The sequence below is a fragment of the Mesorhizobium sp. M5C.F.Cr.IN.023.01.1.1 genome (assembly GCF_003997585.1).
GTDB lineage: Bacteria > Pseudomonadota > Alphaproteobacteria > Rhizobiales > Rhizobiaceae > Mesorhizobium > Mesorhizobium wenxiniae.
This window is the reverse complement of the sequence record NZ_RZSU01000009.1, coordinates 59,208-104,047: the sequence shown is the minus strand read 5'-3', so window position 1 is coordinate 104,047 and position 44,840 is coordinate 59,208. Positions and strand designations below refer to the sequence as shown.

At 62.0% G+C, this 44,840-nt stretch carries 48 protein-coding genes; 13 read left to right on the top strand and 35 right to left on the bottom strand.

Going from position 1 to position 44,840, the window contains the following annotated elements; translation table 11 throughout:
- Positions 1-275 precede the first annotated feature (275 nt).
- The 3 genes from EOA78_RS06315 to EOA78_RS06305 form a co-directional block, all read right to left on the bottom strand.
- Positions 276-1,103 carry an MBL fold metallo-hydrolase gene (locus tag EOA78_RS06315; protein ID WP_127314367.1) on the bottom strand — a complete coding sequence of 276 codons (828 nt, stop codon included), beginning with the start codon at positions 1,101-1,103 and terminating at the stop codon, positions 276-278.
- A 194-nt stretch (positions 1,104-1,297) separates the two neighbouring features.
- Positions 1,298-2,233 (bottom strand): cyclase family protein, encoded by a 936-nt coding sequence (locus EOA78_RS06310; RefSeq protein WP_127314366.1) that lies wholly within the window; start codon positions 2,231-2,233, stop codon positions 1,298-1,300.
- 235 nt (positions 2,234-2,468) lie between these two features.
- Entirely contained in the window at positions 2,469-2,975 is a 507-nt protein-coding gene (locus EOA78_RS06305) for a glycosyltransferase (RefSeq protein WP_095491071.1), read from the bottom strand.
- 151 nt (positions 2,976-3,126) lie between these two features.
- Between EOA78_RS06305 and EOA78_RS06300 the strand changes: the two genes are divergently transcribed.
- Together EOA78_RS06300 and EOA78_RS06295 are read left to right on the top strand one after the other, a co-directional pair.
- Positions 3,127-4,281, top strand: a complete 1,155-nt coding sequence (locus EOA78_RS06300; RefSeq protein ID WP_127314365.1) for a PA0069 family radical SAM protein — start codon at positions 3,127-3,129, stop codon at positions 4,279-4,281.
- A gap of 155 nt (positions 4,282-4,436) precedes the next feature.
- Positions 4,437-5,132 carry a ribonuclease HII gene (locus EOA78_RS06295; RefSeq protein WP_127314364.1) on the top strand — a complete coding sequence of 232 codons (696 nt, stop codon included), beginning with the start codon at positions 4,437-4,439 and terminating at the stop codon, positions 5,130-5,132.
- Positions 5,133-5,370: 238 nt separating this feature from the next.
- On the opposite strand, the gene EOA78_RS06290 is transcribed toward EOA78_RS06295, so the two are convergent.
- From EOA78_RS06290 to EOA78_RS06235, 12 genes are all read right to left on the bottom strand, one after another.
- Positions 5,371-5,862 carry a F0F1 ATP synthase subunit B gene (locus EOA78_RS06290; protein ID WP_127314363.1) on the bottom strand — a complete coding sequence of 164 codons (492 nt, stop codon included), beginning with the start codon at positions 5,860-5,862 and terminating at the stop codon, positions 5,371-5,373.
- Between the two features lie 10 nt (positions 5,863-5,872).
- A complete protein-coding gene (locus EOA78_RS06285; RefSeq protein ID WP_127314362.1) occupies positions 5,873-6,472 on the bottom strand; it encodes a F0F1 ATP synthase subunit B in 600 nt (199 codons plus the stop codon).
- A 69-nt stretch (positions 6,473-6,541) separates the two neighbouring features.
- Complete coding sequence (locus EOA78_RS06280; protein ID WP_023799397.1) at positions 6,542-6,766, bottom strand: F0F1 ATP synthase subunit C; 225 nt, start codon at positions 6,764-6,766, stop codon at positions 6,542-6,544.
- A 78-nt stretch (positions 6,767-6,844) separates the two neighbouring features.
- On the bottom strand, positions 6,845-7,603 hold the full coding sequence (locus EOA78_RS06275) for a F0F1 ATP synthase subunit A (protein WP_127314361.1): 759 nt from the start codon (positions 7,601-7,603) through the stop codon (positions 6,845-6,847).
- A 71-nt stretch (positions 7,604-7,674) separates the two neighbouring features.
- The gene (locus tag EOA78_RS06270; protein ID WP_127314360.1) at positions 7,675-8,073 is read right to left on the bottom strand and encodes an AtpZ/AtpI family protein; all 399 of its coding nucleotides are present in this window, start codon (positions 8,071-8,073) and stop codon (positions 7,675-7,677) included.
- Between the two features lie 242 nt (positions 8,074-8,315).
- On the bottom strand, positions 8,316-9,500 hold the full coding sequence (locus EOA78_RS06265; protein WP_127314359.1) for a cell wall hydrolase: 1,185 nt from the start codon (positions 9,498-9,500) through the stop codon (positions 8,316-8,318).
- A 385-nt stretch (positions 9,501-9,885) separates the two neighbouring features.
- Positions 9,886-10,776 (bottom strand): SDR family oxidoreductase, encoded by an 891-nt coding sequence (locus EOA78_RS06260; protein WP_127314358.1) that lies wholly within the window; start codon positions 10,774-10,776, stop codon positions 9,886-9,888.
- Positions 10,773-11,552, bottom strand: coding sequence for a hypothetical protein (locus EOA78_RS06255; protein WP_127314357.1), 780 nt, complete (start codon positions 11,550-11,552; stop codon positions 10,773-10,775). The genes EOA78_RS06260 and EOA78_RS06255 overlap by 4 nt, the downstream gene beginning before the upstream one ends.
- Positions 11,553-11,562: 10 nt before the next feature.
- The gene (locus EOA78_RS06250; RefSeq protein ID WP_127314373.1) at positions 11,563-12,150 is read right to left on the bottom strand and encodes a protein-S-isoprenylcysteine O-methyltransferase; all 588 of its coding nucleotides are present in this window, start codon (positions 12,148-12,150) and stop codon (positions 11,563-11,565) included.
- A gap of 160 nt (positions 12,151-12,310) precedes the next feature.
- The gene (locus EOA78_RS06245) at positions 12,311-12,910 is read right to left on the bottom strand and encodes a hypothetical protein (RefSeq protein WP_127314356.1); all 600 of its coding nucleotides are present in this window, start codon (positions 12,908-12,910) and stop codon (positions 12,311-12,313) included.
- A 142-nt stretch (positions 12,911-13,052) separates the two neighbouring features.
- The gene (locus EOA78_RS36910) at positions 13,053-13,190 is read right to left on the bottom strand and encodes an ABC transporter (protein ID WP_127314355.1); all 138 of its coding nucleotides are present in this window, start codon (positions 13,188-13,190) and stop codon (positions 13,053-13,055) included.
- Between the two features lie 199 nt (positions 13,191-13,389).
- On the bottom strand, positions 13,390-13,986 hold the full coding sequence (locus EOA78_RS06235; protein ID WP_127314354.1) for a L,D-transpeptidase: 597 nt from the start codon (positions 13,984-13,986) through the stop codon (positions 13,390-13,392).
- Between the two features lie 188 nt (positions 13,987-14,174).
- Here EOA78_RS06235 and EOA78_RS06230 point away from each other — a divergent pair, with 188 nt between their 5' ends.
- Complete coding sequence (locus tag EOA78_RS06230; protein ID WP_127314353.1) at positions 14,175-14,930, top strand: glucose 1-dehydrogenase; 756 nt, start codon at positions 14,175-14,177, stop codon at positions 14,928-14,930.
- A 36-nt stretch (positions 14,931-14,966) separates the two neighbouring features.
- Here EOA78_RS06230 and der read toward each other — a convergent pair whose 3' ends face one another.
- Both der and EOA78_RS06220 read right to left on the bottom strand, forming a co-directional pair.
- The gene (gene der / locus EOA78_RS06225) at positions 14,967-16,400 is read right to left on the bottom strand and encodes a ribosome biogenesis GTPase Der (RefSeq protein WP_127314352.1); all 1,434 of its coding nucleotides are present in this window, start codon (positions 16,398-16,400) and stop codon (positions 14,967-14,969) included.
- A 3-nt stretch (positions 16,401-16,403) separates the two neighbouring features.
- Entirely contained in the window at positions 16,404-17,069 is a 666-nt protein-coding gene (locus EOA78_RS06220) for a tetratricopeptide repeat protein (RefSeq protein ID WP_127314351.1), read from the bottom strand.
- A 196-nt stretch (positions 17,070-17,265) separates the two neighbouring features.
- Here EOA78_RS06220 and EOA78_RS06215 point away from each other — a divergent pair, with 196 nt between their 5' ends.
- On the top strand, positions 17,266-18,261 hold the full coding sequence (locus tag EOA78_RS06215) for a polysaccharide deacetylase family protein (RefSeq protein ID WP_127314350.1): 996 nt from the start codon (positions 17,266-17,268) through the stop codon (positions 18,259-18,261).
- A 28-nt stretch (positions 18,262-18,289) separates the two neighbouring features.
- Here EOA78_RS06215 and sbmA read toward each other — a convergent pair whose 3' ends face one another.
- The 3 genes from sbmA to EOA78_RS06200 all read right to left on the bottom strand — a co-directional run bounded on the left by sbmA (position 18,290) and on the right by EOA78_RS06200 (position 21,568).
- Entirely contained in the window at positions 18,290-19,567 is a 1,278-nt protein-coding gene (sbmA, locus tag EOA78_RS06210) for a peptide antibiotic transporter SbmA (RefSeq protein WP_127314349.1), read from the bottom strand.
- A gap of 122 nt (positions 19,568-19,689) precedes the next feature.
- Positions 19,690-20,850, bottom strand: a complete 1,161-nt coding sequence (locus EOA78_RS06205; RefSeq protein WP_127314348.1) for a YbfB/YjiJ family MFS transporter — start codon at positions 20,848-20,850, stop codon at positions 19,690-19,692.
- A 496-nt stretch (positions 20,851-21,346) separates the two neighbouring features.
- A complete protein-coding gene (locus tag EOA78_RS06200) occupies positions 21,347-21,568 on the bottom strand; it encodes a hypothetical protein (protein ID WP_127314347.1) in 222 nt (73 codons plus the stop codon).
- A gap of 97 nt (positions 21,569-21,665) precedes the next feature.
- On the opposite strand from EOA78_RS06200, the gene EOA78_RS06195 reads away from it, so the two are divergent.
- From EOA78_RS06195 to EOA78_RS06185, 3 genes are all read left to right on the top strand, one after another.
- A complete protein-coding gene (locus EOA78_RS06195) occupies positions 21,666-22,580 on the top strand; it encodes a LysR substrate-binding domain-containing protein (protein WP_127314346.1) in 915 nt (304 codons plus the stop codon).
- A gap of 83 nt (positions 22,581-22,663) precedes the next feature.
- Positions 22,664-23,920: an aminopeptidase gene (locus EOA78_RS06190; protein WP_127314345.1), complete on the top strand. Its 1,257-nt coding sequence runs from the start codon at positions 22,664-22,666 to the stop codon at positions 23,918-23,920.
- A 45-nt stretch (positions 23,921-23,965) separates the two neighbouring features.
- Positions 23,966-24,322, top strand: coding sequence for a DUF488 domain-containing protein (locus EOA78_RS06185; RefSeq protein ID WP_127314344.1), 357 nt, complete (start codon positions 23,966-23,968; stop codon positions 24,320-24,322).
- Between the two features lie 45 nt (positions 24,323-24,367).
- On the opposite strand, the gene ugpC is transcribed toward EOA78_RS06185, so the two are convergent.
- The 5 genes from ugpC to EOA78_RS06160 all read right to left on the bottom strand — a co-directional run bounded on the left by ugpC (position 24,368) and on the right by EOA78_RS06160 (position 29,583).
- On the bottom strand, positions 24,368-25,435 hold the full coding sequence (ugpC, locus tag EOA78_RS06180; protein WP_127314343.1) for a sn-glycerol-3-phosphate ABC transporter ATP-binding protein UgpC: 1,068 nt from the start codon (positions 25,433-25,435) through the stop codon (positions 24,368-24,370).
- Between the two features lie 31 nt (positions 25,436-25,466).
- Positions 25,467-26,192 carry an SDR family oxidoreductase gene (locus EOA78_RS06175; protein WP_127314342.1) on the bottom strand — a complete coding sequence of 242 codons (726 nt, stop codon included), beginning with the start codon at positions 26,190-26,192 and terminating at the stop codon, positions 25,467-25,469.
- 64 nt (positions 26,193-26,256) lie between these two features.
- Positions 26,257-27,762, bottom strand: a complete 1,506-nt coding sequence (locus tag EOA78_RS06170) for an extracellular solute-binding protein (protein WP_127314341.1) — start codon at positions 27,760-27,762, stop codon at positions 26,257-26,259.
- A gap of 59 nt (positions 27,763-27,821) precedes the next feature.
- Positions 27,822-28,694, bottom strand: coding sequence for a carbohydrate ABC transporter permease (locus EOA78_RS06165; protein WP_127314340.1), 873 nt, complete (start codon positions 28,692-28,694; stop codon positions 27,822-27,824).
- Between the two features lies 1 nt (position 28,695).
- Entirely contained in the window at positions 28,696-29,583 is an 888-nt protein-coding gene (locus EOA78_RS06160; RefSeq protein WP_029355468.1) for a sugar ABC transporter permease, read from the bottom strand.
- 155 nt (positions 29,584-29,738) lie between these two features.
- Between EOA78_RS06160 and EOA78_RS06155 the strand changes: the two genes are divergently transcribed.
- The gene (locus EOA78_RS06155; RefSeq protein ID WP_164783655.1) at positions 29,739-30,659 is read left to right on the top strand and encodes a sugar-binding transcriptional regulator; all 921 of its coding nucleotides are present in this window, start codon (positions 29,739-29,741) and stop codon (positions 30,657-30,659) included.
- Between the two features lie 182 nt (positions 30,660-30,841).
- On the opposite strand, the gene EOA78_RS06150 is transcribed toward EOA78_RS06155, so the two are convergent.
- Together EOA78_RS06150 and EOA78_RS06145 are read right to left on the bottom strand one after the other, a co-directional pair.
- A complete protein-coding gene (locus EOA78_RS06150; RefSeq protein WP_127314338.1) occupies positions 30,842-31,651 on the bottom strand; it encodes an HAD-IIB family hydrolase in 810 nt (269 codons plus the stop codon).
- A 4-nt stretch (positions 31,652-31,655) separates the two neighbouring features.
- Complete coding sequence (locus tag EOA78_RS06145; protein ID WP_127314337.1) at positions 31,656-32,984, bottom strand: sn-glycerol-1-phosphate dehydrogenase; 1,329 nt, start codon at positions 32,982-32,984, stop codon at positions 31,656-31,658.
- Between the two features lie 139 nt (positions 32,985-33,123).
- Here EOA78_RS06145 and EOA78_RS06140 point away from each other — a divergent pair, with 139 nt between their 5' ends.
- Positions 33,124-34,107: a sugar-binding transcriptional regulator gene (locus EOA78_RS06140; protein ID WP_127314336.1), complete on the top strand. Its 984-nt coding sequence runs from the start codon at positions 33,124-33,126 to the stop codon at positions 34,105-34,107.
- A gap of 55 nt (positions 34,108-34,162) precedes the next feature.
- Positions 34,163-35,659 carry an FGGY-family carbohydrate kinase gene (locus EOA78_RS06135; protein ID WP_127314335.1) on the top strand — a complete coding sequence of 499 codons (1,497 nt, stop codon included), beginning with the start codon at positions 34,163-34,165 and terminating at the stop codon, positions 35,657-35,659.
- Positions 35,660-35,713: 54 nt separating this feature from the next.
- Here EOA78_RS06135 and EOA78_RS06130 read toward each other — a convergent pair whose 3' ends face one another.
- Entirely contained in the window at positions 35,714-36,070 is a 357-nt protein-coding gene (locus EOA78_RS06130) for an ArsC family reductase (protein WP_029355455.1), read from the bottom strand.
- A gap of 177 nt (positions 36,071-36,247) precedes the next feature.
- On the opposite strand from EOA78_RS06130, the gene EOA78_RS06125 reads away from it, so the two are divergent.
- Both EOA78_RS06125 and EOA78_RS06120 read left to right on the top strand, forming a co-directional pair.
- Positions 36,248-36,613, top strand: coding sequence for a metalloregulator ArsR/SmtB family transcription factor (locus tag EOA78_RS06125; RefSeq protein WP_127314334.1), 366 nt, complete (start codon positions 36,248-36,250; stop codon positions 36,611-36,613).
- On the top strand, positions 36,610-37,095 hold the full coding sequence (locus tag EOA78_RS06120) for an SRPBCC family protein (RefSeq protein ID WP_127314333.1): 486 nt from the start codon (positions 36,610-36,612) through the stop codon (positions 37,093-37,095). The genes EOA78_RS06125 and EOA78_RS06120 overlap by 4 nt, the downstream gene beginning before the upstream one ends.
- A gap of 113 nt (positions 37,096-37,208) precedes the next feature.
- Here the strand turns inward: EOA78_RS06120 and EOA78_RS06115 are convergent, their stop codons facing one another.
- From EOA78_RS06115 to EOA78_RS06085, 7 genes are read right to left on the bottom strand one after another with little or no spacing between them, the layout of a single operon-like run.
- Positions 37,209-38,192: a 2-dehydropantoate 2-reductase gene (locus tag EOA78_RS06115; protein ID WP_127314372.1), complete on the bottom strand. Its 984-nt coding sequence runs from the start codon at positions 38,190-38,192 to the stop codon at positions 37,209-37,211.
- A 2-nt stretch (positions 38,193-38,194) separates the two neighbouring features.
- Positions 38,195-39,760: an acyl--CoA ligase gene (locus EOA78_RS06110; protein ID WP_127314332.1), complete on the bottom strand. Its 1,566-nt coding sequence runs from the start codon at positions 39,758-39,760 to the stop codon at positions 38,195-38,197.
- Positions 39,753-40,451, bottom strand: a complete 699-nt coding sequence (locus EOA78_RS06105; RefSeq protein WP_127314371.1) for a fumarylacetoacetate hydrolase family protein — start codon at positions 40,449-40,451, stop codon at positions 39,753-39,755. The genes EOA78_RS06110 and EOA78_RS06105 overlap by 8 nt, the downstream gene beginning before the upstream one ends.
- 2 nt (positions 40,452-40,453) lie before the next feature.
- Entirely contained in the window at positions 40,454-41,209 is a 756-nt protein-coding gene (locus tag EOA78_RS06100) for an ABC transporter permease subunit (RefSeq protein WP_127314331.1), read from the bottom strand.
- A gap of 6 nt (positions 41,210-41,215) precedes the next feature.
- Positions 41,216-42,019 carry an ABC transporter ATP-binding protein gene (locus EOA78_RS06095; protein ID WP_127314370.1) on the bottom strand — a complete coding sequence of 268 codons (804 nt, stop codon included), beginning with the start codon at positions 42,017-42,019 and terminating at the stop codon, positions 41,216-41,218.
- Between the two features lies 1 nt (position 42,020).
- Positions 42,021-42,848, bottom strand: coding sequence for an ABC transporter permease (locus EOA78_RS06090; protein ID WP_127314330.1), 828 nt, complete (start codon positions 42,846-42,848; stop codon positions 42,021-42,023).
- 12 nt (positions 42,849-42,860) lie between these two features.
- Positions 42,861-43,856, bottom strand: coding sequence for an ABC transporter substrate-binding protein (locus tag EOA78_RS06085; protein ID WP_127314329.1), 996 nt, complete (start codon positions 43,854-43,856; stop codon positions 42,861-42,863).
- Between the two features lie 176 nt (positions 43,857-44,032).
- Here EOA78_RS06085 and EOA78_RS06080 point away from each other — a divergent pair, with 176 nt between their 5' ends.
- Positions 44,033-44,725 (top strand): FCD domain-containing protein, encoded by a 693-nt coding sequence (locus EOA78_RS06080; protein WP_127314328.1) that lies wholly within the window; start codon positions 44,033-44,035, stop codon positions 44,723-44,725.
- The last annotated feature ends 115 nt before the right edge of the window (positions 44,726-44,840 follow it).

The following is a 44,840-nucleotide window of genomic DNA, read 5'->3' as shown; positions in this document are numbered from 1 at the left end:
ACTCGAGGCTTGCAGCACCGGAATTGTCAGGGCTCGAAAGGCCCATCAGGATCCTCAGCTTTGAGGGCAGCGTCGACGAAGCGTTGGCCGCTCACCGCTCAGGCGTTACCCATAACCGATCCGCCCGCATCAAAGGAATGGTAACCCCCGGTCAGATTTTTTGCAATGCACAATGAAAGGAGCTGTCGCAAACTTTCCGGCAAGCTTGACAGAGCATTTTCGAGCGAGGTGGAACGAAGAGGCCGCGCGCGGCGGAGAAGATCGCGACGAAGCGATCAAACCCCGTCGAGAATGATGATCGTCGGCCGGTCGGGCAGGGTCTTCAGCGAAACCGTCAGCGACCGGCCGGAGAGGAATTCCACCGCGAAATCGTCGCCCATCCTGCCTGTGAATTCGCTGATCGCGGTGGCATGGCGATGCATCGGCAGGATCATCGAGGAATAGAGCCGCGCGGTGATTTCGGTCATCCGGTCAAGCGACAGCGTCATGCCGCCGTCGATAGGCACCATAAGGATATCGAGCCGGCCGATGGCGCCGTAATGCGCATCCTCCAGCCGGTGGTGCAGATGGCCGAGATGGCCGATGCAGAGTCCCGCCACTTCAAAGATGAAGATGGAATTGCCGTCCTTGCCGAGATCGCCGCCATTGCGGATATCCGTGGGCACGTTGCGGATGTAGACATCGTCCACGACAACGGCGTGGCGCGCCGGACCGCCGTCCGGATTCCAACCGCGCAGCACATATTCGATGGCGGGATCCGGATGGTCCGAATAATGGGTGCGGTGGGCCTTGTTCATGGTCACCACGCGCGGCAGTGGGTCAGCGCCGTAGACGCCGGAAAAGTCGGTGGCGATCCTGACGCCGGCGGGCGTCTCGATGATGTAGGTCGAATGGCCGGCATAGGTGATCGTAACGTCGCCGTCGACGAAAGCCTCGGCCAGCAGAGGCGTCCGCGCCTTTGGCGCTGTGAAGCTGGCATAGGTGGCCGACGGCAGCGCTTCGGCGATCGCAATGCATCTCGATGGCGGCGGCTCTTCCTGGGCCGACGCGGCGAACGGCCAGAAAGCCAGGGTCAGCAGAAAGGCAGCAGGTGGGCGGAGCATGACTGCCTCCCGTGGCAGGATCGGCGCTCATGCCACGATAACGCCAGCAATTGTGATAGCTATCGTCGGGACAGTCACGTTTTCGCGAGCGCCAGAGGGGTTGGTAGCCTGGACCTTTTGTCCCGACTTGCGCGACAAATCGCGCGGAATGGGACGCGGCCATGGCCCGGCCTCCCGACTGACATCGCCAGTGATCAGGGCGTCGGACGGAAGACGCCGTTCTCGTCGCGCTTGAGCGGTGCGGTTTGCCGGGAAAGCGGCACGCCAGGCGCTTCGATGACCGAAACGCCCTCCGTCCAGCCGGCGGGTGCAATAGCGACGTAACGCGCATAGCCACCTGACCCGCCGAGCGGCTTGGCAAAGCCAATTGTGACCAACGCCCCGGCCTCTGGCACTTTGTCGAGGTTTGCAACGCCTTCTGCCTGGGTGAAATCGTTGTGAAGCAGCCAATGTTCGCCTTCGAGATTGGGCGTGGTGTCTGTGTCGAGCGGCTCATGACCGTGAAACAGAATCTTCCGCTCCAGATGCAGGAACTTCAGTGCGTCCAAACTGACGCCTGGAAACGGCTTCTGGTTGAAGCGAGCGGCATCGGACCATTTCTTGTACCAATCCGAACGCACGAAGACGATCGAACCCTCCGGTATGCGGCCGTGCTCCTTTTCCCATTCTTCGATGTCAGCGACCTGGAGGTGATAGCCTTCGTCAGTTTGCACCTTGCCGCTAATGTCGATCACGACGAGCGGCCGCACGGCATAAGTGGCCGGCAGGTCGCTGATCGTTGCACCGAGCGGGTTCCAGTGGGAGGGCGGATCGAGTTGCGTGCCATACTGGTCCGTCGTCAACTCGTAGGCGCTCGCGACGAAGCCATGCTTGTCGTAGGTGAACTCTTCGCCGGCCTTGACGTAGCCCTCGATATCCTTGCCGGCGACAGTCGGTTTGAACTTGGCATTGGCGAAGCCCGGCCATACGGGCTGCACGGGCTCGAAGGCGTGGGTCAGATCGATGTACCTGGCCGATTTGAGCGTGTTCTCATAAACCGACCAAAGGGACGTCTCCTGCGCCACCGCGATCGCCGGCACTGACCAAGCGGCTCCCAGTAAGGCGATACGAACGAATTGAGATACATTCATCTGCAAATCTCTCCCGAAATGTTGCCGAGTATCGTGAGTTTCCCGCAGCACGACAAGCATATCATTCCTCCCAGGAGTGTCGCGGCAATATGGCTTCCGGCAGGCCGTTTTCCGCCCACGGTTGCGCGCCGTCTAATCCCAGACAAGCTACCGGTCCGATAAAAAGACGACCTCGGCAAAATTTCACTCGGCGAAGGACGCGACCTTCCCTCGCCCGCTTACCGGCAGAGAGGACCTACTTCGCCGGCGCCACCCAGATCTCGGCGTCGAGCCTCTTGGTCGCAAGGCCGCGCGCGATGGCTTCGGCGCTGCGGGCGTTTTTCGACAAGGCCGCGGCCTGACGCTTACTGATCACCAGCCCTTCGGCCAGTGCCCGGTTTCCCGAAAAGACCCGCGACAGGAACGGCACGCGGCTGCCGCGCGCCCGCGAGAACCGCGCCGGCATGGTTTGCCTCGCGGTGTGGGCGACGACCTCGTCGATCCAGCCCTCCGCCAGCCGTGCGCCCGGCTCCAGCAGCAGCAGCCAGTCGCCCTTGGCCTGCCTGATGCCGGCAGCAATGCCACCGCTCGCCACATAAAGGCAACCGGCATGTTCGGCAACGCGGTGCGTCTGGTCGGTCGAGCCGGTGTCGCAGACGATGACATCGCGCACCACGCCCTCGACCGCGCCGCCGATCAGCGAGGCGAGCGTGCGGGCAAGTCTTTCCTCGTCATTCAGGGTCTGGATGAGAACGCTGAGCATCGCTAGCCGAATAGAGGAAAGCCGGGCGCAGCGCCAGTTTTTGCGTCGCATCCTAAAATTGTTCTTGATTTGTTCTAGTGAACGAAATAGGAATAATTTCATGAACAGAGCGATTCGACAGCCAGCCGACAGTCCCTGGGAGAGGGCGAAAATGGAACAGATCGTGCGTGCCGATATTGCAGCCTTCGGAGCAGGAAGAGCCGAGATGGCCAATGCGATGATCGAACAGAGCGGGATGCGCGTGCGTCCGGAGCGCAATCGCGGCCGTTCCGCGGGCATCAATCCGTCCGGGCGGTTCGAGCCGGTCAGCCGGCATGTCTTCGACGACGGCTGGAATTCGCTGGAGGAGCTGCCGCCGTTCAAGACCGAGGTGCAGGTCGAGAAGCCGCGCACCATCATCACCCGCAACGAATCACCCGATATTTCCTTCGACCGCTCGATCAACCCCTATCGTGGCTGCGAACATGGCTGCGTCTACTGTTTCGCCAGGCCTACGCATGCCTTCATGGGCCTGTCGCCGGGGCTGGATTTCGAATCGAAGCTGTTCGCCAAGCCGGATGCGGCGCGCATGCTCGACAAGGAACTGTCGAAGGACGGCTATCAGCCGCGCACCATCGCCATCGGCACCAACACCGATCCCTACCAGCCTATCGAGAAGCAGTACCGGATCATGCGCGAGATCCTCGAAGTGCTGGAGGCGCGCGGCCACCCGGTCGGCATCGTCACCAAATCCGCGCTGGTGACGCGCGACATCGACATCCTGTCGCGCATGGCCGAGCGCGGACTGGCCAAGGTGGCGCTGTCGGTGACGACGCTCGACCGCATGCTGGCGCGCACCATGGAACCCCGCGCCTCGACGCCGACCAAGCGGCTGGAGGCGATCAGGCAGCTTTCGGATGCCGGCATTCCGGCCTCTGTCATGGTCGCACCGATCGTCCCTGGCCTAACCGACCAGGAGATGGAGCGCATCCTCGATTCGGCCTACGCGGCGGGCGCGCGTGAGGCGGGCTACGTCCTGCTGCGCCTGCCGCTGGAGGTCGCGCCGATCTTCAAGGATTGGCTGCTGCGCCATTATCCCGACCGCTACCGTCACGTGATGTCGCTGATCCGCTCGATGCGCGACGGCAAGGATTACGATTCGGAATGGGGCAAGCGCATGAAAGGCTCCGGCCCCTATGCCTGGCAGATCGGCCGACGCTTCGAGATCGCCGCCAAAAGGCTTGGTCTCAACGCCGAGCGGCGGTCGCTCAGGACCGACCAGTTCGTCGCCGCGGCCAAGGCAACCGAGCAACTGATGCTGCTTTGAAGACATCCTGTGCCGCCGTTGCCGGCGGCAGATGAAAAGATCCCGTCCGGCCTGTCCTGTCCCCGGGCTTGCAGACGGTGCCCTCCGGGTCCGGTGCCCCGCCCGACCCGGAGGGGCTTGCGGAGAATCGGAGCCGATGCGAACCTCGCCGCAACATGGCTCGCGCGCGTTCTGATTCTCCGCTTCTCTTCGAAATCGTCGAGAGACCCGATTTCTCCTTCGAGACGAAGGCGATGGCCGAAGGCCTGTGGCCGGTGGCGGGAATGGACGAGGCCGGCCGCGGCCCGCTCGCCGGGCCAGTCGTCGCGGCAGCGGTGGTGCTCGATCCCGCCAACATTCCCGATGGTCTCGACGATTCCAAGCGCCTCAGCCATCTGCAGCGCGAGGCGCTGTTCCTGAAAATCCTCGGCTCCGCTCTTGGCGTGTCGATGGCCTCGGTCAGCGCGGAAGGCATCGATGGCAGCAATATTCTCAAGGCCAGCCTCGAGGCGATGCGCCGCGCTCTGGTCGGGCTCTCGGTGCAGCCAAAGCTGGCCCTGGCCGACGGCCGAGACGTGCCGCCCGGACTGCCATGCGAAGGAAGAGCGCTGATTAAGGGCGACCAGCGCTCGCAGTCGATCGCCGCCGCCTCGATCGTCGCCAAGGTGATGCGCGACCGCATGATGTGCGGCTGCGGCAGCCATCACGCGCATTACGGGTTCGAACTGCATATGGGCTACGCCACGGTCCGCCACCGCACCGCAATCGAGGTGCACGGACCGGTGGCGCGGCTGCACCGAGCGTCCTTCGCACCGTTCCGGCTTGGCGGAACCGAGGTGCAGGACGAAGAGTGCCTTTCCGGCCTGGATTGAGCGATTCGCGATCCTCGCGGCGAATGCAGCTGAGCGCGTAATCTCCCCCTTGAGAAGGAGATGTCGCCGACGGCGACAGAAGGGATCGCCTCGGCGGCGCTCGCATGTAAGACGAAACGCGCGGCTAGCCCCTCTGGCCTGCCGGCCATCTCCCCTCGAGGCGGAGATTATCCTCGCCATAACAAAAAAGCCGCCAGGTTTCCCGGGCGGCCTTTCGATGACTTCTGGATGAAGTCGCTTAATTCAGCTTGGACTTGACGTCCTGCAGCGAGGCCTTGAACAGGTCGGCGCCGGCCTTTGCGTCAATCTTGCCGGCGAGCAGCGTGCGGGCGGCTTCGACGGCGATATCGACGGCGCTGGCGCGCACTTCGCTGATCGCCTCGCGCTCGGCCTGACCGATCTTCTGTTCGGCAAGCGCGGTGCGCCGGGCGACATAGTCCTCGGTCTTCTTGTGCGCCTCGGCAGCCAGCATGTCGGCCTCGCGCTTGGCGGCGGCGACGATGTCGGCGGCCTCCTGCTCGGCTTCCTTGCGCTTGCGCTGGTATTGACCGAGCAATTGCTGGGCCTCCTCGCGCAGCCGGCGCGCTTCTTCAAGCTCGTTGCTGATCTTGTCGGCGCGGGCGTCGAGCGCCTTGGCGATCAGCCTCGGCACCTTGATGTAGACGGCAATGGCCAGGAAAATGACGAGGGCAACGGTGGCCCAAAGCGTCGCGAGTGATGTGGCGTCCATGATGCGCTCCTCACCGGGCCACGGATTTGACGGCTGCCGCGATCTCGGCCTTGCTGGCCTTGCCGCCGACAAGCGCCTCGACGATGGCCGAAGCAGTGTCCTCGGCGATCGTGCCGACTTCCTTCATGGCATTGGCCTTGATGGACGAAATGCGAGCCTCGGCTTCGCCAAGCTTCTGGTCAAGCGCTGCCTCGACCTTTTTGCGGGCGGCTTCGACTTCCGCCTTGGCGGAATCGTTGGCCTGCTGACCGATCGCATTGGCCTTGGTCTTGGCCTCCGCCAGCTCCTGTTCATAAGCGGCAACGGCGGCATCGGCCTCGCCCTTCAGCCTGGCGGCATGATCGAGATCTTGGGTGATGCGGTCGTTGCGGACATCAATGATGCCGCCGACACGCGGCATCACCACCTTCTTCAGGAAGAGGTAGAACAGCCCGAAGGTGATCGCCAGCCACAGAAGCTGCGACGGGAATGTCGCCGGATCGAATGGCGGGAACACGCCGTGCGCCTCGGCAGGCACGCCGGTTCCGGAATGCGTATCGCCTTCCGTGCCGGTATGGCCGCCTTCGACGGCGGGCGCGGACTCTTGCGCGAAGGCAGATGTCACGAACATGGACTATCCCCTGATATCAGGCCTGCCGCCGATTGCGGCCGGCCCTTCCAATCTTAGCCGAACAGGGGCTCAGCCGAACAGGGCCAGAAGCGCGATGAGAAGGGAGAAGATGCCCAGCGCTTCAGTCACGGCGAAGCCGAAGATCAGGCGGCCGAACTGGCCATCCGCGGCCGACGGGTTGCGCAGCGCGCCCGCCAGATAGCTGCCGAAGATGTTGCCGAGGCCAATACCGGCGCCACCCATGCCGAGGCATGCGATGCCGGCGCCGATGAACTTTGCTGCTTCTGCTTCCATTTGTTCAACTCCTTTGGATCTAAAATTCCGTTGCAATTCCATCCGGCAGCAATGCCGGAAACTCTTGGCCAGCCTGGGTCAGTGCCCGGGATGCAGGGCGTCGTTCAGGTACATGCAGGTCAGCACGGCAAAGACGTAGGCCTGCAGGAAAGCGACCAGCAATTCCAGCGCCGTCAGCGCCACGGCCATAGCCAGCGGCAGGACCGATCCGGCAATGCCGAGCGTGCCAAGCGCGCTCAAGCTCACCACGAAGCCCGAGAACACCTTCAGCGTGATGTGGCCGGCCAGCATATTGGCAAACAGACGAACCGAGAGGCTGACCGGGCGCGAGACAAAGGAAATCACCTCGATCAGCACCACCAGCGGCAGCAGATAAACCGGCACGCCATGCGGGACGAACAGTTTCAGGAAACCAAGGCCATGCTTCATGAAGCCGTAGACGACGACGGTTCCGATCACCAGCGCGGCAAGGCCGAAGGTGACGATGATGTGGCTGGTAACGGTGAAGAAATACGGGAAAAGACCGAGCAGATTGGCAACGAGCACGAACATGAACAGCGAAAACACCAAGGGGAAGAACTTCATGCCTTGGGTTCCGGCCGCGTCCCTCAGCATGTTGCCGACGAATTCATAGGCCATTTCCGAGACCGACTGAAGACGGGTGGGGACGAGGCTGCGGCTCGAGGTGGTGAGATAGAGGAACGCCGATGCGACGGCGACGGTCGCGACCATGAAGAGCGCCGAATTGGTGAAGGACAGGTCGTAGCCGCCGATCTCGATCGGAATCAGCTTGTTGATATGGAACTGGTGGATCGGATCGACCTTGTCAGCAGCCACTTTAAATCCCCATCAAAGCCGCACGCGGCTTTAGTGTCCTGTTCACTGCGCCGGCAAGCGGCGCCTCAAGTTCATTCTTTCGGATCGCGCGTTTTGTCGCCCTGTCCGAATTCCGCCATAAGCCCTGCGGAACGCAGGACGTTGAGCACGCCGGCGCCAAAACCCAGCAGCAAAAAAACGATCAGACCCCATGGCGAGGTCCCCGCCACACGGTCGATGATCCAGCCGAGACCAGCGCCAACCACTATCCCGGCGATGAACTCGCTGGATAGCTTGAGCGCCTGGCCATATCCGGCCGCACTGCCCGCTTTCGCGTCGTCTTTCCCCTCGAGCCGGCCCGGCCGCCTTGTCGCAAGCGATGCTTCAAGGTCACGCCGGCGGCGCTCAAGATCGTCGTCGCGGATGTCGGCTTGACGCTGTTTGCCGGGGCCGGTTTCTCCGGTTCCGTCTGGCCCATTCTTGTCGGCCATCGCAACCCCCTTGCCCGGTCAGATCGTCGCCGTCCGTCCGCTCTTAAGTCGCCGGCAACATAGTTAGAGGGTCCGCGCCCGTCAAGCCACGGGCGGGACTTCAGCCTTAAGTATTTTCCGTATTTAAATCAATCGCTTGCCAGGGTGCGACATCGTGCCCGCTACCGTCGTTGGCGTGCCGCGACCGAATCCCTCCGGCGACGGGTCTTCGATCGGCCGCGCCCGGGGCCTTGCCGGAGCGCTCAGCTCCAGCCGCCGCCATAGGTGCGGTAAAAGATATGCAGGCCGATCTTGGTCATTTTTTTCATCGTTCGCGCCCAACCCGGGTTGACGTAGTTGGCGTAGTAATGGGTCGACGATGCGACTTCCGGGATGAAGATCTTGCCGGCAGTGACCGCCATGGCGACATCCTGCGCGGTCTTGTAGTGGGAGGGGCTCTGGATGCGCTTCTTCCTGCCGTCGCAAGCGAAGGAAAACTGGCAACGGTTGAACCATTTGTCGTTCTGGTAGACGACGCCGCAGATCGAGTTCGGATAGGCCGGATTGCGAACGCGATTGAGGATGACCTGGGCGACGGCGGCCTGGCCGCGCACGGATTCACCGCGCGCTTCGAAATAGATGCCGTTGGCGAGGCAAGTCTGTTCCGGCTTGGAGAAGACGCTCGCCGGCAGCGGAGTTTGCATCCACGAATGATCGCCCTTGGCCACCGGCGGAATGAAACGGCCATCATTCGGCTTCTCGTCCTGAAGCAAGGCCTCGAAGGGCGAAGCCTGGGCATAGTCGGGCGCGGCCGCTGCGTAGGCGGTTGCCAGGACGTCGGGGCGGTCGTTGTTGACCAGTGCGGCCAGCATGGCCGGCACCCCGGGATCCGGCTTCTTGTCAACGCGCCTGTGAAACGCGGCGGCAATCTGGATCTCCTTGCCTTTGATCTCGGGCTTGGCGAAAGCCATCTTCAGGCCGCTGTCCATGCTTGGGCGAAGCAGCGAGGAGGTGCGCTCGAAAATCGAGCCGGCGTTGAAGTTCTTCGGCGGCGCGACCGGCGAGACGATGATGATGCGGCCCTTCTTGTCGGCGCGCATGATGCGGTTCTCGTCGGGTGTCGTGCTGGCCACGCTGCCCTTGCCGCGAAACGACACGGCGCCGAGGCCGGGCAACCGTACGCCGGAACCCGAGATCGAGCCGGTGGTGTCGGAATCAAGGAAAGGCATTTCGGCGGCATGGACCGAGCCGGCGATGGATTTCTCGACATAGGCGTTCCAGCGAGCATTTGGCGCCTTGAGGTCGGAAATCAGGCTCGTCATGTCCTGGTAGGCAATGACATTGGGAAAGCCGACCCAGATGCCAAGTCCGAGAACCAGAGGAGACAGAAAGGAACGTTTTTTCTCACCGGCGAGAGCGACAAGCCGCTTCAGAACACGTCGATGCACGGAACTCTCCAGAAACGCAACTGACCCCACTGGAGAGGCACAATGATGCATTAACCTTGATGGGGCGTTAACGGACAGCGCCAATCGTTTCAATGGCTTTGTTGGAATGGCTCCAACGGTCCCAATAAGCACTCCGCAGAGCGCTGTTCAGAGATGGAGGATCCTCCTCTATGCCACGAACATGCTTAGCAGCCCGTCATCGGCGAGCGGTCTCTTGCTTCAATGAGGTTTTTCGATGGCGTTGCTTTCGCACCTTTTGGTTCGAGCCAGGCCCATGAACCCAACGAGAGCGCAGCAACGGTTCAGGTGGAAAGCGTTTGTTCATTGAGCGCAACCAAGACGATCAGCGACTCCTGAAATGGCGAGCGGTGGCGTGCTGGTCCGGTCAAGGGAGAATTCCCCGAGGGCCGCGGCGTAGCTGGATCTGGCGGATACCGCAGCATTTCTTGAACTTCATACCTGAACCGCAAGGACATGGATCATTGCCGCCGCGTTGCAGCCGGCCGACCAGGGGCAGCATCGCTGCGGAAGGCAGGAGCGCCGCCGCAAGGGCAGCCAACTTGGCCGAGATTCCCGGTACGACGAGGCGACGACCGGATTTGAACCCTCGCCACGCACGTTCGGCCACATACTCCGGATCCACGTTGGGCAAGATGTTGAAGAGCACCGTCTGATGGGCGCCGGACCTTGCGAGAAACTCCGTCGACACCGGGCCTGGTGCCACGCATGTGACCGTCACGCCGGTTCGGCGCAACTCCTGATGAAGCGCCTCTGAGAAGAAGCGCACGAAACCTTTGCTCGCGAAGTACAGAGCCATATAAGGCCCGGGAACGAACCCGGCGACGGAACTGAGATTGAGCACCCCACCCCGTCGGCGCGCCACCATTCCCGGCAGAAAATGGAGGGTCAGTTCTGTGAGGGAATGTATGTTGAGATCGATGATGCCGAGTTGACCATCAATAGGCAGCGCCGTCGCTGCGCCCCGCAGGCCATAGCCGGCGCTGTTGACCAGGACATCACAGACCAGGCCGTGTGCGGACAGAAAGTCCTCTAGGCGCGTTGGCGCATCGCCTGCCACGAGATCCAACTCGAGCGTGAATGCCTCGCCACCCCCCTCCCGAACCTCAGCCGCCGCGGCGGCCAAACCCTCGGGCGAGCGGGCAACCAGCACAACCGCACCGCGCTCCCGTGCAGCGACGCTCGCAATTGCCCGGCCAATTCCAGCCGAGCCGCCAATCACGACGACGGCTGGCCGGAATTCACGGTGCGAAATCATGTCGCGTTCCTCTGTCTTGCAGGAGCGGCAACACTTTGAGCAGGCAACAGCACTTCATCGGCGATTGCGCCGTTCAGTATCTTTTCGAATCTCTCCAGCGCTCGTGCGACGTTCGCTCCATCCATTACCCGGTGATCGTAGTGGATGCGGACATTCACCGATCCGTCTTCGCCGATCGGACCGTAGTTTAGAAGCGTGGTCAATGGTGTCAGCGGGTTGAGTGACTCCGCACCGAGACCAGAATAGACGGACAGTTGGAAGGTACCGAAGTAATTTGCCCTTTGCCGGGCGATGTTCAACCCTAGCCACATAACCAGCCACCTGACGGGCGCGGGCGCACCTGCCATCCGCAAGGCACGCCGGAACTCCGGGACCTCCAGGATCGGCCGGGATCGAGCGGCGTGGATGGATCCCTCAAGTTCCGTGATGGAGTAGCGCTCCGGGCACTTGATGCAGCTCAGCAGAACGGCCGGCTCGCCTTCATATTCGCGCTCGTGGGCAATCGAGGCTACGCTTGCCGGATACTCGTAAAGCTGCGGCCAGGGCAACTTGACATAGGCGCGCCGCAGTTCCGGCATCTCTAGGGCGAGAAGCGCATATCCTTTCAGGAAGATCGCGGTCCACGAGGGCCTGGTCTGCTGCGCCATTCTAGCCCTTACGAGTGGGCCGAGGTTCATCTGACGCTGCACCGCGACCCGTGGCACGCCGATCGAAAACCTCATCAGATCGCCAACAAGGCGCCGGGGCGCCGAAAGCTTGAGGGCTCGGCCTCGCATCAAAAGACCTCTAGTAAAGATAAGGGACTATTCGCTTGGTCTTTTCCATATAGGCACGGTATTGCGAGCCGAAATTCTCCAGCATCATACGCTCTTCCTTATCCACTCTCAGCAGGAAAAGGACGGCGAAACCAATCAAACCCGATATGCCCGCAACCCAGTTCGGCAGCAGAAAGAACTGGCCGAGCCCCATAAGCAGGAACGAGGTGTACATCGGGTGACGGACCAAGGCGTATGGCCCGGCGCTGACCAGCTCATGCCGTTCGCGAATTTCGAGCGTAATCGACCAGTTACGGCCAAGTTCCTTGTGGGATATGCGAAAAATCCACAGCGCAGCGCAGAAGATGATGGTTCCGAGCGCCACTGACCACGCGCTGGCCGGATGGTCAGCCGTTGCGGGGATGCCGGTGGCGACATAGAAGCCAGGCAGGATCGCGAGGCCAAGGAGAGCCGATGCAAGCCCCACGGTGTCGGAACTTGAGCGGCCACCAGCTACAATTCGCACGCGCCTTGCCCGGCGCTCGAATGGATACCGGATCACGTACCAAGCAACGATGCCGATCACCCATATGATCTCGCCAAGTGAGGCTACAGCAATGCTCAATTCAGGTCACCGGAGCCTTTTCTCGGTCTGAGACCACGATAAGCCGTCGCAACGATGTCACCGTCCGAATTGTCGACCGATAGACATTCAGAGCGCGTTCCTTTCGGAGTTAACCGGGCAATGAGACGCGAAAGCGGAATTTGCCGATCGCATTTCAACCCCCGTTCATCTCCCGAAGCTTGGTTATGAATTGTTGTGGCCGCAGCCAGGTGCCGGGGGTCTTATACCCCATGGATCTGGCGATGTCCGCTACGAATGCGTTGCAGTTGTAGAGCGACGCGTGCCAAAGCGGAGAACTGGCCTGCAGCCTTCGTATGCTCGCGACGACTTTCCTATATTCGGCTTCGGTAAGCAAAACTCGCCAGCTTGCCGACCGGTAGGCATCTTCCAGGTCGCCGTTCGTCCACCCGGTGGAGGCTGGCACGGGCGCCAAATGGCCGAGAACATAAACATTGGGATCATCGGACTTCGGAGCGAGCCCCGCGACTTCGGGGTTGACCATCCGTCCCGCCTGATTCAATTGTCCAAAAATCACGTAGGAATGGCCGTAGGTAAGGGCGTACCGGGAGCGGAACTCGATGAAATGCCGTTGGGCTTGAGTTGACGCCGCCGCGCGCGCCGGCATCGCCGCGGTTCTCAGTGCCCGATCATTGGACACAAAAGTCGGCTGGGGCTTGTTGTCCTGCGACTGACACGACGCGGCGACAAGCGCGAGCAGGGCCACAATTGCTGAACGGCCACTTACAAGCGTCATCTCATCCAGAACTCCGAGGACCGCAAACCTGGTGCCAGCCTACGCCCGCCAACCGCACGCAGGCTGCGAATCCGGCCTTGGCCCCTGCATATCGATGGGGAAGGGCCTGGCGGCCCTTCCCCAAATCTCCGAAAGCCGGCGCTTATTTAATCACGGGCTCCTCTACGGCAGCGGGTTCCGGCGGAGGAGCCTTCCCCTTTCCTTTACCGATCCCGTTCGCGCAGCCGCTCAGGCTGGTAACGGCGAGGGTAGCAACCATTACAATCAACATCCTGTTCATCAAGCAATCCTTTCCCCGGGGGCGGAACAGCCTATAGAATCGCCACAAATAAAAAGATATGCAGCCCCACCAAGTTAGCCGCGATCTACACCAAAGCCTAGTGCAGAAATGACACAGTCGGCGCCCGGTTGCAGGCGGCGCCTTTGCGGTGACGTGCTGGCAGGGTTCACTATCCAACGGAAATCAGGCCTGCCCACCATCAAATAACCACCACCGTCGTGCCCAAAGAAGTACGGTCGTAGAGGTCAATGATGTCGTCATTGATCAAACGGATGCATCCGCTCGATACCGCTGTGCCTATCGTCCATGGCTCGTTTGTACCATGTATCCGGAAGTGGGTGTCGCGCCCGTTGCGATAGAGATAGAGGGCACGCGCACCAAGCGGGTTGTTTGGTCCGCCAGGGACCCCCCCTGCATACTTCACCAGGCGCGGCTTGCGCCTCATCATGTTGGCGGTGGGTGTCCACGATGGCCAGTCCGCCTTGCGGGCGACGGTCGCTGTACCCTTGAACGAAAGTCCCTGCTCGCCAACGCCGACGCCGTAACGCGTCGCCCACCCGTCGCCCTCGACGGCATAGAGAAAACGTTGCGACGTATCGACGACGATGGTTCCAGGCGGCTCGTTTCCGTCGTACCGCACATGCTGCCGCCGGAATCGAGGACTGAGGCCACTTCTTGGTCCGAACGCGGATGAAATAGGCTCCGTCACCTGTCGCAACGTCGACGTACATCCGGAGACCATCAGAGCCAGACAACCCAGCACGAGCCCCCGGCGCGCAATGTGGTGTTCTTTCATTTCTACCTGCTAGGAAACTGGTCGATCTACCGCCGCCCTCGTCTCTACCATTCCAAGGCCTGCGGGCCAAGTCTCGCTGTGCGGTGGCAAAATGAATTCACAGGATTGACAAGCGAATTGGAGCGAAACTTCTTGCGATAACCGTCTGCCTCTGTTCGGTATGTCACAATGGGCATAGGACAGAGACGATGAAGCCTGACTTCCATGGTAAAGTCGCGATTGTGACCGGGGCAGGTTCCGGGATAGGAGCGGCTGTTTCACGGCAACTCGCGCAGGAAGGAGCCGAGGTTGTTGTCGCCGACCTTGACGCCGAGGCCGCGCGCTGCAGAGCCGCCGAAATAAGCTCGCAGGGAGGCAGGGCCTACGACTTTGCGGTCGATGTCACGGATGCGGCAGCCGTCGAAAAGCTGATCGAGTTCACTGTCCAGAAATGCGGCGGACTGGATATGGCGGTAAACAATGCAGGTATCGACGGCGTTCGAAAAGCAACGGCAGACTATCCGCTCGACAACTGGCACAAGCTGATAAACGTCAATCTAAATGGCGTTTTCTACAGCATGAAGTACGAAATCGCCGCCATGTTGGATCGAGGCGGAGGCGCCATCGTGAACATGTCCTCGATTCTCGGTTCCGTCGGCTTGCCGACTGCGTCCGCTTACACGGCAGCGAAACACGGGGTCGTTGGACTGACCAAGGTTGCGGCGATTGAATATGCGAGGATGGGCATCCGGATCAATGTCGTCGGCCCCGGCTGGATCGAAACGCCTCTTTTATCGGAGCAAACGGAGGTATTAGCCAGCCGGCGCATGGCAGGTCTTCAGCCGATGGGCAGGCGCGGGAAACCCGAAGAGGTAGCGGCTCTTGTTTGCTTCCTCTTGTCCGATCAGGCCAGCTTTATCACTGGGAGCTACCATCTGGTGGACGGAGCTTACACCGCCCATTAGGTGCAGTGGCCGTCCCCACTCGTGCTGGCTACTGGCTCAGCGGCGTTTCTTCGCTTTGCCGGCGAACGGATTTTCCGAGGTGCGCAAGGCGATGCGGATCGGCACGCCTGGCATATCGAAGGCTTCGCGCAGACTGTTCGAGAGATAGCGGACATAGGATTGCGGCATCGCGTCCGGCCGCGAGCAGGAGACGACGAAGCCCGGCGGGCGCGTCTTGGCCTGGGTGACATATTTGATCTTCAGCCGGCGACCGGCCACGGCGGGTGGCGGATGATGCGCCAGGATGCCTTCCAGCCAGCGGTTGAGCTTGCCGGTCGAGACGCGGCTGTTCCACACTCTGTGCGTTCTGATGACGGCATCCATCAGCTTGTCGAGGCCGCGCCCGGTCTCGGCCGAGACCGGCACCGCCTGCATGCCGCGCGCCTGCGGCAACAGCCGCTCGGTTTTCTCGCGCAGTTCCGCCAGGAGTTCCTGGGGATGGTCGATCATATCCCATTTGTTGAAGGCGATCACCGGTGCGCGGCCCTCGCGGATGATCAGGTCGGCGATCTGCAGATCCTGCTTCTCGAAGGGAATGGTGGCGTCGAGCACGATGATGACGATCTCGGCAAAGCGGATGGCGCGCAAGCCGTCCTGCACCGACATGACTTCCAGCTTTTCGTGGATCCTGGCCTTGCGGCGCATGCCGGCGGTGTCGAATAGTTTCAGGCGGCGGCCATGCCAGTCCCAGTCGACGGAAATGGAATCGCGGGTGATGCCAGCTTCCGGCCCGGTCAAAAGCCGCTCCTCGCCGATCAGCGCGTTGATCAGCGTCGATTTGCCGGCATTCGGGCGGCCGACAACGGCGATGCGCATCGGTTTGGTATCGTCATAGCTCGGCTCGGCATCAGGATCGGTGATGTCCTCGCCGATCAGCACCTCGCTGGCGGCGGTCTGCTCGTCCGCATCCTCTTCGTCTTCGCCGAAGGCGCGCGCATCGCCCAGTGCGGCGATCACCGCATCGCGCAAATCGGGCAGGCCCTGGCCGTGTTCGGCCGAGACCGGGATCGGCTCGCCAAGGCCGAGCTCCCAGGCCTCCAGCATGCCGCCCTGGGCGCCGCGCGCCTCGGCCTTGTTGGCCACTACGACAACCGGCTTGCCGGACTTGCGCACGATCTCGGCGAAGGTCTTGTCGTCAGGCATCAGCCCGGACTTGGCGTCGATCGTGAAAAAGATCAGGTCGGCTTCGCGGATGGCGATCTCGGTCTGGGCTCGCATGCGGCCCGGCAGCGTCGAAGCAGCAGCATCCTCGAAGCCGGCGGTGTCGATGACGTCGAAATGCAGATCGTAGAGCTTGGCGGCATGGACGCGACGGTCACGGGTGACGCCCGGCGTGTCGTCGACAAGCGCCAGCTTCCTTCCCACGAGACGATTGAAAAGGGTCGATTTGCCGACGTTAGGCCGGCCGATGATGGCGACTTTGAACGTCATCCGTCACGACACGCCGCCCGACCCACGGATCAGTTCGGACATCAACGTCGCCCGCTCGCGCGCGTTGCGCGGGGCGCTGTCATCCGAGGCGATCTGGTCGAACAGTTTCAGTGCGTCCATCGCCTTGCCTTCTTTCCAGGCGGCAAGGCCGAGCGCTTCGCGCGCCGTGTGGCGCAGCGGGTTGATATCGTCGGTGAGCGCCTCGACGCGGCTCGAGACATCGGCGAACGAACCGTGGTCGACGAGCAGCAATGCTGCCCTGAGGCGCGCCATGTCGCGAAGGCCAGCGGGGATGTCCGTGTCGGCGGCGACCTCGTCGAATTCCTTGACGGCGGCGGCGAAATCGCCCTTATCCGCCTTGACAGTTGCCGCCCGCATGCGGGCGAGCAACGGATAGGCGCCGTAGCCATCCTTCTCCAGCTCAGCGAGGGCTGCCAGCGCTTCGTCGCTCTTGCCCTCATTGGCAAGCTTCAGCGCCTGCGAGAAGGCGTCGCCCGAGCGATTGGCGCGGGTCTCGTCCCAATAGCGATAACCGACGAAAGCGGCGGTGCCAACCACCACCAGTATCGCGAGCGCAAGCAAGGCAGGACCAAAACGGTCCCATAGCGCATGCGCCTGATCGCGACGCATCTCTTCGTTGACTTCGCGAATAAAACTGTCGTCCGACATGGATCAAAACCATTCCTGCCCCGGCGGGGGGCGGTTCACGAGCCCGCGTTTTAGCGAAATTTTGCCGGCATGGAAGGGGTTCGGCAGGAAAATCGGCTAATCGCCGGACAGGGGACTGCCAGAGGCGACCGTACCCGCGCCACATTTCGCCGATAGCCGGTGCTCGAACCCTCCTCACAATCCAGATCAGAGATCGATGCCTCGTTTGTCCCGCGTTGTTGCGTTCTCGATCGTGTCGCTTGCTGCGGCGGACGCTGCTGTCGCCGATCCGCCAGCGCCGGTAAAGCCGAAGCAGGCCGTCATCATCTCGTTCGACAGCGCCCGCGATATTTCGCAATGGAAGCGCAGCCGCGCCCTGGCCGCACGCACCGGCGTCCATTTCACCTATTTCGTGTCCTGCGTCTTCCTGCTCTCGCCGGAGACGCGCAAGGAATACACGGCGCCCGGCAAGACATCAGGCAAATCCAATATCGGCTTCGCCGCCTCGAAACAGGAAGTCGCTGACCGGCTCGAGCAGATAGAGCTCGCCGCCTCGGAAGGTCATGACATCGGCAACCACGCTTGCGGCCATTTCGACGGCAAGGACTGGAGCAAGGCCGACTGGCTGAGCGAGTTCGGTTCGTTCAAGCGCATTCTCGAAAACGCCTATTCGATCAACGCTATTACCCTCGAACCCGCAGGCTGGCGCGACATCGCACGCAAGGTGGTGGGCTTTCGCGCGCCCTATCTGTCGGCAAACGAGGCGCTCTACGAGGCGCTGCCAAAGGCAGGTTTCCTGTTCGACGCAAGCGGTGTGTCGCGCGGCCCTGCCCTGCCACCGACCGGCAACGGCATCACGCGCTTTTCGCTGCCGCAGATTCCGGAAGGCCCGAGGTCACGACCGGTGATCGCGATGGACTACAATCTCTATGTCAGGCATTCCGGCGGCTTCGAGCGGCCGAGCAAAGCCGACGAATTCGCCAAACGGACCTATGACGCCTTTCGCGCCGCCTTCGACGCTCAATACCAGGGCAAACGCATTCCGCTGGAACTCGGCTTCCATTTCACGCTGATGAATGACGGCGCCTACTGGAATGCGCTGGAACGCTTTGCCGGCGAGGTCTGCACCAGGCCCGACGTCGAGTGCATCAGCTATGGCGACTATGTTTCGCGGCGAGGCGCTGAGGAAAAACAGGGGTCGGTGGGCGGCTGAGCCGGAAGCGCTCGCCGCCCGCTACTCCTCAACTTACCGGCTGATCTTCAGGGCGCAGGCCGGCTCGTTCTCGCTCCAGATAGTCCTGGTCGATTTCCGGCAGCGGCTCCCCTTCGAGCGTCGCCTCGAAGGCGCGCAGGCGCTTGTGAATGGAGAGCAGTTCGACGATCGTTGGCCAGGCATTGACCAGATACTGAAATGAGGAACTGACCTGGCCGAAAGCGGTGGAAATCTGCTGCCATATGCCCAAGGTAATAGTTCCAGCAGCAATCGTGGGAATGAGGATCAGGCTGGAGAAGATGGCATCCGCCTGCAGATAACCGGATCGGACGATATTGAAGTAGGCATAGTGGAAATAGAGGGTGAAGTAGTTGCGTCGGACATGCGAAAAGAGTTCTGCCACTGTCGGCGGTGCTGCGCGCGCCGCATCGTCCTCGCCGTATACGAGTTCCTTGCGGTAGGCCGCCTCGACTCGCTGATTCTTGAACTCCAGCCCTGGCAGTTTGACGCCAGCAATCATGAGAAGAGCCGTACCGAAGATCGACCAGGTGACTGCGGCTACAACCAGAGAATAGGGAATTTCGCCAACGAGGGGTAAGACCTTCACATGGCTGGAGAGTTGCGCGAGCAATGGGAGGAACGCTATCAGCGTCATCGCGGAGTCAACCAGCGACACGCCAAGGCCCTCCATAGTAGTGGAGAACCGCATCGTGTCCTCTTGCACGCGCTGCGACGCGCCTTCGATGTGCCGCAACCTCTGCCAGTGCGTCATGTAGTAGTCATTCATGGCCGTGCGCCAGCGGAAGATATAGTGGCTGACGAAGAACCGGGTGATGACGAACAAGCCCATGCCCGAAGCGCCAATCCAGGCGTAGATCCAGAACATCGAATAGAGTTCGCCGGCGGTCACCGAACCGGCTGTCGTAATCGCTTTCTGGAACAGATCAAAGAAGGGTCCTCGCCAAGTGTTCAGCGCCACATAAATCTGCACATTGATATATGTCGAAAACAGGATGAGCGCCGAACCGAGGATCGACCAATTCTGCCACGGGTGAGGAGAATAAAAGCGCCAGAAGGCGTAGAAGGCGCCAACCAGAAAACCGAAATAGATGTAGAACCAGATAAACGGCTTGGTCCAGAAGATCGTCATTCCAAGGACTGGAGGAACGCCAGCCTCGGCAGGTGGCAGCCCAAAAACAGCACCCAACTGCTCGCCGACGAAGAACCAAAACAGGATTCCGGCAAGGCTCCATGCGACGACCGAAATGAAGAACAGCTTCGGCTGCGGGAAGAAGGATACGAACACGGTGGGGAAATCCTCGGTCGATGCGCAAATCAGCGGCGTTGCTGTTCAGCGGGCATAAGGTCACACATCGATCGGAATGAAAATGGCCGGTGCGCCATGCCCGGCCCCGAGCAAGACCACAATCATGGCGATTTTGGCGCAGCCGACCAGGTGATCGCGCCTGAGACAAGCAGGACGGCGGCGGCCACGATCGACGCGAGGAAGAAGTCGCCCGTGGCTTGCGCAAGCAGACCGGCGACGATCGGACCGATGATCTGACCGAGGCCGAAGGAAGCCGTCATCAACGCCAGGACCCGGCGCGGCGCTCGCGGGACAAGCTGTCTTCCGGTCTGCAGGCCGAGCGCGGTGATGGCGATGAAGGTTCCGCCAAGCAGAAACCCGCCGAGCAGCGGCCCAATGTGTCCGCCCATGGCGACGCTCGCGGTGACGCCGACCACCTCGGCGAGGCAGCCGAAGGCATAAGCCGCATACAGGCCGATCCTTGCGGCGATCTTCTGCCACAGCCAGACCGAAGGAATCCCGGCAAGGCCGGTGACCATCCAGACCACGGCTTCGAAGACGCGTCCGCCGCCACCCTGCCGGACAATGGCGATCAGAAACGTCGCCGTCACGATGTAGCCGAAGCCGAACAGGCCATAGGCGACGATGATCTTCATCAGCGACCGATCCTTCGGTAGCGCCGGTTCGCGACCGTCGGCACCGTTGGCGGTCGCAGTGCTGCCGAGCAGCAGCGCCACGACGACAAAGGCGCAGGCTGAGATCGCGGCGGACCAGAACCAGCCCGCCGCCCAGCCGGCATGTCCCGTCACGAGGATCGCCATCAGCGCCGAGGACGCCGCTATGCCGAGGCCGACGCCGCCGAAATGCAGCGCCTGCAGGTCGTTTCGGCCGGCCGCGGCGAAATGACCGAAAACGATGCTGGACATGAACACCAAGACGAAGGCGCTGGCCAGACCGGCAAGAAACCGGATGACGAGAAAAGCCGCCATAGTACCGGCCAGGCCCATCGCCCCGGTGAGGACCGCGGTGGCGGCAAGACCGGCGAGCATCAGCAGGCGCTCGCGGCCATGCGCCCAGCCGCCGACCGCTGCAAGCGCGCCGACGAGATAGCCGAGATAGTTGGCGGATGCGATCCAACCGGCGTCCGCCGCCGACAGGCCGAGCTCTTCCATCATGCCGGGTAGGATCGGCGTATAGACGAAACGGCCGATGCCCATGGCAACGGCCAGGGCGACCATGCCGGCGAAGGCGAGACGCAAAGGGGATGGCGAAGCGGCTTTCATTGCGGTGCACAATAGGTGCACGAGCCTGTCAAACAATCCGCTTCTTGTTGGGCCAGAAGGGGTTGCGCGACCGTCGATCAGTAGCGAACGCCAATCACAAACCTTGGAGGTTGGCCGAAACATCCCTCGCTTCGTCATCCCAGGGCGGAGCAGGAGCGAAGCGACGTAGCGGAGACCCTGGGATCCATGCCGTGACATCTGCGGCACACGAAGACGGAACGGAACGAGGGCCCTCCTCGCACCGACAGGCAGGTAGCTTACACTGTTGCGTACACGGGGCCGTTCCGGGCCGCTGCATTCTTCGGCTGATGTTACGGCATGGATCCCAGGGTCTGCTCTCCGCTTCGCGTTCGCTCCGCCCTGAGATGACGAAGGCATGGTGGCCTGTGGCAAATCGCAGGCCTCGGAGATTGGCAGCTTGGAGGTTGGCCGTCAGCCACCGCCCACAGTCTCCCCTTTAGGCTCAACCAAAGAGTCAAATCCTCTGCGCAGAATGCTAATACCTCGCGCCGCATCCCACTTGCACGGCAGCCGTCTCGTAGGCAGTGCGCCGGGCCGTCAGCCTGAACGGCACGTCGGCGAGTTCGCGCTCCGACATGGTATCGAGCACAGGATGCGACAGCGGATCGGTCGCCCATCGGGTGGTCTCACTTTCATGCGACCGGCTTTGCCGCGTGCCGGCAACGGAAAAGCCCCTGAACAATGATAAAATCTTCATCGGATTTTCCTCGATAGGCCTGCCTATTTCCTTAAAATCTGCCATTCCGCCGTATGTTTCAATTGAGATTTCAATCGTGTCGCTTTAGAAAAACTGTATGAGCATACTGAACCGCGTCCACCTTAACGGCCTGCGCGCCGTGGAAACCGTTGCCCGTCTGGGATCGCTTTCGGCTGCGGCGAGCGAACTCAACGTGTCCGCCAGTGCCGTCAGCCAGCAGGTCAAGCGGACGGAAGAGCAACTCGGCCAGGCGCTGTTCGAACGAACGGCAAGCGGTCTCGTGCTGACCGAATTCGGCAACGTCTTCACCGCCCGGCTCGGGGCAGGTTTCCGCGAACTCGCCCAAGCCGTGGCGCTCGCCGACGAGGCCTCCGAATGCACGCTGGTGGTTTCGGTCGCACCGGCTTTCGCCTCGAAATGGCTGCTGCCGAGGCTGTCCAGGCATTTCGCCCGCCATCCAAACGTGCTGCTGCGCATCGACGCTTCGGGTCGGATCGCCGATCTCGACCATTCCGACATCGACGTCGGCATCCGGATGGGTGACGGCAAATGGCCGGGCGTGCGCGCGGAACTGCTACTGGCGCAGGAGGTGTTTCCCGTCTGCGCCCCGTCGATCGCTGCCAGACTGAAGTCGATCGAAGACCTGGCGCAGACATGCGCCATCATTGACGAGCGGTCGATGATCAGTTGGGACAGCTGGTTCGAGGCGGCCGGGGTGAAGCCCGTCACCTTTCTCAAGGGCGCGCGTTTCACCGACCCGATGCTTTGCCTGGAATCGGCGATCGCCGGCCATGGCGTGATGCTCGCCTGGCAATTGCTGACGGCTGACGCTCTCGCCGACGGCCGGCTGGTCGCGCCGTTCGGCGTGCGCGCTGAGAGCGGGCTGGGCTACTGGCTGGTGACATCGGCCAGCAAGAGCGAGAGCCGCAAGGTGCGCGATTTCAAGGCCTGGATCCGCGAGGAGATCGAGGCAACGATGGCGCAGTTTGGCGGGCTCGACAGCGCGGCCTAAAGCAGGCCAGCCGATCGCGGTGGAAAGACCGACGGCACCGGTCTATGTAAGGATGAGACCCTCACATCACGGCAGGCAGGATCATGACCACACATTCGCGCGGCGTTTCCGCAACGATCGACCCGGTGAAGCTCGACAGGCTGGCCGAAGTCGCCATCAAGGTCGGGCTGCAGCTGCAGCCGGGGCAGGACCTGGTGCTGACATCGTCGATCGCAGCGCTGCCTCTGACACGACGGATCATCGAGCACGCCTACAAGGTAGGTGCCGGCCTGGTGACGCCGATCTTCAACGACGATGAAATCACGCTCGCACGCTTCCGCTATGGCGCCGATGCCGGTTTCGACCACGCCGCCGGCTGGCTCTATGAGGGCATGGCAAAGGCCTTCGCCAACAATGCGGCGCGGCTTGCCGTGCGCGGCGAGGATCCGTCGCTGCTGTCGGCGCAGGATCCGGCGAAAGTGGCGCGCGCCAACAAGGCGAATTCGGTCGCCTACCAGCCGGCGCTGGAAAAGATCACCGGCTTCGACATCAACTGGAACATCGTCGCCTATCCCGACCTGGCCTGGGCCAAGCAGGTGTTTCCGGGCGATACCGACGACGTCGCCGTGGCAAAACTCGCCAACGCGATCTTTGCCGCCTCACGGGTTGATGTGGAAGACCCGATCGGCAACTGGACAGCGCATAATGCGGCTCTTCGCAGCCGCACCGAATGGCTGAACGGCCATAATTTCCACGCGCTGCGTTTCACCGGACCCGGCACCGATCTGACTGTCGGTCTGGCCGACGGACATGAATGGATGGGCGGCGCTTCGACCGCCAGGAACGGCATCACCTGCAATCCGAACATTCCGACCGAGGAGGTTTTCACCACGCCGCATGCAAGGTGCGTCGAAGGCCATGTTTCGAGCACCAAGCCGCTGTCTTATCAAGGCACGCTGATCGACGGCATCGCTGTGCGTTTCGAGGACGGCCGCATCGTCGATGCCAAGGCCAGTCGCGGTGAGGACGTGCTGAAAAGAGTGCTCGACACCGATGAAGGCTCACGCCGTCTCGGCGAGGTCGCGCTGGTGCCGCATTCCTCACCGATCTCGAAGAGCGGCCTGCTGTTCTTCAACACGCTGTTCGACGAGAATGCCGCCTGCCACATCGCGCTCGGCCAGTGCTATTCGAAGTGCTTTGTCGACGGCGCCTCGCTAAGCCAGGAGGAGATCGGGACGCGTGGCGGCAACAAGAGCTTCATCCATATCGACTGGATGATCGGTTCGGACAAGATCGACATCGACGGCGTCGGCAAGGACGGCAGCCGCGTGCCGGTTATGCGTAAGGGCGAGTGGGCGTAAGGAGCCGCCAACAAACCGTCATGGCGGTCAACCCCGGAGTTGGCAATGAAACTCGATATCAAGGTCAAGCGCATCTACGAGCCGCCCTCGCCTGGCGATGGCCAGCGGGTGCTCATAGACCGCGTATGGCCGCGCGGCGTCCGCAAAGAGGACGCCGCGCTGACGCTATGGCTGAAGACCGTCGCGCCAAGCGATGAATTGCGCAAATGGTTCGGTCACGAGCCGACCCGCTGGATGGAATTCCAGCAGCGATATCGCGGTGAGCTCGACAGGAACAGCGACGCGGTCGGCCAGTTGCGTGCCCTCCTCGACAACGGCCGTGTGACGCTGCTCTACGGCGCCCAGGACGACACGCACAATAACGCAGTGGCTTTGGCCGATTATCTCAGCCTAAAGGGCTGAGGCAGCGCGCGCTGCCGGGTCATATCCACGGCTTCGTCGCTAATCTCAGGCGACACGCAGTTCCGTGGCCGCATCGAAGAGGTGCACCTTACCCGGCAGTACCGAAAGGTTGATCGCGGCGCCGGCGTTGCGGCGCTCGTCACGCGGCACCACGGCGACGGCGTCGTATCCCGCCACGCGCAGATGAATCTGGACATCCGCGCCGGTCGTTTCGGACAGCACGACCTCGCCCTTGATCTCACCCGCATCCGAAATGCCGAGATCGTGCGGCCGGACGCCCATGATGACCTTTTGGCCTGGCTTCGCCATGATCTGCGGCGAGAGGCCGATCGACACGCCTTCGGCGACGAAGCGAGGACTGCCGCCTGCGGTCTCGACAGCGCCAGCGATGAAATTCATCGACGGCGAGCCGATGAAATCAGCGACATATTTCGAGTTCGGGCGCTCATAGACCTCGTCGGGCGTGCCGATCTGCATGATCCTGCCGGCGTGCATCAGCACGATCTTGTCAGCCATCGTCATCGCCTCGATCTGGTCATGGGTGACGTAGATCGTGGTCGTGCCGAGACGATTGTGGAGTTGGCGGATTTCCACGCGCATATGCGTGCGCAGCTTCGCGTCGAGGTTGGAGAGCGGCTCGTCGAAGAGGAAAACGGCGGCATTCCGCACCATGGCGCGGCCCATGGCGACGCGCTGGCGCTGGCCACCAGACAGTTCCTTGGGGTAGCGCCCGAGATAGGGCGTGAGATTCAGGATTTCCGCCGCCCATTCGACCTTCTTCCTGATCTCCGCCTTTGGCACTTTCGCCACTTCGAGACTGAAGCCGATATTGTCGAACACCTTCATTGTCGGATAGAGCGCGTAGTTCTGGAACACCATCGCGATATCGCGATCGCGCGGGTGAACGTCATTGACCCGCCTGTCGCCGATCAACAGATCGCCGTTGGTCACTCTCTCGAGCCCTGCTGTCATGCGCAGGAGCGTGGTCTTTCCGCAGCCCGACGGCCCAAGAAGCACGACGAATTCGCGGTCGGCAATGCCGAAGGAGATGTCCTTCATCACCTCGACTTGCCCGAAACTCTTGGCGATGTTCTTATATTCTACGGTAGCCATTCTCTCTCTCCAGAACCCCGGATTCGGGTCGTCAGTATTTCTGCCTGGTCGGCGTGATGACGATTTCCTGCACGAGAGCGTTCTGCGGCATCTGGTAGGTGTGCAGCATGAGGTCAGCGACGTGCTCCGGTCCGATCCCGCCTCCGATCTTGAGCTTGTTGGCCTTGTAGTTGGCGAGCGTCTGCGGATCGAGGACGCCGCTCAGAACTTCGGTTTCGATCACCCCAGGCGAAAGCACGACCACGCGGACGTCATAGTCGGAAAGATAGTCGCGCAGCGATTCCGACACGGCGTGAACGAAGAATTTCGTCCCGCAGTAAACCGTATGATCCGGATAGACCTTCCGGCCAGCGATCGAACTCATCATGAACAGCGTTCCATGACGGCGCTCCATCATGCCCGACATCACCGCGTGGACCGAATTCAGCACGCCTTTCGTGTTGATATCGATCATCTCGTCCCATTCCTCGGGCGGCTGGCGGCCTATGTCGGCAAGACGGGCGATGCCGGCATTGGCGAAGAGCATGTCGACCGGCCCGTATTCGGCTTCCGCCTCCTTCACCGCGGCTGCGATTGCGGCGCGGTCGCGGACGTCGACCTGCCGGGCCATGCTGTCGGGCAGGTTCAGCGCCTCCATGCGCTCCAGACGGCGGGCCATCATGAGAACAGGATGGCCGGCGCGCGAAAACACCTTGGCGACCGCTTCGCCGATACCAGAACTGGCTCCTGTCACTGCTACGAGCTGTTTTCCAGCCATTGTTTTTCCTCATGGGAATTGTCGATACCCGGGGTGGCGGCCCAAGGCCGCCACCCCGGAACACTCAGCCCTTGGCGACGAGATCGTCGACCTGGGTTTTCAGGGCGTCGAGCGACTCCTTGGCCGAGCCCGACTGGCCGGCGAAGTATTTGCCCAGTGCAACCGGGATCATATCGCTCGAGAGTTCTGCCCACGCCGGCAGGTCGGGCTCGGATCCCATGTAGTTGGCAATGGTGTCGCGCACGACCGGCAAATGGCGGGTCGTGCCGGCGCCGACACGGGCATTGGCCAGCACGCGCGGATCGTCATAGACGCTGGTGCGCGTTGGCCCCGTACCGCCGCCCAGAACGGTTATCAGCGCTTGGGTATCGGCTGAGGTCGCCCACTGCATGAAAATCCAGGCAGCGTCCGGGCTCTTCGAGTATTTCGACACCGCGAGCGAAGAACCGCCCTGGTGACCAACGCCCGGAATTTCGCCGAATCCGGTCTGCTCGACCGTGCGCAGCGTAGCGGCAGGTTTCGGCGGAACCATCGCTTCCATCAGACCGGAGACTTTGGAGGCTTTGGGATCGTCGAAGAACGGGAAGAATTCGCCCCAAGACAGCATCGAGGCCGCGACGCCCTGGCCGACCGACTGGCCCTCGCCATCCCATGTCCAGCCGTCGACGCCGGGCGGCATCGTCGCCTTGAGCTTGTCCCAGTAGGCCATGGCGGCCAAGCCAGCTTCGTCATTGCCGGTGAATTTGCCGTCGGGGCCGAAAATCGAACCGCCATGGCCCCAAAGCCACGCCGTCCAATCGCATTCGAGGCTGTAATGGCCGGATTTCATCTGGCCGCTGGTGCCGTACATGTTCGGGCCCTTGGCGTCGGTGATCGCCGCAGACGCCTTCAGCAAATCGTCCAGCGTGGCCGGAGGCGGCAGCTTGAGCTCGTCCCAGACGTCCTTGCGGTACTGCATGATGAAGATCGGGATGTCATAGGGCACGCCGACCATGCGGTCCTCGTACATGGCGATACCGTCGACGAGCGGCTTCAGGAAGTCGTCGATGTTGTAGTTCGGCATTGCCAGATCAGCGTTCTTGAGCTGCTCGCGCGGATCGAAGACGTCCTGGCTGAAGCTCGCCGCCCAGCTCTGGTCGATATAGTAGAGGTCGTAAGTGCCGAGGCTCGACGCCACGTCGAGCGTCAGCTTCTGCAGCACCTGCTCGAGCGGCAGCACTTCGATCTCGACCTTGATGCCGGTAGCCTCCTCGAAATACTGCTTGAGTTGCGTTGCGATGGCATTCGACGGCGGCGTCGATTCGGTGGCGAGACGAAGGGTCGTTCCGGCAAAGGGCTTGCCGACATCCGAGAGCCACTTGGTGATTTTGGCGCTGGGCTTTAGTTCCTGTTCCTGAGCCGATGCCTGGCTGATGCCGTAGAACGGACGTCGTCCCAGGCCCATGCCGAGCGCGCTGGCGCCGAGGCCGAGAATGCTTGCTGCGCGAAGAAACGAGCGCCGGTCCATCTGTCCGCGAACGAAGCGATCGGTGACAGAGGCAAGATGCGCCTTTCTGATGCTGTCTTTCATTGTCTACTCCTCCGGTTTAATTCGCGATTTTCACAAGGCTGCGAATTCGAGCCTCCCATCTATTGTTTCAACGATCCCATCGTGAGACCGCGCACGAGGTGCTTTTGAACCAACAGAATGAAGATGAAAGCGGGAATGATGGATGCGGCGCCAAGCGCGGCCATGTTGCCCCAGGCGGTGCCGATCGAGGTGACGAAGGTCGACGAGACGACAGGCACGGTCTTGACAGATGTGGTGGTCAGGGTCAGCGCAAACAGGAATTCGGTCCAGCTGAAGATGAAGCAGAGGACCGCCGTGGCGGCGATGCCGCCCTTGGCCATCGGCAGCACGATCCGCCGGAAGATCATGAAGCGGCTGGCGCCATCGACAATGGCGCTCTCGTCGATCTCCGACGGAATGTCGTCGAAGAAGCTCTTCATCAGGAGGACGGCGAGCGGCAGGTTCATCAGCGCGTGGATCAGCACCATGCCGATATAGGTGTCGATGAGACCGAAATTCTTGTAGATGAAGAACATCGGAACCGCGACCGCGACGGGCGGCATCATGCGTGTCGACAACACCCATCCGACAAAACTGTGCCGGCCGCGGAAGTTCATTCGCGACAGGGCATAGGCGGCAAGCGTGGCGATGGCCACGGCGAGCACGGTCGACAGCGTCGCGATCACGATCGAATCCCAGACGCGGGGCGCCATGTAGAAGTTGCCGCCGCCCGGCGTCACGGTGATGCCGCCGCTGCCCAGCGAAATCCCGAACACCTTCTGGAAATTGTCGAAGGTCGGCGTGAAGGCGAACAGTTTCGGCGGCCGGTTGAAGATGTCATTGCCGTGTTTGAACGCCACCGACGTCCAGTAGTAGATCGGAAAGAAGAAGACTGCGACCACAACCCAGGCGGCGATGGTGCGAAGCATGCGCGTTGAGAAGGAGCCGTTCATTTTACCATCTCACCTTCGCGATACGGATGAACAGATTGGCAATGACGAGGATGATCACCAGGGTGACGAGACTGAGCGTGGCTCCATAGCCCCATTTTACGAAGCTGAACGTCTGCTGCCATGCATAGAGGGACAGCGAGTAGGTCGACGCTCCCGGCCCGCCGGACGTCATGACGAAGACATAATCGAAGACGCGGAAGAGATCGATGCCGCGGACCAGCACGGCGATCGCGATCACCTTCGACATCATCGGCAGGGTGATGCGCCGGAAAATCTGGAACGACGACGCGCCGTCGATCATCGCGGCCTCGTAAGGCTCCGGCGGCAGCGCCCTGAGACCGGCAAGGAAGATGAGGACCATGAACGGCGTCCACTGCCAGATTTCCGCGACGAGAACGCCGGCTAGCGCGGTCGACGCCGTGGCGAGGATAGGGTTGTTCGGATTGAGCAGGCCGATCGACTGCAGGAGATAGCTGATCACCCCGAACTGCGGGTCCTCCATCAGCAGATACATCATGCCGACGATGGCCGGCGGGATGACAAGCGTCATTGTCAGGACGCCGCGCAAGAATCCGAAACCGAAGCCGTCGCTGTCGAGGAGCAGCGCGATCGCCATGCCGAGCACCAGTTCAAAGACCAGCGCGATGGCGAAATAGGTGAAGGTGATGACGAGCGACTGCCAGAACCGCGTGTCGTTCCAGAGCTGCACCCAGTTTTCCGTTCCGACGAATTCGAGCGCCCGTCGGCGCGGGACGAACTCATGGAAGCTCAGCCAGATGTTGTAGATCAGGGGATAGACCGTGAAGACAAGCAGGATCGCCACCAGCGGCAGCAGCCAGGGCAGCGGGTGATCCGAAACGACGAAACGTCTGGCTTGGGCAACCCGCACGCGTTCCTCCCGAACCGCTTCGTTTTGCGATGCACAAATGTTCATATCTTGTGCATTTGTTCAAATGCTATATTGTCGTCCTGTCTGTGGCAAGCACTTGTTGGCCGGCTACAGCGGCATCCGGATGGGTGAGCCACCAGCATCGGAGGACCCTCATGACGTCGATCGGCCTCCTGGCACGGGTAGCCCATCAGTATTTCGTGTTGGGCGAAACGCAGCAGGCCATCGCCGAGCGGCTGCAGATCAACCGCACCAAGATCCACAGGTTGCTGGCCGAGGCGAAGGAGCGCGGCATCGTCTCGATCCGCATCAACGCCGGGACGTCCCAGGCGCTCGAAATGGAAGAGCAGCTCAGGCGGAAGTACCGGCTCGACATATGCAGCGTCACACCGAACGATACCGGGTCGGAGCTCGGGCTCTCCGAAGTGATCGGCATCTATGCCGCGCAGACCGTCGAGACGCTGCTCAGGGACGACATGACGGTCGCCATGGCGTGGGGCCGAACCATGAGATGGCTCGCCTCCAACATCGAACCGGTGGCCCTCAGGAACGTTACCGTCGTGCCGCTTCTCGGCTCTCTGTCGCGCCGGTCGTCGATCGACAAATACGACGCCGCCGCCGTCTTTGCCCAGCGCACCCAGGCCGAATCCTATTATCTCCCCGGACCCATCATCTGCGACAGCCGCGAAAGCCGCGAGACGATCCTGCAGCAACCGAGCGCGCGCGAGGTTATCCAGAAGGCACTGAACGCCGACCTTGCGCTGATGAGCGTCGGCGGCACAACCAGCTCGACGCTTCGGAGCGTCGGTTACATGACCGACGAGGAATTCGACGATATCCTCAGAATGAAACCGATCGGGAACTTTCTCGGCTATTTCTTCGACCGGAACGCCGAACTCATCGACCATCCCGTCAATGAACGCATTGTCGGAGTTTACCCTCTCGACACAATGAACATTCCCAAACGCATTCTCGTTTCCGGCGGAAAGAATAAGGTCGGCATCATGGCCAAGCTCCTGGAAAAGGGATTCTTCACCGGGCTCATCACCGACCAGGAGACGGGGGGTTCGCTCTGACATCCACCGGCCGGGATTGCGGTACCAACCAAAGGTGCTGTGCGATGTTGCCTGGAGCATCGCGCTCGCTTTCCTCTGAAAGCAGACTGGCATCGAATCCTCCCTAAGCCGTTCCTGGTTCGCTTCCATCGCCTGCAGCATCCTTTGCGTCGTTTGCGGGCGGCACATTTCGCGCCGGCCGATCAGACCACCCCCGACCTCCGGTTTGCCAGGATCATATCGGCAACCTCGACGAAGCCGCGTCCACCCCGCGACCTGGCGACGAAAGCGGGTTCGGCGTCGATTTGTCCCTGGAAGTCCATGACATTCGCGACCCCGAACGAGCTCGGAAAAAAACCGAACATCGGAGCGTCGTTCGGACTGTCTCCGACGAACGCGTAGGCCTGCCTTTCGGCATCGAGATCGGTTCCCAGCCTCTCGCTCGCAAAGCGGCGCGTCATCGACAGCTTGTCGTATCCGCCAAACCAGCCATTCACATGGATCGACGAGATCTTGGCGACAGCGCCGGCTTCCTCGAAAATCTGCTTGATGCGCCTGGCATCGGACATCGGCAGCGCCGGAACATCTTCGCAAAAGTCGATGGCCAGATCGGCTTCGCGATATTGCTGGTCGGCGGATACGGCCGAACCCGGCACTTCCTGGACAATACGCTTTTCCAGGTCCGTGAGCCTGCGCCTGTTTTCCCGGCGTTCCTCAGCGCTCGCGGCGAAAACCCGGATCATCTTTCGCGTTGCCTGATCATAAGCGAAGTAAAAAGCGCCATTTTCACCGACCACGCCGGTCACCGGCCAGAACCGGGCAATCATGTCGCACCAACCTGCCGGTCTCCCGGTAATGGGAGCAACGACAAGGCCCGCCTCGTGCAGACGTTCGAGCGCACGGTAGGCGTCGGCCGGAAGACGACCCTCGGTCGTCAAGGTGTCGTCGATATCGCAGAAGACGCCGCGAATGCGCGACGCAGTTTCGGGTCCGAATTCGGCGAGGTCGCGCATCCCGTCAGGCTTCCCCGCGGGCAAAATCCTCCAGCATTCCTGCATCCGCAGCAATGTCGAGGAACGAGAAGCGATTGCGCATCTCCCGGCAATGAACGACGGCTTCGCGGTAGAAATCGGGCGACGTGCCCAATTCGGCGGCTGAGATCGGCCCGCCGGTGGATTTCAGCAGGCGCTGCATCTCGTCGACAGGCACCATGAATTGCTTGAGCTCCTGCCTGAGTGTCGGCCAGAGCTCCTGCAGCCGCTCGTTGAATGCGGCGGCGGCATTCTCGTCGAAGGCCTTCTTCTTCAGTTCGTCGAGACATTGTGCGGCGACAGCCGGGCTCATGCGGCGGACCATGTCGTCAGGATCGATCTTCGTCGCCTTCACCACCGGCGGCTTGTCGCTAGCAAGCATTGCTTGCTGCAATCGCGCCATGGTGAGCGAAGCGACGCCGACCTGGGTGCCGTGGAGCGTACCGGGGTGACGCTCGCCGGCGAAGCAGTCGATGTAGTGCGATATCTGATGCTCGCCCATGGAACCGTGATTGGAGACGCCGGTGAAGGAAATTCCGAGGCCGCAGAGCGTCAGCACGCGATAGAGATAGCCATTGGCCTCGATGTCGTGTTCGGCAAGCTTTGCCGCACGCTCGTTGAGCGCCGCTTCATCATTTTCCTGGATGAGAAACGGGACCTGATGGTAGGCAGTGCCAAGCAGACGGTGCGACATCCACCAGTCGATCTGGGCGACTGAGCGGCAAAGGCAGTCACCGAACCCCGCCGCTGACAGATAGGTCGGGGCGGCAGCGGAGACGCCAAGGTCGACGAAAAAGCCTGATGGCGCGTGGGAAGGGAGCGATACCTTCAGGCCGCTTTCAAGTGTGATGGACGCGGTCGTCGATGTGTAGCCGTTCATCGAACCGGCCGTCCCGAACACGCAATAGCGTCGTTCGTTCTTTCCGGTGACGAACTTGCAGAGATCGTTGATCGTGCCGGAGCCGACCGCGACCACGGCATCCGCATCCGCGAGTTTGACGGCCAGGCTCTCGACATTGGCCATGTCGGCATGCGGGTGGTCCAATATCAGGACATCGACAGGGCCGAGCGTCTTCAGTTCGCGCGCAACGCGTTCGCCAAGCGCATCATAGGTCGCGGCATCCGCGACGACGGTGAACCGCTCACCCAGATCGAGCTCCGAAACGAGATCCGCAGCCCGCCCGTCGAGGCTTTCTTCGATGACGATCCGATCATACGGCACCACGGCCTTTTTCCCGGTCTCCGGGTTGGTCCAGCGCCCGTCCAAAATGTCGTCGATCAATGCCGTCCAGGATCCGGCTGCCGGATTCGTCATGGCGTCCTCTTGTGGGGCAACTCTCAAGTCCAGACACAGGCGCGCTGCGCGATCGAACAATAGTCACCTATCACTGTCTTTTGTCAAGCATCTGCCCGCAACGCTTGACTTCGTTCTGCAAACCTGCGGAAAAAGGGACATGAATGCCAACGCCGACATCGACGTGGTCCGAACATCTGGGCTCTCGGCACTGCCGCCTGAATTCGACAGCGCGGTGGCGTGGGCTGCCTGGCTCTACTATGTCGACCAGCTCAACCAGAGCGATGTGGCCAAGGTCATGAACGTCTCCAGGGCGAGCGTGGTAAACTATCTGCAGGAGGCACGCGAAAGCGGACTTGTCGCCGTGCAGGTCGATCACGACGCTTTTGCCCGCACCTTGACCTCGCGGCGCCTCATGGAAAAATACGGCCTTCGCGGCGCCGCGGTTATCCCCGACCTCGATCCAAACGATGCCGACCGCCGCATCGGCGAAGCGGCAGGACGGTTGCTCGCATCCATGGTCGATCCGGGTGACACGATCGGCGTCGCCTGGGGAAAAACGGTGCTCGCTGCCGCCCGCTCGATTCCACGATTACGGCATGACCGGAACCTCACCGTCGTCCAGCTCTCGGGAAGCTCGATCGGCACCAGCGATTTCTCGCCGGAATTCTGCACCTCGCTGATGGCCAATCGGCTCGGAGCCCGCTGCATCAACCTGCTTGCCCCGGCGATTGTCTCCACCGACGAACTGCATGACGAACTCATGCAGGAGCCGATGCTCGTCAACCAGTTCCGTATGATCCGTGCCGCCGGCAAGGTCATCTTCGGGATCGGCGATATAGGGCCGGAGAGCACCTATGCCCGAGCCGGGATATCGGATGCCGACGCACTTGCCGGTATGATCGAGCAGGGAGCGCTCGGGGTCATCATCGGGCGGTTCATCGACGCTCGAGGCGCCCCTTTCGCAACTCCGCTCGACGGACGCACCGTCGGCATCACGCTCGACGAACTGAAAGCGGTGCCCGTCCGTATCTGCGCCGCCGGCGGCGCCCGCAAGATGGGGGCGATCAGGGCTGGGCTCGGCGGCGGATATGCGACACATTTTGTCACCGACATGGCCACCGCGAACATTCTCTTGGAATAACCGGCGCTCGGACTAACCAGCACTCGGTGGAACTCATCGTCTCGGGAGGACAATCATGGGCAGCAGCGACGGACCCCTTGTCGTCGGCCTCGACAGTTCCACGCAATCCTGCAAGGCGATTGCCTGGAGCCCGGACGGACGAGCCGCGGCGGAAGGCCGCGCGCCGCTCGAGCTGATGAAGCCGAGGCCGGACTATGTCGAGCAGGAGGTCACCGACTGGTGGCGGGCCGCAACAGTGGCGCTGCGACAGCTTGTCGGCGCGGTCGATCCAAAACGCATCGCCGGTATCGCGATCTCCAACCAGCGCGAGACCGTTGCGCTCATCGACGGCGCCGGCGAGCCGATCGGACCCGCGAGCCTTTGGCTGGACGAACGCGCCGCCGGGCTGGTCGACCGTTTCGCGGCGGAAATCGGCCGTGAGCGGCTGCACGCGATCACCGGCAAGCCGATCGATGTGACGCCGGTGGTCTACCGCCTGAAGTGGCTGCGCGAGAACGAACCGAAACGGTTGGACCATGCGAACAAAATCCTCGACGTGCACGGTTTTCTGACGCTGAAACTGACGGGAACGCCGAGTGCGAGCTGGACGAGCGCCGATCCGTTCGGTCTCTTCGACATCTCGCGCAAGGCATGGTCGCAGCCGCTCCTCGATCATCTCAGCATCAGGCCGTCGCAACTTCCCAATGCGGTGCGGTCCGGCACACGGGTCGGGGCCGTTCATGCCGCCGCCGCCGCCGCAACAGGGCTAGCCGAAGGAACGCCGGTGATTGCCGCCGGCGGCGATGGCCAATGCGCCGGGCTCGGCGTCAATGCCATGCGCGACGGCGTTGTCTATCTCAATCTCGGAACCGCGATCATCGCGGGAATCTGGTCGCGGGAACCGGTGGTCGGCGCCTTCTGGCGTACCATGACCTCGCCGACAGGCGATGGCTATTTCCTCGAGGCAGTGCAGCGGGCGGGTGTCTATTTCGTCAACTGGTTCGTAGACATATTTGCCGGCGGACGCTCCGATCCGGCGATCTTCGACCGCCTGGAAAGGGAAGCGGCGGCCGTCCCGATCGGCTCGGACGGACTTCTCGCCGGCACCACCCTGGTCGGTTGCATGGACCCGCATTGGGATCCGAGCGCACGCGCGAGCTTCATCGGCATGCACCCCTCGCACACGCTCGGTCATTTTTATCGTGCGGGGCTAGAGGCGATGACGCTGCAAACCGCCCGGGCTCTCGAAGAGATGCGCAGCCATGGTCTTTCGCCGGCGCAAATGGTGGCGATCGGCGGCGGCGCCAACAGCAAACTTTGGACAAAGATGATCGCGGACGCGACCGGGATCTCGATCCATAAGGGTCACAACGCTGAAGCCTCCTCCCTCGGCGCAGCCATTAGCGCTGCGGTCGGCATCGGATGGTTCGAGAGTTTTGCTGAGGCCGCGGACGCCATGACCAGCATCGCCGAGACAATCGAGCCGGACCCACGCAGCCGCGAAGCATGGGACGCGCTGTCGGCCAGGCAGGCCAAGGTCTTCCCCGCGACCCAATTCGCCTGGCGGAATTGAGACCGGCGCGGCAAGCAGGCACTCGAACTGGAGCGCGAAAAGCGTCCCGTCCCGCTACTTCAACCCGCCCACCGCCTGCTGGTAAACATCAGGCTTGAAGCCGACGAGGATGCGATCGCCAAGTTCGAGGACCGGCCGCTTGATCATTGTCGGGTTGGCCAACATCAGCGCCTTGGCCTTCTTCTCGTCGAGGCTCAGCTTGTCCTTGTCCGACAGTTCGCGAAACGTCGTGCTCGCCTTGTTGAGCAGGATTTCCCAGCCGACTTTGCGGGACCAGCCGTTCAGCCGGTCCGCGTCCAGTCCTTCGACCCTGTAGTCATGAAAGCGGTAGGCGACATCGTGGCTTTCCAGCCAGACACGCGCCTTCTTGATCGTATCGCAATTGGTGATGCCGTACATCGTGATGGTCAAAATTTTGGCCCCTCGGACTGATCGTTCGTCGAATCTGGCCGCACCCTAAAGCACCCTTCAGACTTTGCCAGAGACCCCGCAGGCATCCTCAGAACTTTTGGGCTTGCCTATACTAAGGAATTTTCCTAAGTGTTATTCCGAACCATCTTTGGCCATGCGCAGTGGCGCAAGGAAGACATGACCGTCGCAACAAGCCCACAGACCGCGAGTCCGAGCGTCCCGCCGATCGACGGCATCTTTCGGGCGCTTGCCGATCCAACGCGCCGCCGTGTTGTCGAGCGGCTGAACAGAAGCCCGGCCTCGGTCAGCGAGCTCGCGCAGCCATTCGACATGGCTCTGCCCTCGTTCGTCGAGCATCTCAGGGTGCTGGAGGGCTGCGGGCTTGTTCATTCCGAAAAAGCCGGCCGCGTCAGGACCTACCGGCTTGCCCCCGAGCCGCTGAAGCTCGCGGAAAGCTGGCTGGCCGAGCAGCGCGCGCTGTGGGAACGCCGCCTCGACCAGTTCGATGCCTACGTCATGACGCTCAAGGAGAAAGACAAATGAATTCGACCCCGCTGTTCAAGCCCGATCCGAGACTCGACCTTGTTCTCGAACGCGTTGTCGATGCACCGCGAGAACTGCTCTGGACGGCCTATACCAAGCCCGAACATGTCCGCCAATGGTTCACACCGAAGCCATGGATCGTCACCGATTGCGAGATCGACCTCAGGCCCGGCGGCCTGTTCAGGACCCGCATGCAGTCGCCTGATGGCAAGGAGGTCAACGACCGCCATTGCTGCTACCTCGATATCGTGCCCAACGAGCGGCTGGTGTGGACCGACGCGTTGCTGCCCGGCTATCGGCCGTCAGGGGACCCATTCATCACGGCGGTCATATCGTTGCACCCGGAAGGCGAGGCGACACGCTACATCGCGACCGCCATCCATCGGGATGAAGCCACCCGCAATAAACATGAGGAAATGGGCTTTTTCGATGGCTGGGGCACCGTGGCCGACCAGCTTGCGGACTACGTTAAGAGGCTCTGAAGCGGCGTTGTTTCGCGCTGACATGGCGGCCATGGAATCGTCGTAGCCGTTCATCTGCCAGCGGCCGACCGCCTGCAGATGGGTTTTATCGACGTGAACCCGCCTGCGCTAGCTTACGTCAGATAGCAGCCGCGCTCGATGGCGAGGCGGCGCACCAGCGCCAGCACGTTGTCGATGGTGGGCGTTGGCTGGCCAGTCAACCGGCCGAGTTCCTGAACCGCCGTCACCAGCGCATCGATCTCCATTGGTCGGCCTCGCTCCAGATCCTGCAGCATCGAGGTCTTGTGCTCGCCGACGTCGCCGGCCCCCTTGATACGGCGGTCGACATTTATCGGGAAACGCACGCCGAGACTTTCGCCGATCGCCTGCGCCTCCAGCATCATGGTGCGGGCAAGCGTGCGGGTTGCCTCGTCGGCAGCGATTGCCGCAAGCGTGCTGCCCGTCAGCGCGGAAATGGGGTTGAAGGAGAGATTGCCCCAGAGCTTCACCCAGATCTCACTTCGGATGTCATCGCGAACCGGCACCTGCAGCCCTGCCGCAACCATCTCCGCAGCAAGCCGCGTGACACGTTCGCTCTTCTCGCCCGAGGGCTCGCCGAGCGAAAAGCGTTTTCCCTCGATATGGCGGACCAGGCCGGGCGCATCCACCTCAGCCGCGGGATACACGACCGAGCCGATGACGCGATCCGGCCCAAGCCGATCCCAGATCACTCCACCGGGATCCACCGCTTGCAACCGCGTGCCTTCGAGCGAGCCGCCGATCTTGTGGAAGTACCACCACGGCACGCCATTCTGCATGGTAACGACAGCCGTCCCCTCGCCCAGCAGCGGCGCGATCTGGTCGAGCGCCGGTGCGAGAGAATGGGCCTTGAGCGCCAGTACGACATAGTCCTGGACGCCTAGCTCCTGCGCTTGCGCGGCGGCCCTGACAGAGGCGACGGATTCATGACTGTCTTCGATCAGGCGAAGTCCGGCCGTCTTGATCGCATCGAGATGAGCGCCGCGCGCCATGATCGACAGATCGACCCGGCCGGCCATGGCAAGTTTGGCCGCGAGATAGCCGCCGATCGCGCCGGCGCCAAAAATGGTGATCCGCATCATCATCCAAGCCTGGGTTTGGCAAGCCCGGGTTTGGCAAGCCCGGGTTTGACAAGACCCAGTTTGGTCGCGAGACCGATGCGCTGCAGCTTGCCCGTCGCGCCCTTCGGGATTTCGTCCAGGATCATGACAATGCGCGGCACCTTGAAGTCGGCAAGCCGCATCGCTGCAAATCTGCGGATGTCGCCTTCGGTGGCGGCCATGCCCTCGCGCAGCACGATCGCAGCCGCGACCTCCTCACCGAGCTTGTCGTGTGGCGTGGCGAAGGTGACGACCTGCGCCACCGCCGGATGGTCCATCAGCACGTCGTCGACCTCGAGCGGCGAGATCTTCTCGCCGCCGCGGTTGATGATTTCCTTGAGCCGGCCGGTGACGCGCAGATAGCCGTCGCCGTCGAGCACGCCCTGGTCGCCGGTATGAAACCAGCCATGCGCGAAGGCCGTGGCATTGGCGTCCGGATTCTTCTCGTAGCCCGCGGTGACATTAGGCCCGCGAATGACGATCTCGCCGGTCTCACCGGGCTTCAGCAATTGCCCGTCCAGCGCCATCACCGCCACTTCCGGTCCGGCGGCGGCGCCGACGCTGCCCGGCTTGCGCAGGCCCGGCGGCAACCGGTTCGAGGCCATCTGGTGTGCGGCCTCGGTCATGCCGTAGGATTCGATCACCGGACAGCCGAAGGTCGCCTCAAGCTCGGCCATCACTTGCGGCGGCAGCGATGCCGAGGACGAGCGGATGAAGCGAAGAGGCGCGGCGGCCATTGCATCGGCATTGCGCGCCGCCCGCGGCAGGATCGCCTGATGCATGGTCGGCACGGCCGTGTACCAGCTCGGCCGCGCCTCGCTTAGCCAATGGAAGAAGCGCAGCGCGTTGAAGCCCGGCGTGCAGAAGACGCTGCCGCCGGCGGCGAGCGAGGACAGCACCGCCGCGATCAGACCATGGATGTGGAACAGCGGCATGATGTTGAGGCAGCGGTCGCCGGCCGTCAGGCCGAGCGTCGCGCCGATATGGGCGGCCGAGGCGGCAAGATTGGCATGGCTGAGCGGCACCAGCTTGGGTCGTGACGTGGTGCCTGAAGTGTGCAGCAACAGCGCGATGTCGCCGTCCTCAGCCATTTCGGGCGCAGCCGGCGGGCCGATCGGTTCGCCCTCGATCTTGAAGCTTCCGGCAGGCGCGTCGCGCAGTGCTGCGAGCCTGAGCACAGCTATGCCCAGGCGCTCCGCAACGGCGATCGCCGGGCCGCTTTCGTCTTCGGCAACAAGGATCGCCTTGGCGCCAATGTCGGTAAGGTAGAAGTCGAGCTCGTCGGCCCGGTAGGCCGGGTTGAGCGGCGCCGTGGACGCCGCCGCCGCTACCGCGACGAAGGCAGTGGCCATCTCCGGCCCGTTCGGCAGCACGATGGCCACCCGGTCGCCACGGCCGAGGCCCAGCGCGTGCAATTGCGCTGCAGTTTCGGAAATCAGGCGGCGCAGTCCGCCATGGGTCAGCGCGATCCTGTCGGGTGCCGAAATCGCCGGCGCATCGTCCGCTCCGGCAGCAAGCCGTTCAATGATCGACGCCGCTTCAGACAACGCGAACCTCTAGGTCGCCGACGCCATCGATATGACCGCGAAGAACATCACCGCGAACAACTGCCCCGACGCCCGCCGGCGTGCCGGAAAGAATGATGTCCCCCGGCATCAGCGTGAAGAGACCCGAGAGATAGCTGATCATTTCCGGAACTTTCCAAATCATCTGGTTGAGATCGCCGGTTTGTTTTCGCTCGCCATTGACGTCCAGCCAAATCGCTCCCTGGGTTGGATGACCGATCGAACTTGCCGGAACCAATGGCGTGCATGGCGCCGATGCCTCGAAGGCCTTGCCCACCTCCCATGGACGGCCCATGTCCTTCGCCTTACCTTGCAGGTCGCGCCGCGTCATGTCGAGACCTACGCCATATCCGAACACGCAGTCCAGAGCCTTTTCGGCCGCGATGTCCGTGCCGCCGCTCTTCAGCGCCACGACCATTTCGATCTCGTGATGGACATCGTTGGAGGCCGGAGGATACGGAAATTCTCCTGTCGTATCGAGGTTGTCGGGATTCTTCTGGAAGAAGAATGGCGGCTCCTTGTTGGGGTCGTGTCCCATCTCGACTGCATGAGCGGCATAGTTCCGTCCGACGCAATAGACCCGGTGTACCGGAAACATCTTGTCAGTTCCCGCCACCGGGATGCTGGGGATTGCGTTCGGTTCGATGATGTAGCTTGAGGTCGTGCCGTGCATGTTCACTGTCTTGCTCCTGCGTAGTATTCGACTTTGGCTTCGGCCCTTTCGATCAGTTCGGCGATCAGCAGGGCGAAGGCAAAAAGGATGATGGTCAAGGCCCAGAATTCGGCCATGCGGAAATTTCGCGAGAAGGTCTCGAACAGCGCGCCGTAGCCGACGATGGCGACGAGCAACTGGCCGATGACGACGCCCTTGACGCCGCGGATGAGGCCGAGGCGGATGCCGGCGAGGATTTCCGGAAGTGCCGCCCACAGGATGATCTTGGCATAAAGCGCCGGGCGCGAGGCGCCATAGGAACGCGCCATTTCGATCAGCGACGGCGAGATATGGCGGACCCCGGCGCGGGTGTCGAGGACGATGATCCAGATCGCAAACAGGAACACCGCCGCAACGATCGTCTTCTCGCCGAAGCCGAACAGGATCATCAGCACCGGAACGATCGCCGAGAGCGGTGCGCTTGAAAAGATGTTGACCCACATGCCGAGCAGGTCGTCGGCGATCTTGATCCGTCCCATCAGGATGCCCAATGGCACGCCGATTACGATCGACAGGGCCATGCCCATGGCGAAGGCGCGAAGGGTCGTGACCGTCGCGCTCTGCCAGGACGGGGTCTGCACGAGATCGACCGCTGCAGCCAGCACGTCGCTAAACGGTGGCAGCAGAAAGACAAGGTCCAGCCGGCCGACGATTTCCCATACGACGCACCAGACGAGCAGGGACGCCATCATTGGTACTCGGTAGCCAAACAGGGTCACGGCCGGTCACTCCACATACTGCTTCAGCCCCTGCCAGATCTCGTCGACCGTATCGAGATAGTGCCTGTCGCGATGAATGCGCTCGGGGTCGCCGGAGCGATCGATTTCCGGTTCAATGATCTGCGACACCCGGCCGGGTCTCGGTGACAGCAAGACGATGCGGTCGGAGATGTAGACTGCCTCCTCGATCGAGTGCGTCACGAAGATAAAGGTCTTGTTCTGGTTGGTGCGCAGCCGGATCAGGTCTTCCTGGAACTTCCGCCGGTTCTGCTCGTCGACCGCCGAAAACGGTTCATCGAGCAGCAGGACATCGGCATCGACCGATAATGCCCGCGCCAGGCCGACGCGCTGGCGCATGCCGCCCGACAGCTCGTGCGGATATTTATCCTCGAAGCCGGCAAGACCCACCTCTGCGATATAGCGGCGGGCGATCTCCTCGCGTTCGGCCTTGTTGGTGCCGCGCAGTTCAAGTCCGAAGGCAACGTTGCGTGTCACGGTCGCCCAGGGCATCAGCGCAAAATCCTGGAACACGAAAGCGCGTTCGGGGCCTGGTGCGCTGACGCGCTTGCCGTTGATCGCGACGGTGCCGCCATCGGCCCGTATCAGCCCCGCTATGATCTTCAGCAGCGTCGTCTTTCCGCAACCGCTGGGTCCGAGAAGGCTGGTCAGCTTGCCCCTGGGAAAGTCGAGGTCGATGCCGCGCAACGCCTCGACATTGCCGTAGGTCTTGGAAATTCCTCTCACCTCCACGATTGAATCGATCGGTGCGGGAACCGGCGACGGTCCATTTCGCAATGCGGTCGCGCCCATCTTAAGCACCTCTACTCTCCGGCCTGAAAACACGGACTTCCACCCACTGCAGAAAGACAAGCGTCAGGGTGGAAAGCGCAATGATCGAGGCAATTGTTGCGTACATCTCGGCGTAGTCTGCGCGCGAGCGGTGGAAGGTGATGAGGTCGCCGATGCCGGTCGGGGTGATCAGCAGCTCGGCGAGCACCACGCCGACAAACCCGGCAGCGACGCCGAGGCGCAAACCGGCAAAAATCACCGGGCTGGCGTCTGGAAGAATGATCTTGGCGACGGTCTGCCAACGTGTGCCCAGGAACGATCGGCACATGACGAGCAGCGACTCGTTGACGTTGCGCACGGCCTTGTAGGTGTTGAGCACGATGACCGGCAGCGCCAGGATCATGACGGCGAGCGTTTTGGCGGTCATGCCTATGCCGTAGACGAAGGTGACCATTGGAATGAAGGCGGCGACAGGTGCTGCCTGAAGCACGATGAACACAGGGATCACCAGCCATTCGCCGGTGCGCCACAGGCCACAGATCGTGCCGAGGCCGACACCCAGGAACGCCGACAGGACAACGCCGAGCAACAGCGGCTGCAGTGTCGAAAGGTAGGCGGTCGCCAGGCTGCCGTCGGCGAGCAATCCGAAAAATGCGACGATGGTGTCGGAAAAAGTCGGAAAGGCGAAGCTGACGGGAATACGCCCGGCCACTTCCCAAATTCCCGCGAACAGAGCGATCGACACGAGCCTGAGCAGGATCGGCTGGTCCCATGATGCGCCCGTTGCGCTTCGAGTCGATGGGGAAGCTTTGCCGGTAGCCTCGCCGTCGGTTCTGATGCTTACGGCCATCCGGCAGACCGCCTATTTCTTGCCGAGCTTGGCGACGGCGCGGTCGATTGCGGCGACATCCCAGAAGTCCTCGACCTTGAGGCTCGCGGGATCGCCTTCGATCTGGCCGGCAAGGCTGAAGAAGGCAAAGTCGTCTTTGGCCGCATCCGCTCCGCCGCCATTCAGCGCAAGGCTGCCGGCTTCCGCGGTTTCCTTGTAGTATTCGGTGATTTCGCTATCCGCCTCCGCGCCGAGATCCGGCAGCAGTTTGTACTTGTTGCGGAGCTCGACCGCCACCGCCGGGTTCGCGGTGATCTCGCGCGCCGTCTTCATCAATTCCTCGACCAGAATGTCGACGTCGGCGGCGTTGTTCTTCAGATAGTCCGCGGTCGCGAAAAGCGCTTCGTCCGAGGCGCCGAGATCCTCGACCGGCAGAACGATGAACTTGCCGGGGGCTTCGGCCTCAAGCGCTCGCCTGTTGGCGGCATCGACGATCGACGCCTTGATGGTCCCCTGCAGCAGCGCATTGCGGCGAACCTCGGAACCCGGGACATAGCTGATGTTGCCGAGCTTGATGCCGTGGTTTTTCGCCATCAGGAGCATGACCGCCTCTGTGCCGGAGCCGCGCGCCTGAACGGCGACCTCCTGCCCGTCCAAATCCTTCCATTCCTTGTAAAATTCGCTGTTGACGACAGGAAAGAAGCGCAGCGTCGAGATCTGCGCAAAGATGCGGATCGGCACGCCAACCTTCTGGATCAAAGTATAGGGCGCGCCGATGCCGACATCGGCCTGGCCGCCGACAATCGCCTGGGCAGCCAGATCCTCGTCATTGAGAACAATGAGCTCGACATTCACGCCGCGTTCCTTGGCGCGCTCTATCGCGGCGAGCGTCTGGATGGATTCTATACCGGGAAGGTCGCCGAATGCGATGCGCATGTCGCCCGCATTTGCGGCCGACAGGTGCGATGCAAATGCCAGAACCGCAGCGAAAGCGGTGGCAAGGATTGTACGTCCGGTCATGCTGGCCATTGTCATTCCTCCCGTTCTTGTAACCATTACCTTAATTGGTTAAGGATGTGGGGCGGATTGGTCAAGGAGAAACTGCGCGATGGCAGATGCGCTGGCCAAGAAAACTGGGCAGTTGACGGTTTCCGTTAATCGTTTTAACACCGGCAAAGGGAAATCTATGCGAATTGGTTAAATTAATGGACGATCCCGGTAATGGCGGCCACGCCGCCCTGGTCCAGCTTCAGGCCTATCTTGCCCAGATGGACCATGCCGGCGAGACACGGCTGCCTGCCGAGCGGGAACTGTCGGAGAGCCTCGGCGTATCGCGCGGCGATCTGCGCAAGGCGCTGGCGGTGCTCGAGAAGGACGGCCGCATCTGGCGTCACGTCGGCAGGGGCACCTTCGTCGGCAGTGGACCGGTCGAGGAGACGATCGGGATTTCGGAAATCGCCGGGCGCACGAATCCGGCCGACGTGATGCGCGCGCGCCTCATCATCGAGCCCGAGATTGCGCGCGAAGCGGCGCTGCACGCCACGCTTTCCGATATCGCCTCGATGCGACAATCGCTGGTGCAGACGCGGGAAGCCGTCACATGGCGGCAATACGAGAACATCGACAATCTGCTCCACCGGCAGATTGCGCAGGCGAGCCGCAACAATGTGCTGCTCGGCCTGTTCGACGTCCTGAACGCCGTGCGCCGAACCGTGGTGTGGGGACGTCTTCGTTCAGAAGGCGCCCGCCCTCCGGCAGACCATCACAGCTTCACCGACCATGAACGGATCGTGGAAGCGATCGCCGAGCGCGACCTCGGCGGCGCGGCCGCGGCGATGCGGCTGCATCTCCAACAGGTCGAGCGGCGTTTGATCCCCCTCCGCGAGGCCGCCGAATAGCTTGGCTTTGCCCACGCTACGCGCCGCGCGTCCTTCTTGGACACGCGGCGCTGTTCGCAGTCATGCGCTAGGCGCCGTAGCCGATGATGCCCTTGATCTCGAGGAAGTCATGGAT

What these genes read in the sequence shown, in the direction of transcription:
- EOA78_RS06315 (WP_127314367.1), bottom strand. Translation starts at nt 1,103, where the DNA reads ATGCTCCGCCCACCTGCTGCCTTTCTGCTGACCCTGGCTTTCTGGCCG.
- EOA78_RS06310 (WP_127314366.1), bottom strand. Translation starts at nt 2,233, where the DNA reads ATGAATGTATCTCAATTCGTTCGTATCGCCTTACTGGGAGCCGCTTGG.
- EOA78_RS06305 (WP_095491071.1), bottom strand. Translation starts at nt 2,975, where the DNA reads ATGCTCAGCGTTCTCATCCAGACCCTGAATGACGAGGAAAGACTTGCC.
- EOA78_RS06300 (WP_127314365.1), top strand. Translation starts at nt 3,127, where the DNA reads ATGGAACAGATCGTGCGTGCCGATATTGCAGCCTTCGGAGCAGGAAGA.
- EOA78_RS06295 (WP_127314364.1), top strand. Translation starts at nt 4,437, where the DNA reads ATGGCTCGCGCGCGTTCTGATTCTCCGCTTCTCTTCGAAATCGTCGAG.
- EOA78_RS06290 (WP_127314363.1), bottom strand. Translation starts at nt 5,862, where the DNA reads ATGGACGCCACATCACTCGCGACGCTTTGGGCCACCGTTGCCCTCGTC.
- EOA78_RS06285 (WP_127314362.1), bottom strand. Translation starts at nt 6,472, where the DNA reads ATGTTCGTGACATCTGCCTTCGCGCAAGAGTCCGCGCCCGCCGTCGAA.
- EOA78_RS06280 (WP_023799397.1), bottom strand. Translation starts at nt 6,766, where the DNA reads ATGGAAGCAGAAGCAGCAAAGTTCATCGGCGCCGGCATCGCATGCCTC.
- EOA78_RS06270 (WP_127314360.1), bottom strand. Translation starts at nt 8,073, where the DNA reads ATGGCCGACAAGAATGGGCCAGACGGAACCGGAGAAACCGGCCCCGGC.
- EOA78_RS06260 (WP_127314358.1), bottom strand. Translation starts at nt 10,776, where the DNA reads ATGATTTCGCACCGTGAATTCCGGCCAGCCGTCGTCGTGATTGGCGGC.
- EOA78_RS06255 (WP_127314357.1), bottom strand. Translation starts at nt 11,552, where the DNA reads ATGCGAGGCCGAGCCCTCAAGCTTTCGGCGCCCCGGCGCCTTGTTGGC.
- EOA78_RS06245 (WP_127314356.1), bottom strand. Translation starts at nt 12,910, where the DNA reads ATGACGCTTGTAAGTGGCCGTTCAGCAATTGTGGCCCTGCTCGCGCTT.
- EOA78_RS36910 (WP_127314355.1), bottom strand. Translation starts at nt 13,190, where the DNA reads ATGAACAGGATGTTGATTGTAATGGTTGCTACCCTCGCCGTTACCAGC.
- EOA78_RS06235 (WP_127314354.1), bottom strand. Translation starts at nt 13,986, where the DNA reads ATGAAAGAACACCACATTGCGCGCCGGGGGCTCGTGCTGGGTTGTCTG.
- EOA78_RS06230 (WP_127314353.1), top strand. Translation starts at nt 14,175, where the DNA reads ATGAAGCCTGACTTCCATGGTAAAGTCGCGATTGTGACCGGGGCAGGT.
- der (WP_127314352.1), bottom strand. Translation starts at nt 16,400, where the DNA reads ATGACGTTCAAAGTCGCCATCATCGGCCGGCCTAACGTCGGCAAATCG.
- EOA78_RS06220 (WP_127314351.1), bottom strand. Translation starts at nt 17,069, where the DNA reads ATGTCGGACGACAGTTTTATTCGCGAAGTCAACGAAGAGATGCGTCGC.
- EOA78_RS06215 (WP_127314350.1), top strand. Translation starts at nt 17,266, where the DNA reads ATGCCTCGTTTGTCCCGCGTTGTTGCGTTCTCGATCGTGTCGCTTGCT.
- EOA78_RS06205 (WP_127314348.1), bottom strand. Translation starts at nt 20,850, where the DNA reads ATGAAAGCCGCTTCGCCATCCCCTTTGCGTCTCGCCTTCGCCGGCATG.
- EOA78_RS06200 (WP_127314347.1), bottom strand. Translation starts at nt 21,568, where the DNA reads ATGAAGATTTTATCATTGTTCAGGGGCTTTTCCGTTGCCGGCACGCGG.
- EOA78_RS06195 (WP_127314346.1), top strand. Translation starts at nt 21,666, where the DNA reads ATGAGCATACTGAACCGCGTCCACCTTAACGGCCTGCGCGCCGTGGAA.
- EOA78_RS06190 (WP_127314345.1), top strand. Translation starts at nt 22,664, where the DNA reads ATGACCACACATTCGCGCGGCGTTTCCGCAACGATCGACCCGGTGAAG.
- EOA78_RS06185 (WP_127314344.1), top strand. Translation starts at nt 23,966, where the DNA reads ATGAAACTCGATATCAAGGTCAAGCGCATCTACGAGCCGCCCTCGCCT.
- ugpC (WP_127314343.1), bottom strand. Translation starts at nt 25,435, where the DNA reads ATGGCTACCGTAGAATATAAGAACATCGCCAAGAGTTTCGGGCAAGTC.
- EOA78_RS06175 (WP_127314342.1), bottom strand. Translation starts at nt 26,192, where the DNA reads ATGGCTGGAAAACAGCTCGTAGCAGTGACAGGAGCCAGTTCTGGTATC.
- EOA78_RS06170 (WP_127314341.1), bottom strand. Translation starts at nt 27,762, where the DNA reads ATGAAAGACAGCATCAGAAAGGCGCATCTTGCCTCTGTCACCGATCGC.
- EOA78_RS06165 (WP_127314340.1), bottom strand. Translation starts at nt 28,694, where the DNA reads ATGAACGGCTCCTTCTCAACGCGCATGCTTCGCACCATCGCCGCCTGG.
- EOA78_RS06155 (WP_164783655.1), top strand. Translation starts at nt 29,739, where the DNA reads ATGACGTCGATCGGCCTCCTGGCACGGGTAGCCCATCAGTATTTCGTG.
- EOA78_RS06150 (WP_127314338.1), bottom strand. Translation starts at nt 31,651, where the DNA reads ATGCGCGACCTCGCCGAATTCGGACCCGAAACTGCGTCGCGCATTCGC.
- EOA78_RS06145 (WP_127314337.1), bottom strand. Translation starts at nt 32,984, where the DNA reads ATGACGAATCCGGCAGCCGGATCCTGGACGGCATTGATCGACGACATT.
- EOA78_RS06140 (WP_127314336.1), top strand. Translation starts at nt 33,124, where the DNA reads ATGAATGCCAACGCCGACATCGACGTGGTCCGAACATCTGGGCTCTCG.
- EOA78_RS06135 (WP_127314335.1), top strand. Translation starts at nt 34,163, where the DNA reads ATGGGCAGCAGCGACGGACCCCTTGTCGTCGGCCTCGACAGTTCCACG.
- EOA78_RS06125 (WP_127314334.1), top strand. Translation starts at nt 36,248, where the DNA reads ATGACCGTCGCAACAAGCCCACAGACCGCGAGTCCGAGCGTCCCGCCG.
- EOA78_RS06120 (WP_127314333.1), top strand. Translation starts at nt 36,610, where the DNA reads ATGAATTCGACCCCGCTGTTCAAGCCCGATCCGAGACTCGACCTTGTT.
- EOA78_RS06115 (WP_127314372.1), bottom strand. Translation starts at nt 38,192, where the DNA reads ATGCGGATCACCATTTTTGGCGCCGGCGCGATCGGCGGCTATCTCGCG.
- EOA78_RS06105 (WP_127314371.1), bottom strand. Translation starts at nt 40,451, where the DNA reads ATGCACGGCACGACCTCAAGCTACATCATCGAACCGAACGCAATCCCC.
- EOA78_RS06095 (WP_127314370.1), bottom strand. Translation starts at nt 42,019, where the DNA reads ATGGGCGCGACCGCATTGCGAAATGGACCGTCGCCGGTTCCCGCACCG.
- EOA78_RS06090 (WP_127314330.1), bottom strand. Translation starts at nt 42,848, where the DNA reads ATGGCCGTAAGCATCAGAACCGACGGCGAGGCTACCGGCAAAGCTTCC.
- EOA78_RS06085 (WP_127314329.1), bottom strand. Translation starts at nt 43,856, where the DNA reads ATGGCCAGCATGACCGGACGTACAATCCTTGCCACCGCTTTCGCTGCG.
- EOA78_RS06080 (WP_127314328.1), top strand. Translation starts at nt 44,033, where the DNA reads ATGGACGATCCCGGTAATGGCGGCCACGCCGCCCTGGTCCAGCTTCAG.